The sequence below is a fragment of the Pseudomonas sp. I8001 genome (genome assembly GCF_013385345.1).
GTDB lineage: Bacteria > Pseudomonadota > Gammaproteobacteria > Pseudomonadales > Pseudomonadaceae > Aquipseudomonas.
In genome coordinates this window covers 9,249-50,504 of record NZ_JACAQC010000045.1, presented here as the reverse complement: position 1 = coordinate 50,504, position 41,256 = coordinate 9,249, and the positions used below count along the sequence as shown (strand labels likewise).

Genomic DNA, 41,256 nt, shown 5'->3' with positions numbered 1-41,256 from the left:
AAAAGGTCTTTGCCCCACCACTCGGCACCTCGCCTAGGCTCGGTGTGCCCTCACTCCGGCTTTGGACCGTGGGCCGCCGTCATGGGCCATCCTTGGCCCAGGACGGCTAACCCGGCGTCCTGCCGGGTTACCCACGCTCCAAAGCCTGCGTTCGGCCAGCGTGGTTTAACGGGGCGCCTAAGATCAAAATCAAGATCAAAAGCAGGGCAACAGCAAGATCAAAAGCAGTTGGATTTAGTGCGTATCCACCAGCCCCAATTCCCGCGCTTGCGCAATCGGATCGCTGATGGCTTTGATGCGGTTGGCCTCCGTGATCAGGCGTGCGCGCTCAGCCGCCGGTATATCGTCCAGCGGCAAGCTGGCCACTCGTTGTTCGTATCCCGCCAATACCAGCACCAGCAGCTCATTACGCTGATGCCGTGGCAACGCGCGGGGCGATTGGGTGACGGGGGCGATGGTGTCCAAGGCCTGCTGCGCCTGGCCGCCAAGGGCATAGGCCAGGGCCAGGTTGCAGCGGCTGTCGAGGTCGTCGGGTTGCAGGCCCAGGCTTTTGGCGAACGCGGTTTGTGCCGCGACGGCCTGGCCGTTCAACACCTGGGCAATGCCCAGTCGGGTGTAGGCGACCGGCGACTGGCTGGCCTCGGCGGCCTGGCCCAGGGCGGTCACGGCGCGTTGGCTTTTGCCAAGGCGCAGTTGCGCGGTGCCCAGTCCCAGCAGGGCGTCGGCGTTGTGGGCTTGAAGGCCGAGGGCCTGTTGGAAGGCGCGCTCGGCACCGACCGCGTCGTTGCCGTCGAGCCGTGCCTGGCCGAGTTTGAGCCACAAGTCGATGCTTGCGCCCGGTTGCTGGGCCGCACGTTCGTACAGCGCCGCCGCGCTGGCGTAGTCGCCGCGTTTGTTCAGGTCGTCGGCCAGCTTCAGCGAGCGGTCGGAATCGCTCGGCGCAGTATTGGAACAGGCAGCCAGCAACAGGCTGCCGGCAAGCAAAAAGTGTTTGGTCATCGTCACAACTCGTTGGGCGAAGGCGGACGTCATGTAAGCATATTTTCCATGGCGCTCCTATGTCTGTCGGTGCTGTTGGGTGCCTCGATCGCCCACGCCGACGAAGAGCCCGAATGGTTCGCCAAACCCTACGCCTATGTGCTGGTGGACCAGGACGTGCGCGCCGCCCTCGAAGAGTTCGGCCACAACCTCGATATCCCGCTGGTGCTCTCCGACAAGGTCCGCGGCAAGGCCCGCAGCACCGTGCGTGCAGCCACCGCCGGGGAGTTTTTGCAGACGCTGTGCAGCACCAATGGCCTGACCTGGTATTTCGACGGCAACCTGCTGTACCTCAATGCCAGCGATGAAATCACCACCAGGCTGTTCAAGGCCAACGCCCTGAACCTGGATCAGTTGCAGGCCTATCTGAACAACCTCGATGTGTTCGGCCAGCAGTTGTCGATGCGTAACGGCCCCGAGGGCGATGAAGTCTTCGTCTCCGGGCCGCCGCCGTACCTGGCGCTGGTCCAGCAGCATGTGGATCACCTGCAGCCCAAGGCCGCCGCGCCGGTGGTGGCGCGCGAGCACGGCGTGCGGGTGTTTCGCGGCGCCCAGGTGAGCACTGAAACCCCTTGATTCACCCCAACCCCAGTAAAGGAGCATGACCATGTCCGTAACCGCCGTAGACAGCAACCTCGCCCCCGGTGGCGCCAGCCCTGAAGCCAAGTTCAACGCCGCGGTGGACAACGCCAAGAGCGCCGATAAACCGGAGATGACCGACGCCGAATTCACCGATGCCCTGATCACTCAGGCAGTCACCATCGGCGGCCAATTCATCATCATGCCCAAGGCCCAGGAAATGCTGAATGACGCCATGTCCGATGACGACGAAGAGTAGGGCGCACCCATGACCATCAGTCTCGCTGCCAGCGCCACGGCCTTGCCGCCGTCCGCCGGCGCGGGGCCCGCCGGGGCCTCGCAGAATCTGTTCGAGCACATGGCCAATACGGCCAAGGGCATGCCCGAGGGCGCCAGCCCCCATCAGATCGGCTCGGGGCTGATGGAGCGCCTGAACAGTTTTATCGACCGCTCCCGGACCTTTTCCGAGCGGGCCGATTTGCTCACCAATAACCCCTCGGCGCCGCCGCAAGTGGCCGCTGCGGATATCCGCACCTCGGGTGCCTCGCCCACCGCAGAACCGGGCAAGAAAGTCGCCGAGCAGCAGGTCGACCAGATCGTCCATTCACTGGGCAAGATGTTCGACTACTCCATCGAAACCCAGATGGTGGTGCGCGGTGCGACGCAGATTTCCGGTTCCGCCAACACGCTGCTCAAGGGTCAATAACGCCATGCCAAGCCCGAATCGTGCCCTGCGCCTGCTGCTGATCGGCGTGCTCGCCAGCCTCTTGCAGGCCTGCGACATGGACCTCTACACCAACCTCAGCGAGCGCGACGCCAACGCCATGGTCGCGGTGCTGCTGCGCGACGGCATCCCGGCGACGCGCAAGGTGCAGGACAACGGCCAGTTGAAAGTGGTGGTCGACGAACAGCGCTTCGCCGAGGCCATGACCCTGCTGGACAACGCCGGCCTGCCGCAGCAGAGCTTTTCCAACATGGGCGAGGTGTTCAAGGGCAATGGCCTGGTGTCGTCGCCGGTGCAGGAGCGGGCGCAGATGATCTATGCCTTGAGCGAAGAACTGTCCCACTCGGTGTCGCAGATCGACGGCATCGTCTCGGCGCGGGTGCACGTGGTGCTGCCGGACAATGACCTGCTCAAGCGGGTGATTTCGCCGTCGTCGGCCTCGGTGCTGGTGCGCTACGACCCGGGCACCGACATCAACACGCTGATTCCGCAGATCAAGACCCTGGTGGCCAACGGCATTTCCGGCCTGAGCTATGACGGTGTGTCGGTGACCGCGATCAAGGCCGCGGTGTCCATCAGCCAGAACCCGGCGCAACCGCGACTCGCGCGTTTCATGGGCCTGTGGCTGTTGGAAGACAACCTCAACCAGGCGCGGTTGCTGTTCGGTGGCTTGCTGCTGCTCGCCCTCGGCGCGGGTGGTGTGTTGGCTCGCCAGCAATGGGCCCGGCGCCAGTCCCAGGCGTTGTATGTGCTCAAGGAGGGTGAATGAGCCTGGTTGAGCGTTGGCAGGGGCTGATCGCCCAGCCGTTGCAGTTTGTGCGCGAGCAAAGCCTTGGCGAGTGTTTTGGCGAAGGCCTGCCGGTCGAGGTGCTGCAAGCCCTGCATGGGCAGCCGCGTTTTCGCTCGCGGCTGGAGCAACTGCTGGCCAGCCATTATCAGCTGGCGCCGCTGGCGCATCTGGTCACGCCGCCCGTCGCTGATTTGCCGGTGCTGCTGCTGAGCCCGGCGCAATTTGCGCGTCTGCCCAGGCTGTGTGGTGCGATCTGGCATGGCTCGACCCTGAGCCGGGAGATCCGCCGCGAAGTGGTCAATGAATTGCGCGAGGGCCTTGGCCAGGAAGCCTTTGCCCTGGCCCTCGCGCACCGGCAGTTGGGCGGCGCGGCCGACCTGCTGCGCGAGCCCGCCGAGTTGATCGACGCCATCGACCGCGATGGCCTCACCTGTGTCGCCGCCTGGCTGCAAGCCCAGCCTGCCGAGTTGCAAGGCTGGCTGCCCCTGCGGTTTGTCGCACCCAAGGGCTACAGCGGGCGCTTGCCCCGCGACCTGGAGATCGTCCAGACCGTCGCCGCCCGGTTACTCGCCGAGGAGCTTGCCCATGAGTGAATTACCCAGCCGTCCGGCCGCGCGGATTTTGCGCGCCGATGAAGCGGCGTTATGGACCGATGGCTTTGCCTTTGTGCAAGCCGCCAGGGCGCACGCCGAGCAGATCAAGGCCGACAGCGACCAATGGCTGCACACCGCCCGCGCCGAGGGTTTTGAAAGTGCGCGCCGCGAAGGTGCCGAACAGGTTGCACAGTTGCTGCTGGAAACCCAGGCCCAAGTCCAGCATTACCTGGCCGGGCTTGAGGCGTCGCTGGCGGACCTGGCCCTGGGCATCGTGCGTGAAGTACTCGGCGAACTGGATGACACCGACCGCGTGGTGCGTTGTACACGCCAGGCCCTGAGCGCGTTTCGCCAGGGCCAGGCCTTGACGTTGTGGGTGCCGCCCGCCGAAGTGAATGCCCTGCGCCCACAGTTGCTCAAGGACGGCATCGCCGTGGAGGCCGATGCGCAACTGGGCGCCGGCCAGGCCCGCCTGAGCAGCCCGGCGGGTTCGGTTGAGCTGGGGCTGGAGGCGCAACTGCAAAGCCTGCGCCGCAGCCTGTTGCCCTTTGCCGAAGAGGGCGTGGCATGAACCTCGATCAACTGCTGCCGCGCCTGACCGAGCGGCTGTCCCAGGCCCGCTTGCGTCCGATGCAGGGCACGGTGCTGAGCATTCGCGGGGTGTTGCTGCGGGCCAGCGTGGCGGGCGCGAGCATCGGTGAGCTGTGCCACCTGCGCGACCCGGTCAGTGGTCGCAGCCTCAGCGCCGAAGTGATCGGTTTTGATGGCGACGAAGCGATCCTGTCGCCCATCGGTTCCATGGAAGGCCTGTCGACCCGCACGCAAATCACTGCCACCGGCGAAAGCCTGGGTGTGGCCGTGGGCGATGCGCAATTGGGGCGAGTGATCAGCCCCATGGGCGAGTTTCTCGACGGTGACGGTGTACCGCCAACCCTGAACCTGCAGACCTACCCCTTGCATGCCGAGCCACCGGCCCCGTTCTCCCGGCAATTGATCGTGCGCTCCATGGCGTTGGGCATCCGCTCCATCGACGGCTTGCTGACCCTCGCCCAGGGCCAGCGCATGGGCATCTTCGGCGAGCCCGGTGTGGGCAAATCCTCCTTGTTGGCGAGCATCATCCGCAACAGCGAGGCCGATGTGATTGTCATCGGTTTGATCGGCGAGCGGGGCAGGGAAGTGCGCGAACTGCTGGACGTGCAACTGGACGCCACGGCCCGCGCACGCACCGTTGCTGTCGTCGCCACCTCCGACCGCCCGGCCGCCGAGCGGGTGCGCGCGGCATTTGTCGCCACCACCCTGGCCGAGTACCACCGCGACCAGGGCCGCAATGTACTGCTGTTGATGGACAGCCTCACGCGGTTCGCCCGCGCCCAGCGCGAAATCGGCCTGGCCGTGGGTGAACCGCCGACCCGCCGCGGTTATCCGCCGTCGTTTTTTGCCACCTTGCCCAAGTTGCTCGAGCGCGCCGGCCCGGGCCCTGCCGGCAGCATCACCGCGCTGTACACCGTGCTCACCGAAGGCGACGCCGCCAGCGATCCGGTGGCGGAGGAAGCGCGTTCGATCCTCGACGGGCATATCGCCCTCAGCGCCGAACTGGCGCAGCGCAACTATTTCCCGGCGGTGGACGTGCTGCGCAGCCGCAGCCGCTTGATGGAGCAGGTCGCCGGTGACGAACACAAGCGCCTGGCGATGCGCATCCGTGAATTGATGGCGCGCTACGGCGAGATCGAAATGCTGATCCGCGTCGGCGAGTACTCCGCCGGCAGCGACCCGCTGGCCGACGAAGCGATCACCCGCCATGGGGCAATCGAAGCCTTCCTGCGCCAGAGCGCCGACGAACCCAGCAGCCCCGAACAGACCTTGATCCGCATGCGCCAGGTGCTGGCATGAGCCCGAAAACGCAGCAAGCTCCAGTGTGGGAGCTGTCGAGCTTCAGCGAGGCTGCGATGGCGTCAGCACAGCCAACATCAATGTTGCCTGACCCACCGCTTTCGCAGCCTCGCCGGGGCTCGACAGCTCCCACATTTGATCTTCATGCACACCTTGATCCGCATGCGCCAGGTGCTGGCATGAGCCCGAAAGCGCAGCAAGCTCCAGTGTGGGAGCTGTCGAGCTTCAGCGAGGCTGCGATGGCGTCAGCACAGCCAACATCAATGTTGCCTGACCCACCGCTATCGCAGCCTCGCCGGGGCTCGACAGCTCCCACATTCGATCTTCATGCACTCAGTGAGTGCGCTGTTGGTATGACGATGGAGAAAAGAACCGATGAAGACTGAACAACTGCGCACCCTGCAAACCCTGCGGGTGCTGCGCGAACAGCGGGCGGCGAGCCAGTTGGCGGCGCAACAGCAACGCTGCGCGCAAACCCGCGGCGCCTTGACCGACGCCAAGGAACAACTGCGCCTGCACCGTGAGGCCGTTGCCCATGAAGCCGGCGAGATTTACGCCTCGCTGACCGAAGGCCTGTCGGTGGCCAGTTGGCAGGCCGCCCAGGATCGCCTGCGGGGCTTGGCCGACGATGAGCAGGTGCTTGAAGGCGACGTCAGCCACGTGTCCAGTACCCTGCAAACCCAGGAGCGCGAGCGTGAGCTGTTTCGCCAGGAGCGCCTGAGCCGCCAGCGCCAGTCCGATGCCTGGCAAAGCCTGCTGGACGGGCGTGAAAGCAGCGAACGGGTGGCCGGCGAGCTGCGTGAAGAGCAAGGACTCGGCACATGATCGTGGCCCTTGCCGACCCGTTGGCGCCCTGGCTTGAGCACTACGACCCGGCGCTGCTCACGCTGCATAACCAATTGCACCGCCGGCGGCATGCGTGGCAGGGCCGCTGCGCCGGTCAGGATCTGAGCGTCGCCTGGGCCGCCGATCCCCAGCCGCTGAAAACACCCCGGGATGTGTTGCTGTTGCTCGGCCAGTCACCAGTGCGCTTGCGACTCTCGGCTGCCGCCCTGGAACAAGTACTGGTGCCGCTGGCGTTGCAGTTCGACGCGCAAGTGCTGCCGGCATTACCGCGTTCGCTGCTGCTGGAACTGGCCGTGCTGGACCTGATCGAGCGCCTCGAACCGTTGCTCGGCCACCCCGTGCAACTGCTCGAAACCAGTGACGACCTGCGGCCTTATGCAGTGCATCTGGCACTGACATTGACCTTCGGCAACAACCCGCCAATGGCCGCCCAACTGGACTTGAGTGAAAGCGCTGCAGTGCTGGTGGGCCAGTTGCTGGAGCAGCACGGCCAGATCTACGCCGACCCGTTGCCGGCGTTGCGCCACACGCTGTCAGTAGTGGCCGGGCGGCAATGGTTGAGCCTCGGCGAGCTGCGCAGCCTGCAGCCCGGCGATGTGCTGATGCTCGAACCCGGCAGCGGCTGGCTGCTGGACCTTGAGGGCCGCCTGCAAGCCCGCTGCCAGCGCGACGGCTCGTCGCTGCAGGTGCAGGAACCTCTGAACACGCCCCTTTTGGACATGGAGAACACAATGACTGACGTCGATGCCGCCGCGGCCCTGGACGATTTGCCCCTCAAGCTGGTGTGCCAGGTCGGCAGCCTGGAACTGACCCTGGGGCAACTGCGGGAACTGGGGGCGGGCAGCCTGCTGCAACTGAATACGCCGACCGTGGATGGCGTCGACCTGATGGTCAACGGCCGTCGCGTCGGCCAGGGCCAACTGGTGAAAATCGGAGACGGCCTGGGCGTGCGCCTGCTGAGTTTCGCCACCCCATGACCGGTTATCAGCCGAACCTGATCGAGATCATCCTGGTGGTTGCCACCATCGGGTTGATCCCGTTGGCGGTGGTGACCCTTACCGGCTTCATGAAAATCTCGGTGGTGCTGTTCCTGATCCGCAACGCCCTGGGCGTGCAGCAGACGCCGCCGAACCTGGTGCTGTACGGCATCGCGCTGATTCTCTCGGTGTACGTCACCACGCCGTTGATTGGCGACATGTACCGCCAGGTAGAGGGCCGCGACCTGAATATCGAGCACGTCGAGCAACTCAAGGACCTCGGCGACGCCCTGCGCCCGCCGCTACAGGCGCACCTGGCACGGTTTGCCAACGAGTCCGAGCGCGGCTTTTTTGTGCAGGCCACCGAGACCATCTGGTCGCCGGAAGCCCGTGCCGACCTGCGGGATGACGACCTCGTGGTGCTGATCCCGGCGTTTGTCAGTTCGGAGCTGACCCGGGCCTTCGAGATCGGGTTCCTGTTGTACATCCCGTTCCTGGTGGTGGACTTGCTGGTGTCCAACGTGCTGATGGCGATGGGCATGTCGATGGTCTCGCCGAACCTGATTTCGATCCCGCTGAAAATCTTCCTGTTCGTGTCATTGAGCGGCTGGTCGCGCCTGATGCACGGTTTGATTCTGAGTTACGGCTGAGGCACGACCCATGGGCCAGGACGTTTTCCTGTCATTGATGAAACAGGCACTGATGACCGTGCTGATGCTCTCCGCGCCTGCGCTGGGGGTGGCGATCATCGTGGGTTTGAGCGTGGGCCTGTTCCAGGCGCTGACCCAGATCCAGGACCAGACCCTGCCCCAGGTGGTGAAGCTGGTGGCGGTATTGTTGACTATCGTGTTTCTCGGCCCGGTGCTGGCCGGGCAAGTGGCGGAACTCGGCAGCCAGGTGCTGGACAATTTTCCCTTGTGGACGCGCTGACCGCCCATGGATGCCAGCCTTACCGCACAGTTTCTCGAAGTCGCCTACCCGGTGATCAGCTCGGCCTCGCTGGCGGCCTGCCGGGCCATGGGCGTGGTGGTGATCACCCCGGCGTTCAACCGCCTCGGGCTCACCGGAATGATTCGCGGCTGCGTGGCCGTGGCGATTTCGATCCCGATGTTCATGCCGGTGTTCGACGCCATGACCTCGATGCCCAACCACGGCAGCCTGTTTATCGCCGGGTTGCTGATCAAGGAATTCCTGATCGGTATCCTGATCGGCCTGTTGTTCGGCATTCCGTTCTGGGCGGCGGAAGTGGCGGGGGAGTTGATCGACCTGCAGCGCGGTTCGACCATGGCGCAACTGGTGGACCCGTTGTCCACCGGGGAGTCGAGTGTGATGTCCACCTTGCTGACGGTGATGTTGATCACGCTGTTCTTCATGTCCGGCGGTTTTATCCTGATGGTCGACGGTTATTACCACAGCTACCAGCTGTGGCCGGTGACCGCGTTTACACCGGTATTTGCCAGCTCGGCGTTGCTGGCGGTGTTGTCGATTCTCGACCAGATCATGCGCGTCGGGGTGCTGATGGTGTCGCCGCTGATCATCTCGCTGCTGGTCACTGATTTGATGCTGGCGTACCTGTCGCGGATGGCGCCGAACCTGCATATTTTCGACCTGTCGTTGCCGGTGAAAAACCTGTTTTTCTCGATCCTGATGGTGATCTACATCGGCTTCCTGATTCCGTTGATGCTGGACCAGTTGGCGGAATTTCGCGGCACCGTGGAGCTGCTGAAAACCCTGGCGGGCATGGAGTAGCGCATGGGCGATACCAGCGAAGAGAAGTCCCAGCCGGCCACGGATAAAAAACTCAAGGACGCACGAAAGAAAGGCCAGGTCGCCAAGAGCCAGGACTTGGTCTCGGGCATGGTCATCCTGTTCTGCACCCTGTGCATTTCCATCCTCGCGCCTCGGGCCCAGGCCCAGGTCACGGCGCTGATCGACCTGACTGCGCAGATCTACATCGAACCCTTCGCCACGGTTTGGCCACGGGTGCTGGACCATGCCGAGCAACTGGTGATCGGCATTACCCTGCCGGTGATGGCGGTGACCACCGGGGTGGTGATCCTGACCAATATCATCACCATGCGTGGCTTTGTGTTTTCCGTGGAGCCGATCAAGCCGGAGTTCAAGCGTATCAACCCGGCGGAAGGCTTCAAGAAGCTGTTTGCCCTACGCAACTTTGTGGAATTCATCAAGGGCCTGATCAAGGTGCATGTGCTGGCCGTGGCGTTCTACGTGGTGGGGCGGCATGCGTTGCAAGCGTTGATGGAGTCGTCGCGGTGTGGCGCGGGGTGTATCGAGTCGACGTTTTTCCTGGTGCTCAAGCCGCTGGTGTTTACCGTACTCGCGGCCTTCATCCTGGTGGGCGGGGTGGATGTGTTGATGCAACGCTGGCTGTTCGGCCGCGACATGAAAATGACCCGCAGCGAGACCAAGCGCGAGCGCAAGGACATTGACGGCGACCCGTTGATCAAGAGCGAACGGCGGCGCCAGCGCCAGGAGATGCAGGCGCTGGCCACCAAGCTGGGGTTGGGCCGGGCGTCGATGATGATCGGCACCACCGATGGCTGGGTGATAGGCATGCGTTATGTGCGTGGTGAAACGCCGGTGCCGGTGGTGGTGTGCCGCGCTTCGCCGGAGGAAGCGTTGGGGATGTTGCAGGAGGCGTTTGATTTAGGGATACCGCAAGCGCCGGACAAGGGCTTGGCGGAAGCGATTGCGCGCAAGACGGTGCCGGGGGATCCGGTGCCGGATGCTTCGTTCCAGGCGGTGGCGGACTGGTTGGTGGCGGCGCGGTTGATCTGACGATCTTGAGCCGAACACCGATCAAAATGTGGGAGCGGGCTTGCTCGCGAAGGCGGTGTTTCAGTCACTGAAAATGTTGACTGACCCACCGCCTTCGCGAGCAAGCCCGCTCCCACATGGGTTCTGCCGGGTGTCAGGAAGTTCAGTTATGGCTTGTCCACATCATGGTACTCACCCCCATACCCATCCCCCACCCGCCAGATAATGTCGTGGTTCTCATTGGTCCATTCCGACGGTTTCAGCGAGTACTTATAGTCCTCTGAGTTACGGTTATTCCCGTCCCCGATAAAGTCCGGGTGGTCCCGCCGATGGTCGCCCCCGCGAATACTCGACCGCGCATCCCACTCTTCCTTGCGAAAATCAAAAATGCTCTGGTCCTGCGGCGCATCCCGCTGGCCCCAGTCGGAGAGGTAGGTCTGCAACCACACGTATGCTTCATCCCCGTTGGGCTTGAGCAGCCCGTCCTGCTTGAAATCCTGGATCTGGTCCCAGTTCTGCATCGAGATCTTGTGCAGCTTGTGGGACTGCACCGTGCTCAAGATCGCCCCGACAAACGACAACGCGCCGGAGATCAAGAAACCCACCGGCCCCAGGAACGGAATGATCCGCCCGGTCACCCCCAGCGTGCCCAGCACGCCGCCGGCCGCGCCCACCAGGCTGCTGACACCACCGGCCATCGACAGTGAGCCCGAGGCGATTTTCACCGGGTCTTTCTCGCGCACACCATCACGCAAGGTAAACGCCGCCTGCACCACACTGATCACGCCGCCTGCCACGTCGGTGGCCATGCCGATCACCTTGATCGCGCTGCTGGCGAACTTCGCGCCAAAACCGGCCCCGGCCACGCCGCCGCGGCTGGCAATGCCTTTTTCAATGCCTTCCTGGATCTTCGCCGCACCTTCGTCGCTCCAGCCGCCGCTGTTGAGGGCCTTGCCCACGTCCTTGCCGTCGTCCATGGCCTGGTCGACGATCTCGAAGTACTTTTTCTGCACCGCCTCGGCGTCCTTGGGCAGCGCGTGGTACCCCTCGCCGGGCTTGGCCCACAGGTCGGGCAGGGAACGGTCGAAGCCCATCAGCTTGTACGCGTTGGTGCCGCGCAACTTGTCGTAGACCTTCAAGCCCAGCGTGGCGAAGTGCGAGCCGGTGCCAAGGAAGCCAAGGAAGTCGTTGGCGATGCCCAGGCGTTTCATCGGCGTATCCGCCAGCTTGCCGCCTTGTCCGGCGAGTTGGTAGACGATACGGCCCATGCCGATTGCGCCGCCCACAGAGCCGAGTACGCCGTTGTCCTTGAGGAAGTTGAGGTTCTTCACGAACGAACTGCGGTTCTCTTCGCTGAGGCCCGGCATGATCTCCTTGCTCACGGCCTTGTCGATGTCGCTGAAGCTGATCACGCCGTTTTTCTGCCAGGTGTCGCCGAGGGAAATCATCGCCTTGCCGAAATCGGCGGCGGCGTTTTTGTCCTTGAGCAGTTGGTCGACGAACTTCGAATACACACCCAGCGCCTGGCGCGGCAGGCCGTCGGCACTGCCCTTGAGCATCGACAGGATTGCCATGGTGTTGTCGGTGGTGGCCAGGGCGGTGTTGTCGTCGGAGATCTTGGTGGGATCGTCCATCAGCTTTTCAACGGCATCGGTGTAGCCGTCGATCTGCAGGTTTTGCAGGAAGTTGTCGGCCTTGGCCGGGTCGATATCGGCCAGGGCGGTGTAGGCGGTCTGGATTTCCTGGGTGGCCAGTTCGGTCTTGCCGCTGTCCTGCAGGGACTTGATGTACTGGGTGAAGTTCTCCGAGGAGGTGCTGTCGATCAGGCGCTGCCTGGTCTCATCGACCTTCGCCTGGCCGCCGTCGACCTTGCCCAGGGCTGCGTCGTGGTTGGCCTTGATGTCGTGCTGGATGGTCGAGTCGCCGAGCAGGTCGTTGATGGTCTGGTCGATGGCCTTGGTGTCGAAGATGTTGTCGCGTACATCCCGCGAGGTCACGTCGATGGGCGTGGTGGCGATGCCCTGGTTGCCGAAGCCGTGCTCGGGAATGATCGACATGCCGTTGTCGGCCATGCTCCTGGCTTCCACCGCCCGCAGGAACTTGGCGCGCGGGTCGTCCTTGCCGATGCTGCCGTCCTTGACCCCGGCGCGGTAGCTGTCCACCAGGGTCTTCATCGACAGGTCCTGCACCGACAGCGGGTTGCCGCTGTCATCTTTCTCGGTGGTGGTCAGGTTGTCGACGGAGACGTCCTTGAGGGGCGGCAGGCCGTTGTCGGTGCGCAGCTTGTCGACGTCGGTGGTTTGCGCGGCGATGTCGCTGCGGTAGCTGGAAATCTGCTCGAACATCTGTGGATTGCTGTCTTCCGACACCACGATTTTCTCTTCGCTGCCCCCCGGCTTGTGCTGGGTGAAGGCGATCAGGCCCGGGCCATAATCACCGGCGCCGCCGACGCTCATGATGTCTTCGGTGGAGGCCAGGTAAGCGTCCGGGGCGGCGAGGGTGTAGCCGTCGCCCTTGGCCTTTTCGATGCCGGCCAGGGTTTGGCCCTTGCTGGTGTAGGCGGCGAAGGCTTCGGGGGTGATGTCCTTGGACACCACCAGCAGTTTACCGTCGGCCTGGTTGACCACCAGGATGCCGTCCATGGGCGCGTCGACCTTGCTGATGTCGCCCAGCTTCAGGCTGGCCTCGTCCTTGCGCAGCAGTTCCTGGCCGGGCAGGGACTGGGCGTTCTTGATGTAGTCGAAGGCCTGCGAGCCTTCGCTGGCGTGCACGGCGTGGAGGAAGCTGTAGAAGGTGCCGCCCGCATTGGGGTTGGGGTTGCCGAGGTCGGCGCCGGGCTGCGGCAGGTCGGCTTCGGACTTGCTGATCGCGTACTTGTGGCCCTGGTGTTCGAACAGGATCACCCCTGCGTTGCTGTCTTCGGACACCACTTTCAACTGGCTGAAATCGAGGTCGCCCGGCAGGCTGGTGACTTCTTCATAACCTTTGGATTTGCCGTCATTGAGGGCTTCCTTGGTCACCCCGGCCTGGGTGTAGGTGCTGAACGCCTGGGGCGTGAGCAATTCGGAAATGACCAGAGTCTTGCCGTTTTCAAGGCTGACCTTGAGGATGCCGTCTTCAGCCTTGCCCACGGATTTGATGTTGGCCAGGCGCACGCCGTCGCCGTCTTCGCGCAGCAGTTGCTGGTCGGGGTTCTTCAGGCTTTCGACGATGGCCTTGCCGGCCGGGGTGCCCTGGGTTTCGGCCAGGGTCTGGAGGAAGGTGTACAGCGGGGTACCTTCGTCGGGCCCGCCCTGGTTGACCGGGGCTACGGCATGGCCGAAGCGCAGGTTCTTCAATACGTCGAAGCCGTCCTGGGCGTTGGCCGCACCCTCGGCGCTGATCTTGTATTTGGCGCCGTCCTGTTCGAAGTAGATCACCCCGGCGTCCTTGTCTTCGGAAATGACCTTGAGCTTGTCGATGTCGAGTTTGGCCGGGAGGGCGGTGACTTCCTTGTAGTCCTCGGGCTTGAGGGTTTTGTCGCCCGGCCCGGTGCTGGCAAGGATTTTGGCTTTGTTCAGGACGGCGTCGAAAACCCGCTCGGGAGCGTTGGGTTGATCGACGCGGGGCGACGCGGATTTTTCGGGGCGGGTGATCATCGGTTCAGTCCATGTGAGGGGCGCACGAGGACTCGATAGTAGGGGCTGCAAGCGAGTGAAAACGGGTTCGTTGGCAACAAGTCACAAGCTTTCACAGGTGTGAAATTCACGTCCCGGGGTAGCGCGTCTCCATCACGACGGACAATGCATCCGGACGCCAGAATTCCTGGTCGAACTCCACCGGCTGGTCATCCTCGCCGAAGTTCAAGCGTTCCAGATACACGCTGGTGGAACCGGTGGACAATTGCAGCAACTCGGCCTGTTCTTCATTCACCGTGCCAATGTGCATCTCCAGCTCACACCGCGACAGCACCCGGGAAAACCGCTCCCGCAGCAGTTGGGTCAGCGAGGTATTCAGGTCGGCCTCCAGCAGCCCAGGGCACCAGCTGGCCAGCAGCGCGTTGAACTCCAGCAACACCGGCCGCCGGTCGATCCAGCGCCGCCGTTGCAGGAAAAACATCGGCTCATCCGCCGACGCGAGGCCCATCCTCCTGGCCAGCCAATCGCCTGCCGGGCGCAACTGCGCGTGCAGGCATTCGGTGCGCGGCGTGCGGCCCTGGGCACTCACATAATCCATGAAGCCGCTGATGCGTGTTGGGTCATAGCGGATGCGCCGGGGGCTGACAAACCAGCCGCGACGGTTTTCCCGGTACACCAGGCCCTCGGCTTCCAGTTGCTGCAAGGCCTGGCGCAAGGTGACCCGGGTGCAGCCGAAGCGCTCGATCATCTCCCGTTCGGACGGGAATTTCTCATCCGCCTGCGGCACACCCGCCGCGATATCGTGGGCGATCTGTTCGCGAATGCGCTGGTAGTGCGGTGAAATCGGGTCGAAAGGCATCCTGGGGTTCCGTGTGCAGGCCGGGCGTGGGCGTGACTCTACCGTTCCTGTTGGCGCAGGTCACCACCACTTCCATTTTCCCTGTTCTTTGAGCGTCGCAATGATCGCTTCGCGTTTGTGCCGAATCTCAAGCATTTTCTGGTGCATTTCCCGGCAGCGGTTGCTGTTTAGGATCAGCAAGCCCACGAGTGGGCCAAGAAGGGCCATGGAGTAGAGGTAGGTGTTGGGGCGGTAGGTGATGGCAGGGAGAGATATCAGCAGGCAGATAAGATAAACCCCTATATGTATCCAGACCCAATGAGTTCGCCCGGCCAACACCTGCGCCTTGGCGAGAGAAAACACCACGCTCAACGCCAACGCTCCGAAAAAAACGCTTTTGGTGACCACGTCTATTTGGAGTCCGGAGAGATAACTTACTGCCACCAAGAGAGCGGCCATCGCAATCGAAAAACAACCAGCAAGAAGATCTCCCCCTATGACCGGCATGTAACGCTTTAGCAGAGGGCGCGGGTCTTCAATGTAAAAAGCCGAGTAATAAAGATCTTTCCCGCTCATTGTTTTCCAGTTTTTTAAGTCGCCACTCAGGTTGTCCAGGGGGGCTGTCTTTTTATGCTTGTTCACTGGCTCACCTCTTCATAGATACCAATAGCCAGTGTCTTGACGTTTCCTGACATGGCGCTGCTGGTGAAACCCAGCGTTGCTGCCAAGGCATCTCTGATGTGGTTGGTGGTCGCTTTCTGCATTTGTGTTGCACTGATGCGCTTGGTGGCCGCACCGGAAGCCTGTTTTAACTTGAGTAGCTTCGGTGTCAGGCGTGGGTCCCTGATCTTGAGCAGCTCATCATTCAGCTTCGCTCGTTCTTGACGGGTAAGTCCTCTCAGCACTTGTCGTAAGGGCTTGCCGGTTACTTTTGTGGTCGTATTGATCGCTTTTATCGTGGTCAACGTTGAGGTCGCGATGCCCAGCAAGGCAACGCTGTCCAATAAAACCATTACGGCCCGATACCAGGCTTCGTTGTCCAGGTAGTCATAAGCTGCAGGAAGCGCAACTTCAAATCCAGTTCGAAGCACTCCCGCAACGCACTGCGCGATACTCGCTGTTGCAGCCGCTTTCCCAATAAACGTAATCACCGCACTGGTCCCGGCCGTAAACGGCATCAGCGCAATCCCACTTGAAATCACCACCCAGCTCAGTATCGCCCCCGTGCACGTCACTGCAGTATTCAACGCCTCGGCCACCCGTTTCGACTCCCGAGGTTCGTGGGCCAGCATCCGCTTGAACTCTGAAGGCCCCACATACCTGGGCGCCTCGCGCAACACCACCTTCTTGGGCACCACGCTGCAAATCGCCTGGAATTCGCGCAGGGTCACCACGTTGAACTGCTCATCGATGTACACCACACCGGCGCCGATCAGTGCCGGATCGCTGTCGATGGCGAAGAACAACCGGTGCAGGTCGAGGCTGCTTTCAATCCGTTGGCGGGTGGTGAGATGGGCTGAAGGGAATCCGTCTTTCAGCAGGGAGGCAGCCATTCCTTAACTCCTGGAGTTTGCGAGAGCCGAGAGAGTAGAGAGGGCGTGACGCAAATGAATGTAGGAGCGTTCGTCTTTTCAGGACAGGCGCTTCCTGATCCCTCTTGGGCGTCTTGTGAATACCACACCGCATAAGGAAGAGTGCGCCCCCTCGCCACTAACGGCGAAAACCAAGACAGGGAGTAAGCATGGCCACTGATATGTTTTTGAAACTGGGAGATATCAAGGGTGAGTCGCGGGACCAGACCCATCGCGACGAGATCGATATCGCCAACTGGGCATGGGGTTTATCTCAGGAGGGTTCCATGCATGCCGGCACCGGCGGTGGGGCGGGCAAGGTCAGCGTTGCCAACCTCAATCTCAAGAAAGCGCTGGATAAATCCAGCCCCAATCTGATGATGGCGTGTGCCAGTGGCAAGCATTATCCGGAGGCGCGTCTGGTGGTGCGCAAGGCTGGTGGTCCAAGCGCGGTGGAGTATTTGATCATCACCCTGAAGGAGGTGCTGGTGTGCGGCTACGACATCCGTACTGAAGATGACAGTGAACTACTTCAGGAAAGCATTGCCCTGAATTTTTCCAGTGTGGAAGTCAGCTACCAGGCGCAAAAAACCGACGGTGGCAAGGAAGGTGGCCCGGTAAAATTTGGCTGGAACATCCGGCAGAACGTCAAGATTTAAAGGGTGAAGCGGGCTTGGCCCGCTCACTCACTGCTCCTGTTGGCGCAGGTCACGCTGCCACGACACCAACCCATACGCCGCCAGCACCACAAACCCGGCATACAGCGCAGCGGTCAGTTGCAGGTCCTTGTACACAAACAGCCCCACGTAGACCGTATCCAGCACGATCCACAGCCACCAGCTCACCACATACTTGCGCGCCGCCCACAGGCTGGCCACCAGGCTGAAAGCGGTGAGCAGCGAGTCCAGCCACGGCAGTGCGGCATCGGTGAAGTGGTGCATGGCGGCGCCCAGCAGCAGCGCGCCGATCACCCCGGCGAGCAGGTGCCGCCATGCTTCCTGGACCGGCAGCCGTTCCACCCGCACCTTGCCCGCGTCGATGCGCCCGGTGCTCCAGCGCCACCAGCCGTAGCCCTGCAACACAGCGAAGACCAGTTGCAGGAGCATGTCGGAATACAGCTTCACGTCGAAGAAGATCCAGCCGTACAGCAACACCGCGACCACGCTGACCGGCCAGCACCAGCGCACCCGTCGGGCGGTGAGCCACACCCCGGCAATATTGAAGATCACAGCGACTATTTCCAGCGGCGTCATACGGTCCTCTCAGGGTCAGTTTTGCAGGTGCAGCGCCTGTTGCTTGAGCTGGCGCTTGCGTTCAAAGGGCAGTTTTTCCTGGTCGCCATACGGCGCGCTGTACCAGTTGCCGTAAGTCGGGTTGGGCAGCACGAACCAGCGCTGGCCGAGCCAGCCCAGGTAGGGTTCGGCGGCCTTGCGCTGGGCGTCCAGGGTGTTGTGTTCGGCCTGCACGAAATCCCCCAGGGAATCACCCGCCAGGATCAGCACGCGGGCGTGTTGGGCGACCCATTGGCGTCGGCAGTTCTTGCCGTAGCCGGCGTGTTCGCAGCCGCCAATGGGCGTGCCGGCAGCCAGTACCTGCTGCTCGCTGTCCACCGGAAAGCCCCGCAGACGCAGGTTTTTGACGGTGGCCTGGACCTGGCTTTGCTCGCGGTTGGTGATGTAGTACACCGTGATGCCTTTGTGTTTGGCGGCCTGCAGGAACGCCACGGCGCCCGGCAGCGCCTGGGCCTTGGCCTGGTCGACCCAGGTGTTCCAGCGGTCGTAGGAGTAGACCTGGTTGTTGACGACGTCCCGGGCATTCAGCGGGATGTTGTCGAGCACGGTCTCGTCGATGTCGACGATCACCGCTGGCGGCAGCCCGGCCAGATTGCGCGGTGGCAAGGGCAGGGCGTCCCAGTCCGGGGTCTTGAGGGCCACGTCCAGTTGGCGAGTGGCGTTGGCGAACACCTGGCGGTAGATCAGTTCGTGCTCGATGGAGGTCTGGGTCCACAGCACCGCATCCAGCTGGTCGTTGGCGGGCGGTTGCTGCTGGCAGCCGACGAGGGCGGTGGAGAGCAGGCACACACTGGCAAAAATCAGATTACGCATGAACAGTCAGCCTCAAAAATTGACGGTGGCGGATAACCGCGCGGTGCGTGGCGCGCCCAGGAACAGGTAGCCATCGCCCGCCGATTCACCCACATCGCGCCAGTAGCGTTTGTCGAACAGGTTGTCGACGGTCAGGCGCAGCACAGTATCGTAATCACCGACTTTGGTGCTGTAGCGTCCGCCGACATCGAACACCGCATAGTCGTCGACCTTCACGCTGGCCTCGCGGTTCGCGTACTTGCTGCCGCTGTATTGCACGCCGCCGAGCAGGGCCAGGCCCTTGATTCCGGGAATGCTGTAGTCGCCGTGCAGGCTGGCGCGCAGCTTTGGCACGTTGATCGCCTGGTGGCCGTCGTAGTCGTCGGTACCGCTGCCGCTCACCCGGGCGCGAATCGCCGCCACGCTGGCGGACACTTGCAGGTTGTCGGTCACCCGACCATTGGCCGAAAGCTCCAGGCCGACGTTCTTCTGCTGGCCCTGCTGTACGAAGGTGATGCTGCCGTCATCGTTGGGCCGGTTGTATTGCAGGTCCTGGGTGATCTGGAACAGCGCGGCGGTCAGGCTCAGGCGCTGGAAGTCACGCTTGATCCCCACTTCCAGCTGGCGCGAGGTGGTCGGTGGCAAGACCTCATCGGCGTTGCTGCTGAACCATGCCGCGGTGCCGCCCAGGGACAGGCCCTTGCTGTAGCTGGCGTATAGGGTGGTGTCCGGGCGCGGCTTGTAGATCAGCGCCACCTGGGGCAGGAATACGCTGCGCTGGGTATGGCGGGTGGTGTCGCCGGCCTGGTCGTAGGTTTCTTCGTCGAGGCGCACCTGGCGCCCGCCGAGAATGGTTTGCCACTGCTCGTTGAAGCTGATGCGGTCGCTGGCGAACAGCCCGTATTGGCGGCTGTCCAGGCGCCGGTAGGTATGGCCCAGCGGCCCCTCGTAGGGGTCAAGCACCGGCGGCTTTTCGTAGATATTGCCCTCGCCGATGTATTCGTTGACCGATTCACGCCGGTCCACCAGGCGGCGCAAGGCAGTGGTGCCGAAGGTCAGGTCATGCTTGAGAAAACCGGTGTCGAACTGGCCGTTGAGGGCGGCCTGGGCTTCTTCGTTGCTGCGGGTGTCATCGGGGCTGCGGTAGTCCGAGATGTCGTAGTCGCCCTCGGCGCTGAAGTGGTTGGGCACTGCGGTGTTGGCGCAACTGGCGGCGCCGTAGCAACCCCAGGCGAAGGTGCTGTAGTCGTCGATCACCACGCGGCTGCGGGAGGCGCTGAAGCTGGCTTTCCAGGCCTCGTTGAAGCGGTATTCGAACAGGCCGTCGAGGTTCAGCGACTTGATGCCCACCGGGTTCGACCAGCTCTGGTAGCCCAGCAGATCCCGTGGCGACACGTTGTGGGGCACGGTGGTGCCGCCGAGCAATTGGTATCCGGGCACCGAGCGTTGCTCGCGGTTCTGGTATTCGGCGTTCAGTTGCAGCAGGGCGTTGGGGCTGATGTTCCAGTCGAGGGCCAGGGAGGCAAAATCCCGCTGGCCGTCGGCGTGGTCGACGTAGGAACGGATGTCTTCGTGGGCCAGGTTGACCCGCACCCCCACCTGCTGCTCGGCACCGAGCCAGCCGCCGACGTCGGTGGCCAGGTAGCGCTCGCCGTGTTCGTTGGTGGAGACAGTCACCGAGCGCACGTTCTCCGGGCGCTTGCTTACGTAGTTGATCAAGCCGCCGGGTTCGGACACGCCGCTTTGCAGCCCGGACAGGCCCTTGAGCACTTCCACTTGCTGCTTGTTTTTCAGTGCGACGTTCTGTTCGCCGGTGATGGTGCGACCGTTGATCTTGTAGCTGCTGGCCGGGTTCAACGAGAAACCGCGCACCACGAAATTCTCGTAGTAACCCACCGGCGCATAGCTGTCGCCGACCGAGGCGTCATTCTTCAATACTTCACTGAGCAGGCGGGCTTGCTGGTCTTTCAGGCGAGCCTCGGTGATCACCGCCACCGAGGCCGGGGTGTCCAGCAGCGGGGCGTTATCGAAGCCGGCGACAGCGGCCTTTTTCGCCTGGTAGTCGGTGGCCTGTTCACCGACTACGGTGACGGTGTCCAGGGTCGCGTCCTGGGCGTGGGCGGCCGTGGCGGCGAGGGTGATGCTCAGGGCGAGCAGGGTGTGACGGTACGGTGTTGCCATAAAAGGAGCGCTCCAAGGGCCTGCCCGCTGGCGCCTCGCGCTTTATTGGGCGCAAAGGGGCCCTGCGCTGCGCAACGGACGGGTTGCCAGTACGAAATTAAAAAGCCGGGGTCGCCGCAAAGGGCGTCAGGCCGGAGCTGCTCCGGTAGTCATTGGTAAGCGTGCGTCGGCGGCCCATTCCTGCAGCGAGCCGTCGTAGAGTGCGAGGTCCTGGCGACCCAGCAGGGTCAGGGCCAGGGCGTTGGCCGCCGCGGAAATTCCGCCGCCGCAGTACAGAATCAATGGACCGTCGCTGTGCAGCAGCGTGGGTCCGATAGCCACGGCCAGGGCGTCCTTGGGCAGGTAGCGACCCTGTGCATCAAACAGCGTGCGTGCCGGCAGGTTGTGGCTGCCGGGAATGTGCCCGCGCCGGGCGTAGCGGGTGGCTGCGGTGCCGTCGAACAAGGCGCTGCCCAACGCGCAGACGAGTACGCCGGGTGCTTGTCCTGCGGCCACCGCCTCAACGCCTGCGCGGTCGATCCACAGTGGTGCGTAGGTGCTGATCGGCCAGGGTTCGACGACGGGTGTGTTTGCAGGCTGCCCGCTGTGCTGCGGTAACCCCGACCGTTGCCAGGCGTTGAAACCACCGTCCAGCACGCCGGCGTGAATGCCCAGCCCGCGCAGCATCCACCACAGGCGTGCGGCCCAGAAACCGTCGGCGCGATCGTAGATCACCACGTTGCTGCCGACGCCTGCACCCAGATTCGCCAGTGCCTGAATCAGGGCTTGTGGTGTTGGCAGGGCGAAGCTGTAGCTCGCTTGAACGTCGGCCAGATCGGTCAGCAAGTCGGCATGCCGTGCGCCGGGGATATGTGCGTGCAGCCAACCGGCATGACCGCTGGCGACCCGGTAATCACCGTCAAAACGCGGGGATGGCAGGACGACGGTGGCGTCCAGTATCACCAGCCCGGGCTCCCCGAGGTGGGCATGCAGCCAATCGGTATCGACCAGGATACTCATACGGATTTTCGCCGCAGGTGGTTGAGCAATCGTTGCCCCTGGGCACCGGCAAACCACTGCAGATGGCCCAGCAGGTAGGCGTGATAGGCCACGTCGGCACTGTGGGTGGAACCCACTACGCCTTGGTAGTACGCGATTTCGGACAGGGCAAAATCCACATGCACCAACGGCAGCAGGGCGCTCAGGGTGAGCAGGTCCTGGGCGCTCAATGGCCGGCCCCGGTGATAGCCGGTGAGCAATGCGTCGACGCTGTCGAGGTCCGCTGCTGCCAGGCCACCGCTGTCCAGGTCCAGCCAGGGCACGGCGTTGCGTTCGATGGCGGTCGCCAGGTCGTAGAGGGCGAAGGTGCGGTCGGCGAGGCCGAAGTCCAGCACGCTGGCGACGTTGCCGTCTGCATGCCACAGCAGGTTCGAGGCGTGCCAGTCGTTATGGGTCCAGAGCGCCGGTTGTTGGTGCAGCAAGGGTTGCAGGGGCGCGTGCCAGGGCAACAGCAGCTCGGTCAGCCGTGTGTGCCAATCCTTGTCGGCAAGGTACTCGGTCAGCGCCGGGGTATTGGCGATCGCGGCCAGTGGCGCGGGTTGTTCGATCACCCGGGCATTGGCCAGCAGCACTTCTGTTTGACGGCGGGGTGCGCTGTAGTGCTCGGCTGCGATGTGCAATCGAGCCAGCGCCACACCCGCCGCCTGCGCATGTTGAGTGCTTTGGAAGGGCGACCACGACAGCGCATCGCGGTACAGGTCAAGGCCCTCGGCGACATGGTGAATCTCGTAGGTCCATTCACCTTGCGTCGTGGCCGTTGCACCGTGGCGGTTCGGCACCACTGCGGCAACCGGTGCGCCGTGGCGATGCAGGTGGGCGATCAGGCGGTGTTCTTCTTCCAGCCATGCGGCTTGGCGCACGTGTCGGTGATGCCGTTTGACGAACAGGGTGGCGCTGCCGGTATTGATCAGCCCGGCAGCGGAGAACGGTCGCGGGCTGTGCCAATGCAAACTGCGCAGTTGACCCAGTTGCGGGTACTCGTGCAGCAGCTGTTGGATATCTGCTTCGTGCAGCGCTGGCCAGTCGGCAGCTACCGGATCAAGCCCCTGGCCATGGGCGGTGCGTTGTGGATTCATGCCGTCGCCCCGGGCAGATAGGCGTTGCTGGTTGCCCCTTGCCACACCTGCGGATTGTCGAGCACCGCGTGCTCGTGCAGCCACTCGGCATAAGGTTTCAGCAGCGCCTGGCGTTGCTCGCCCCAACGACCGTCATGCAGCCAGGTCGGAGCGATTTTGTGCAGGGATGCGCTGAGCAATTCCGCCGGGAAATACGGTGTAGTGTGCTCATAGGCCGCCAGCGCGATGGCTGGCTCTTCGGCCACGGCGAGATAGCCACGGGCAGTGGCCGCGAGGAAATCACGCACCAACCCGGGCTGCTCGGCGAGGGTTTGTTCGTGGGCGCCCAACAGGTAGCTGTGATACGCCGGTGCGCCAATCTGATCCACCGGCAACACCACCCGGCGTTCTGCTTCGATGGGGCTGTGCATCAACGCTTCCCAGGCCCAGTAGCCGCCGAAACTGGCATCGGCGATGCCTTCGGCCAACTGTTCGGGCCGCAACTCACGTACGCCGCTGTCCACCAGGATCACGCCATCAGGGTCGCCACCGTCGTTGCTCACAAGGTGACGCACCATCGCCAAACCCCGTGGCGTGGGGTTGAGCGCCAGGCGCTTGCCCACCAGGTCTCGTGGGCGGCGGATGCCGGAGTCGGTCAGGGTTTGAATCGACTCAAGGCCCGCATGATTGATCGCCGCGATGCCTTGTAGGGCTTGCCCCTGGCCGCGCCGGACCAGCAGGCGGTTGCTGGGGAAAATGCCGAAGTCCGCCGCGCCGGTCAGCAGGTGCTCAAGGGTGTCGCCACGGTAGGGGTCGTGCACCACCAACTCCACATCCAGGCCCAGCTCGGCGAACCAGCCGCGTTCCCGCGCCAGGTACAAACCCGCCGAATTCGGCCAGGGATGAAAGTACTCCAGCATTACCTTTACCGACACCATCGCTTGCTTCTCCAGCCTGCAGTCTTTTGATGGGGGCGATTTATAAGGGAGCAATCTGGTATATACCAATATCGTTTATTGCTATGGATATAACCGGGACCAAAAAAAACCGCGGCCCAAGCCGCGGTTTTTTACTCATCGCCTGGGTCAATCGGCAACGATGGCGTACGTTTCGATTTCGACTTTCTGCCAGGGGCGCAGCATCGAATCCACCTGAATCAGGCTGCTGGCCGGGCGAATGGCGTCGAACACCTCGCTGTGTGCCTTGGCGACGGAGGCGGCATCGTTGATATCCCGCAGGTAGACCACGGTGCGCACTACGTCTTCAGGGCCCATGCCCGCCTCGGCCAACACCTTGTTGACGGTGGCGAGAATGGCCTGGGCCTGTTCGTAAGCATTGCTGTGTTCGTAATCGGGTGAGGCGCAGGTGCCGGAGATGTGCAGGTGGTTGCCAACGCGAACGGCGCGGGAATAACCGAACACGTTTTCGTACTGACCGCCCGAGGAAATAGTTTGCCGCGCTGTGGTTTTACTGGTCATGGTGGTTCTCATGTTGGGAGGGGTTTACCGGTGGAGTCCTTGACGAACAGGATCGAAATCAGGCCGACCACGGCACCGCCGATCAGGTACCAGGCGGGAATCATCTGGTTGCCGGTGATCGATATCAGCCAGGTATTGATCAGCGGGGCCGTGCCTCCGAACAGCGAGACCGCGACGTTGTAGCTCAAGGCGAGGGCGCTGTAGCGCACGCGGGCCTTGAACAGCGAAGTCATGGTGGCCGGCATCGCTCCTTCAAAAAACAACTGGGCGAGGGTCAGGATCAGCAGGGCGGCCAGCAGCAACCCGACACTCTGGGTATGCAGCAGCATGAAGCAGGGGAACGCCATGACGATCAGCAGCACGCAGCCGGTAATGATCATCCGGTTCCGGCCCAGTCGGTCGGCCAGCAAGCCTGAAACCGGGATCAACACCAGCATGAACAGCGTCGCGGCCATCCCCAGGTTCCTGGCGAACGTATTGCTGTACCCGAGTACGTTTTCCAGATAACCCGGGATGTACCCGAGGATGATGTAGTAGGTCACGTTGAACACGGTGACCAGGCCCATGCATTGCAGGATTTTCGGCCATTCGTTGACCAGTAAGCTGAACAGGCTGGGTTCGGCGCCCGTCGCCTTTCGCAGTTTTTCGTTGGCCTGGATTTCCTTGAACACTGGTGTTTCTTCCAGGCCAAGGCGCAAGTAGAGGGCGATCAGGCCGAGCAGGCCGCCAATCGCAAAGGGCACGCGCCAGCCCCAGTCCTGCATGGCTTGTTCGCCCAGGCCCAGGGTAAACAGGCTGACCACTGCACCGCCCAGCAGGAACCCGGAGATATTGCCGAATTCCAGCCAACTGGTGAAAAAGCTGCGTCGCTCGTCCGGCGAATGCTCGGCGATGAACGTGCAGGAGCCGCCGTACTCGCCACCCGCCGACAGGCCCTGGAGCAGACGCATGAGAATCAACAGGACGGGCGCAAACAGGCCGATGCTCGCGTAACTCGGGATCAAGGCAATGGCGAAGGTTGCGACGGCCATCAGCGTGATGCTCAGCGACAGCGCCGTGCGCCGGCCAAACTTGTCGCCAATGGGACCGAATACCAGGCTGCCCAGTGGCCGAATCAGGAAGCCCGCCGCGAAGGTGGCGTAGATCGCCATCAACTGGGTGGTCGGGTTGTCGTTGTGGAAGAACGTCTTGCCGATGATGCCGGCGAGAGAGGAGTAGAGCGCAAAGTCGAACCATTCGACCATATTGCCCAGTGTCACGCCGACGACCGCTTTGGTCAGCCGTTTGCGTGAGGGTTCAGCCGATGCACGGTCGGCGGGAAACCCTTGATGAATCGAGGAAGCGTGAACTTCGCCCATGATATTGCCCTCTGGAATAATTGTAGTGAGGCAGCAGTCAATAGGGAGTGGCAGGCCCACGTCTGATGCGCGGGGCCTGCGGAGGCTGGGGTCATCGCATATACACGCCCCCGGCGATGCACAATGATTCGCCTGTTATGTAGGAGGGTTTGGCGCTCAGTTGCCAGACCCAGTCGGCGATTTCTTCGACCCGCGCGGCGCGTTTCAAGGGGATCGATTCGATGGCGGCCTCGATGCGCCCGCCGGCACGGGTGCCTTCGGTGTCCACCCAGCCCGGGGCCAGTGCGTTGACCACAATATTGTCGCCGGCCAGTTCGATGGCCAGGGAGCGGGTCATCGACACCACAGCAGCCTTGGAGGCGCTGTAGAGCAACTGGTTTTTCGACACGGTGAACGCATCCACCGAGGCGAAGAACACGATAGCGCCTCCGCCGGCGGCTTTCAGGTGACGGGTGCCGATACGTGCGATGTTCAGTGAGCCCAGCACGTTGATGTCGAATATCTTGCGGTACAGCGCTTCGCTGAAGCTATCCAGGGATGACGTGGGAAAGATCCCCGCCGCATTCACTACGGCTCGCAGCGGTGCCTTGCCGTCCAGGGCGGCATCGAGGGTACGGGCCAGTGTGGCCTCCTGGGTGATGTCGCCGACCACTGGCGAAAACAAGGGGCTCGCCGGCTGTGTGCTGGGTGTTACGTCCACAGCGACGACGTGCCAGCCTTCAGCCTGAAAGCGCTGTGCGACGGCCTGGCCCATGCCCGAGGAAGTCCCGGTGACGATAACGCTGGAGTGCGGTGCAGTGTTCATAAGGGCTATCCGATCAGGCGTATTGAGGAAGAGGGGTGCCGGGTTGCAGAGCCAGTTCCAGCACATCCAGTTGGCGCTGGGTCTCCTGGTAGTTGCTCAGCCATTCGCGCTTGACGATATCGATGCGTGAGTCGGCCGGCTGCAACTGGGCAAACTTCGCCGCCAGGCCTTGCATGCCACGCTCGCGCAGGGTGAGAAAGCGCATCACTAGCCGGGTCTGCTCGCAATACACCGGCCATTGCGGGCCACGTGGGGCGCCCAGGCCGATGTAGAACAGGCCTTCCAGGTTGGTCGGCAAGGTCATCGCGGCGGTACGCAGCGGAACACCGTCGCGCCATTGCAGCAGGCGTTCATCGAGGAACGGCAGGCGCGTGTTGAAACCGGTAGCCCAGACGATGGTGTCGTAATCGACCTGGCTGCCATCGGTGAACGTGACAGTCTTGCCCTGGATGCTCTCGATACCCGGTGCGACCTTGATTCGGCCGTGCTGGATCCAGTACAGCAGCAAGGTGTTGACCACCGGCGGTTGCGCATCCAGGTCGTAGGTATCCGGTGCCGGTAGCCCGGGGTAATTCTTGTGGGTGCCGACGCTGGCCATGATCAGCATGTTCATGAGCATGTTCTGCTGTTCTGGCGGCAATTGCCCCAGCAGCGGCAGCTCGCCCCGGGGCAGGCCGAACAGGGTCTTGGGCTGGAACAGCTGGCCGCGTCGGATCGCAATGGTGGTGTCCAGGCGAGCCTGGGCGGCATCCACTGCGAGGTCGCATCCGGAGTTGCCAAACCCCACCACCAGCACCTTGCCTTGCACCTGCTGCACATTGCGGTATTCGCCGGAGTGAATCGACACGCCGGTGAACCCCTTGCTTACTTTCGGGATCTTGCAATCCCACAGGTGACCGTTGGCCACCAGCACGCCGCTGTAGTGTTTGTGGGTGCCGTCTGCCAGGGTCACCTGCCAGCCCGCTTCGCCGTTCTCGTCCAGGGGCTTCAGGCTGCGCACTTCGGTGTTGAAGGTGATCTTTTCGCGCAGGCCGAAGGTGTCGGTGTAGGCGTTCATGTACGCCTTGACCTGATCGCGGCTCGGGTACACCGGATAGTCAGCGGGCATCGGGAACCCGTCAAAGAAGGAACTGCTCTTGGGGGTGATCAGGTGCAAGGCATCGTAGTCGCTGTTCCAGTGACCGCCGATGTTCGCGGACTTTTCGAAGCAGTCCACCTCGAAACCGGCATCGGTCATGGTCTTCAGCGCCGCCAGCCCTGCGGCCCCGGCACCAATGATGCAGTAGTGATTGGACATGCTGGCTCCCCATTCAAGCGCCTGTTGTGGCGTCGGTGGCTGGAGTATCCCGCTCGGCAAGAGGTGGATGAATGGGCTAAGTCATGTGTTTCCTATAGGTGATCCCTATGGCTAGAGCGTCTCCAGGTGCGCATACAGGTTCTGGATGCGGCTCAAGTGGCTGCGCATCAGGTTGATCAGCACCCGGGTGGGCGGCGAAATAGGCGTGTCGTGGCGATGGATAAAGCCGAATACCTCGAAGATCGCCGGGCTGATCGGCACCCAGCCCAAGCGATCATTGAAGCCCAGCTGATGCAGGATCGGGCGCGTGGCAATCACATCGCCGAGCCCGCGCGCAGCCAGCTCGAAGCCGGTGATCTGGTGCTCCACTTCGATGATCGGGTCCAGCACCTCGCCGCCCTTGGACGCCAATTGCCCCAACAACCGGCGAATCGGGTCGGCGGTGCGCCAGCGCGCCTCGGTGAGAATCAACGGTGCCACCGCCAGGTCGCTGATGGTTTTCGGGCCCTTGAGTCGCTCCGGGTCGGCACTGATATAGCCGACCTGGGCCGACCAGACCGGCTCGCTGACGGTCAGGTTCTGCTGCTTGATCGGCAGCATCACCAGCCCCGCTTCAATTTCGCCCTGGCTCACCAGCTCGGCGATTTCCGAGGAGTTATAGCCGACGATCTTGATCCGCATATCCGGGTGCTGGGTGCGGAACTGCTCGATCAGGTCCGTGAGGAAATAGTGGTGGGCGGTGCCGAAGGTGCCAAAACTGGCCACGCCACCGGACAGTTCACGCACAGCCTGCACCGCTTCATAGCCCTGGCGTGCTGACGTCACCATGCCTTGTGCAAATGGCTGCAGGCGGCGTCCGGCTTCGGTGAGCATCAGTCGGCGATTGGTGCGGATGAACACGTGGGTACCCAGGTGCTCCTCCAGCCGCAGGATCTGCTCGGACAATGAGGGTTGGGAAATATGCAGGCTTTCCGCCGCCTTGGAGAACGTACCGTGCTCGATGGCGGCGAGAAAGTAGTTGAGCTGTTGTAAGGTCATCGCGCTGAACCGTTACCTGTTTGGCTCAACATGACACAGATCAAAGCTGTCGCGAAGAATCAATCACGCCACACGGGCATGCCATGTTCGTCAATTGTCCAGTGCGGGTGGCGCGGTCGCAGGCAGACGCCACCTACCCAGCGTTCTTCCGTTGCATGATCCGGCCAGTAGGCTGCGCCGTTCAGAACCTGGCGACCCAGCGCAGTCAGCGCCAACACCCGCTGCGGCCATTGCAATTGGGCCCCGGACTCGATCAACAGGGGATTCTCGCCATCGATCAACGGCCGCATCAGCGCATGAAACATCATGTCTCCCAGGTACGGCAGCGGTTCACGCTTGCCCATCAGCTCGGCGAACACCCGGCCAAACGGCACCGGCCCGGCCTCATCCACGTAGTGCAGGGACAGGCGCTCGGTCAGTGACAAACCGTCCTGCACACCTGGTAACTCCTGCAACTGTCGGCGCAATGCCGGGGCCAGGAAGGGCAGGGAGGTGGAGCTACTCCGGGCCAGTTCCGCCAGCGTGATCGGCGAGCTGGCGCAATACGCCAGCCAGGCCTGTCGCGCCAGTTGCAGCATGTCCTCGTCGACCTGTCGGCGCTGCGGCCACAGCCACGCCAATACTTCAGGCGCCAGTTGGCCGATGCCGATAAAACGCTGCACGCCGGGGATACGATCGACTTCGATCAACTCCAGTTTTTCAGGCAGATGCTCAAGCCCAGCCAGCGCGCGAATCAGGAACAATTGATCGTACGCATCCGCCTCACACCACAACACGCTGTGGCCGGCGCTGCCCAGTTGTTCAAGATGGTGATATTCGTCCGCATGCCGGCGCGCCACTTCGGCCTCATCCATGGCAAACACCTGGCTGATATAGCGGCTGCGAACGGCCTGGTATTGCTCGGCAGGCAGGTCCTGCACCGGGCCCATGCACAATGGGTCAATCAGCATCCGGAAGCGGCCCTTGAACCCCGCCACGCCCAGGCTGTGGGCGATATCATTGCCGCAGCGCCAGTGGGTGGTGCGGGCTTCATCGCTGGCGTCGAAACCCGGATGGCGGGCGGCAAAATCCACCGCATCGACGTGGGCCTTGAGCTTGGGCCAGCTGGGAAAACCGAGTTCCTTGGCGATCGACCATTGGGCATCGGATAAGGTCGGGGTTGCGGCGGCATCGGCGCTTTTCAGGCGCTGCAAAAGTTCCTTGGCGCGCTTGCGCTGCTGCTCAAGGTTGATACGGCCGTTAGTGGACGAGAATGATTGCGACATACGATCTCCTTGTACAAACCTTGTCCGCTTTAAGGTTGGGAGTCGTAGAAATGTGATATTCAGTCAAGGTCTTGGGCGCAGCCCTTTCCGCGGATGGTGGCGTAGATGGCGCCAGGCGGGAAATATAGGCAGTGCAATGATTGATTGCAAGCCGCCCGGTGGATCGCGCCGGGGTTTTGCACAGGAGACGTTCATGAAAGTTGGTGTGATTTCCGATACCCACGGCTTGCTCCGTGCCGAGGCCCTGGCGGCCCTGGAAGGATGCGAGCAGATTGTTCACGCCGGTGACATCGGTAGCCCGGAGATCCTTGAGTTGCTGGCCTCGATTGCGCCATTGCATGTGGTGCGCGGCAATAACGACCTCGATGCCGCGTGGGCAGAGCATTTGGCTGACCGGCTGGATTTTGACTTGAACGGCTGGCGGGCGTTGCTGGTGCATGACATTGCCGATGTGCCGAAGGAGCTGGATCCGGGCATCCGGCTGGTGATCACTGGCCACTCTCACAAACCATTGATCGAGTGGCACGGCGAGCGGCTGTTTCTCAACCCTGGCAGTGCAGGGCGGCGACGTTTCAAGTTGCCGGTGACCCTGGCGTTGCTTGAGGTGCGCGAGAAATCCATCAAGCCGCGCCTGGTGTCGCTGGAGCCCAAGCGCTGAAGAACGCTGAGGCGAGGGAGCTTGTTGTGGCGAGGGAGCTTGCTGTGGTGAGGGAGCTTGCTCCCGCTGGGCTGCGCAGCAGCCCCAAGAAATTAACGGTGTTTTTTCAGGTGTATCGCAGTGGCTTTATTGGGGCCGCTTCGCCGCCCAGCGGGAGCAAGCTCCCTCGCCACGGGGGACGTGCCCTGTCTTACCATTTGCGTCTGAATCAGGAACAAGGATCATCAACGCCATGAGCGTATTAGTCGAAACCCGGGCGCTCACGCGGATGGACGAGCGCCGCCAGCTGCAACTGCTGCAGCCCACGAACTTCCAGCTGCACCGCGCCGACCGCCTATCCATCACCGGTTCATCCGGCTCCGGCAAAAGTGTATTCCTTCGGGCACTCGCCTTGCTCGACGCGCCGACCTCAGGGGATATCCTCTGGAACGGGCAGCCCATCGCCAACGCGCAAGTCCCGCAGTATCGCAGCCGCATCAGCTACCTCTCCCAACGCCCGGCGCTGATCGAAGGCACGGTGGAAGACAACTTGCGTTTCCCCTACAGCCTCAAGGCCTTGCATCACCTGAGTTTCGACCCGCAGGCGGTCAAGGCGCTGCTGGCCCACGCGGGCAAGGAGTCGGGCTTTCTGGCAAAAAATGCCGGGGATTTATCCGGTGGTGAGTCCCAGGTGGTGTCACTGATCCGTACCCTGCAACTCAATCCCGATGTGCTGTTGCTGGACGAACCTACCGCCGCTCTCGACCCGGCATCGTCCGGGGAGGTCGAGGCGTTGATCAGTGCCTGGGCCGAAGCGGATAGCGCTCACGCCTATATCTGGGTGTCCCACGACCTTGAGCAGGCGCAACGCATGAGCACCACCCATTTGCATATGGACGCCGGCGTGCTGACGGGGGCCGTGCAGCCATGAATTATCACGACCTCACGGCACTGGACATGGCCATCGCCGCCTCGCTGATCCTGATCAACGGTGCGCTGTCGCTGTTGTTGCGGCTGGGGCTGGAGCGTCAGCTGTTCTGGGCGGCTGTGCGCACGGTGGTGCAGTTGTTGGCGATCGGTTACCTGCTGGGCTGGGTCTTTGAATTTGCCTACTGGTATGTGGTGCTGCCGCTGATGTGCCTGATGACTCTGATCGCCGGGCTCTCGGCTGCCGGGCGTGGGAAGCGGACCTATGCGGGGCAGCGGGCCGACAGTATTGTGTCGGTGTGGGGCAGTTCCTGGTTGGTGACGGCTGTTGGCCTGTTCGCGATTATCCGGATTCACCCGTGGTACGAGCCGCAGTATGCGATTCCGATCCTTGGGATGATTCTGGGTAATACGCTTACCGGGGTGTCTCTGGGGATTGAGCGTATGACTCAGGAGCTGACCTCCGGCCGCAATACCATCGAGATGATTCTGGCCCTCGGTGGTTCACGCTGGGAGGCGGCGCAGGATGCGATTCGCCAGGCTGTGCGGGCCGGGATGATTCCGACGCTGAACCAGATGACGGTGGTGGGGATTGTGAGCTTGCCGGGGATGATGACTGGCCAGGTGCTGGCCGGGGAAAGTCCGGTGGACGCGGTGCGTTATCAGATTGTGATTATGTTTTTGATCGCTGCGTCGTCGGCGTTGGGCACGGTAGGTGCGGTGTTGCTCACCTACCGTCGACTGTTTTCAGCCAGCCATCGTTTCCTGCGGTTCAGGCTCGAAGAGCGGGTGTAGCGCAGGCGCTATCGGATCCCCAAAATGCACCGCAACCCTGTGGGAGCTGTCGAGATCCGGTTCAATCACCCACACCAAAATCCAGCAACACCTTCATCGCCTGGCTCTTGTCCGCCGCCAGTTCAAACGCCTGCACCGCCTCGCTGAACGGCACGGTGTGGGAGATCACCGGACGCACATCAATCACCTGGCGATTGAGCAAATCCACCGCCTGGGCAAACTCCGAATGGAAGCGGAAGGTGCCCCGCAAGTCGATCTCCCTGCTCACCAGCATATTCAACGGCAGCGAGACCTCGCCACCCAGACCGACCGTCACCAGCACGCTGCGCGGGGCCATGCACTCCAGGCCGTTGCGCAGGGCCTGGGCGCTGCCGGAGACTTCGAACATCACGTCGAAGTAGCCTTTTTCGGCGGTATACCGCTTCAACGCGTCGGCGTCTTCCGCCAGGTTATGAGTACGGCTGGCGCCCATTTTTTCGGCGCAGGCCAAGGGCCCGGCAGCCAGGTCCACCGCAACAATTTCCCCCGCGCCCGCTGCCCGCAGGCTGCCGATCAACAGGTTGCCGATGGGCCCGCACCCGGTGACCAATACCCGTTTGCCGAACACCACCCCGGCACGCTGGATGGCATGCAAACCCACAGACAACGGTTCAGCCATTGCACCCTCGGCAAGGCTCACATGATCGGCCAGCAGCTGCGCCTGGTGCGTTTCGATCACCAGGCTTTGTTGAAACGCACCCTGCACGTGAGGGAAGGGCATCGCGCTGCCGTAGAAACGCATGTTCAGGCAATGGTTCGGCAGCCCTTGATGGCAATAATGGCAACCCCCGCAAGGCCGCGACGGCGAGACCGACAAGCGTTGGCCAATCTTGAACGGCCCGTCTTCACGGCCTACCGCCTCGATCACCGCCGATACTTCGTGGCCGAGCACCATCGGCTCGCGCAACCGCACGGTGCCGAAGCCGCCGTGCTGGTAGTAATGCAGGTCCGAGCCGCAGATCCCGCCCCGGGCAATGCGCACCCGCAGTTGGTCGGGCGTCAGTGCCTGGGGTTCGGTTTGCGGTTCTACCCGCAGGTCTTTCGAGGCATGGCAGACAATCGCGTGCATGAAATTCTCCAGGTTACAGCGAGGCGGTGATGCCACCGTCCACGTACAGGATATGACCGTTGACGAAACTTGCCGCGTCGCTGGCAAGGAATACCGCAGCGCCCGCCAGTTCGGCGACGTCACCCCAGCGCCGGCTCGGTGTGCGCTGCACCAGCCAGTCGCTGAATTCGGGGTTGGCCACCAGGTTGGCGTTCAGTTCGGTCTTGAAATAGCCGGGGCCGATGCCATTGACCGTCAGCCCGTGGGGGCCCCAGTCGATGGCCATGCCTTTGGTGAGCATTTTCAGCGCGCCTTTGCTGGCGGCATACGGGGCGATGCCCGGGCGCCCCAGTTCGCTTTGCACCGAGCAGATATTGATGATGCGCCCCCGCTTGCGCGGGATCATCGCCCGGGCCACGGCCTGGCCGACCAGGAAGGCGCTGTCCAGGTTGGTGCTCATCAACTCGCGCCAGTGGGTTTCGCTGTAGTCCTCCAGCGGCCCGCGACGTTGCATGCCCGCGTTGTTGACGAGGATGTCCAGCGGGCCCAGGCGCTCTTCGATCTCCGCCACGGCGGCCAACACCGCCGCGCCGTCGGTGACATCGAACGCCTGGGTGTGCACCTCCAGGCCTTCCGCCGCCAGCAACGCGGCACTGTCACGCAAGGTGCTGCGGTTGCGCCCGTTGAGCACTACCCGTGCGCCAGCCTGGGCCAGGCCACGGGCGATGGCCAGGCCGATGCCGGCGCTGGAGCCGGTGATCAAGGCCAGGCGGCCGTCGAGGCGGAAACTGTCTAAAACACGCTGCATGGGGCGATCTCCGAAGACTGAGACAGGTGATCAACACTATCAATCCGAGTGCGGGGCGCCGCTCTCATTGTTATACGTCAAACCCTGTCATATCGTGCATCACGGGCCTTACTTCAGCGCAGCCCGGGCCCGGCGTCCAATTTTCATTTGTGATGGGGTGATCAATAATCGTGATAACCGGAGCCAACCTGATGGAACTCAAGCACCTGCGCGCCTTTGTCGTGCTCGCCCAGGAACTGCATTTCGGCCGGGCGGCCGCGCAGTTGTCGATCGTGCAACCGGCGCTGAGCATGCAGATCAAACTGCTCGAAAGCGGCCTGGGCGTGCGCCTGCTCGACCGCAACCGGCACTCGGTCACACTGACGGAAGCCGGGCGGGTGTTTCTGCCGGAAGCCCTCGCCACCCTGCACCAGGCTGCCCGCGCCGCCGATGCCGCCCGGGCTTCGAACCGCGGGGAGATCGGCCGGGTGCGCCTGGGGTTTGTCTCGTCGGTATTGCCGCAATTGCTGCCCGGGTTGATTCGTGCGGTGCACCAGCGCTACCCGCGAATTGAACTGGAGCTCAAGGACATGCCCGGCCCGGATCAGGCGGCTGCGTTGAAAAACGGCCAGCTGGATTTCGGCCTGATGCGTTTGCCGGCGGCCTATCCCGGCGTGCAGACCCTTGAGGTGCTGCAGGAAAGCTTCGTGGTCGCCTTGCCCGGCGAGCATCCGTTGGCGACCCAGGAAACCATTCAGCCGACGGACTTGCTCAAGGTGCCGGTGTTCATCCTGGCCCGGCGTTATGCACCGGGTTTCTACGATGAATTCGTGCAGGCGATGGGCGTGCCGCTGGAGATCGCCTCCGAACTCGGCGAGTTCACCACCATGCTGGCGCTGGTCTCGGCCGGGCTGGGTGTGGGTGTGTTGCCGCTGCAGGCGGCCCGGGCGCTGCCGGCCAATTGCGTGTCCAGGCACCTGGCGTTGGGGGCGTTCCGGGCCAGGACCGGCCTGGCGTGGACCGAGCTCGACAGCCCGGTGAAAACCACCCTGTTCAACCTGATCGACGAGTTGTTTGGCGATTGATTGTTTCATCCGGTGAAATGCTGGATTGTAAAAACTGGCTATTCTGCTGCGTGCCGTAGCGGTGGAACATAAGCGTTATCGACCCGATCACCGGGTCGAGTCCCTGGCACATCGCGGAGCCCGTCATGATCAAACTGTACCGTTACCCCTTGTCTGGCCATTCCCACCGGGTTGAGTTGATGCTGTCGCTGCTGGGCGTGCCCGCTGAGCGGGTGCACGTCGATCTGAAGCAAGGCGCGCACAAAACCCCTGAGTTCCTGGCCACCCTCAACAGCTTCGGCCAGGTGCCGGTGATCGATGATAACGGCGTGGTGCTGGCGGACTCCAACGCGATCCTGGTGTACCTCGCCGGCCAATATGGCACCGCCCAGTGGCTGCCGACCGAGCCTTTGGCCCAGGCCCGTGTGCAGCGTTGGCTCTCGGCTGCGGCAGGACCACTGCACACCGGGCCGGCTGCGGCGCGATTGATCACTGTGTTCGGTGCCGCGCTGGATGCCGAGGCGACCATCAGCCGCTCCCACGCATTCCTCAAAGTGGTAGAGCACCAGTTGGAGCAGAGTCGTTTTCTCACTGGTGACCTGCCGACGATTGCCGATATCGCGCACTACACCTACATCGCCCATGCGCCGGAGGGGAATGTCGCGCTGGACGACTATCCGCAGGTTCGCGCCTGGCTGGGCAGTATCGAGGCGCTGCAGGGGTTTGTGGGTATGCAACGCACCGCTGTGGGCCTGGCGAAGGTTTGAAGATTTTGTGGCGAGGGAGCTTGCTCCCGCTGGACCGGGCTGGCGCTCCAGTGCGCAGCGCTCCCAGGATTTTGGGGCCGCTACGCTGCCCAGCGGGAGCAAGCTCCCTCGCCACAACCGCTCCCAAGCCACTGGTTTGGTGGACCACATTCGATTAAGGGGACCCATGGACCGTTTCCAGGAAATGCAGATTTTCCTCGCCGTCGCCGAAGAGCAGGGCTTTGCCGCGGCGGCCCGGCGCCTGAATATCTCGCCCCCCAGCGTGACCCGCGCGATTGCCGCGATGGAGGCGCGTATTGGCACCCAGTTGCTTTCGCGCACCACCCGCAGCCTGCACCTGAGCGAGGCCGGCCAGCGTTACCTGGACGATTGCCGGCGCATCCTCGCGGAGTTGACTGAGGCCGAAGAAGCGGCAGCAGGCAGCTTCTCGATCCCGTGGGGGCACCTGACGGTCACCGCGCCGGTGTTGTTCGGCGAGTTGTTCGTCGCGCCAATCCTGGGGGAGTACCTGGACCTGTTTGCCCAGGTCAGCATCAACGCCTTGCTGGTGGACCGTGTGGTCAACATGACCGATGAAGGCGTCGATGTGGCCGTGCGCATCGGGCATTTGCAGGAACCCGGCCAGCAGGCGATCAAGGTCGGCGAGGTGCGTCGCGTAGTGTGCGCGGCGCCGGCTTACCTTGAGCGGCACCGGCCACTGCACCCCGGGCAACTGCGTGAGGCGAAGATTGTCACGTCGTCTTCCAGCCAGTTGGTCAGCGAATGGCAGTTCAGGGAAGGCGGCCAGCCGTTGAGCGTGGCCGTTGAGCCGCGCCTGGTAGTCACCGCCAACAACGCGGCGATCAACCTCGCGCGCCTGGGCTGGGGCGTCACACGGGTGTTGTCTTATCAGGTGGCCAGCGATGTGCGTGCAGGCGCACTGGAGATCATCCTGCAAGACTTCGAACCGCCGGCCTTGCCGATCCATGTGGTGTTCCAGAACAACGCCCGGGTACCGGCGAAGGTCAACACGTTCGTGGATTTTCTGGTCAGCCGGCTGGGGCAGGATGCTGCGCTCAACCCATCGATGCAGCGGCCGGCCTGATGGACCGTTATCGCGACATGCAGATCTTCCAGGCGCTGTCCCGGCAGCCGAGCCTGTCCGCGGCTGCCCGTTGCCTGGGCATCTCGGGGCCCACTGTGATCCGCGCGATTGACCGGCTGGAGACGCGCTTGCGGGTGCCATTGGTACAGCGCAGCACCCGGGGCATTCGCCTCACCGAAGCCGGGGCGACGTTCATGGCCGACTGTTCGCGGATCCTTGACGGCGTGAGCGCCGCCGAAGCATCTGCCCAGGGTGCGCACGCGCAGGCCGAGGGAAACCTGCGGGTGTTTTTTCCGTTGCTGTTCAGCCGTTATGTGATGGCGCCGCTGTTGGCCGGCTACCTGGAGCGCTATCCCGGAGTCCGCCTGTTTGCCCATTACCACGATCATTATCCGAACCTGAATGAAGACGGCCTGGACGTGGCAGTCCTGGTGGGGGAACTGCCCGGTTCATCCCTGATTGCCCGGCCCGTGGGCCATGTGCGCAACATCGTCTGCGCCAGCCCCGGCTATCTGCAAAGCCATGGCGAACCGATGCAACCGGAGGCGCTCAAGGAGCATCGGCTGGTCGCCAGCCAGGCGTATTCGAATTGGGTGCAGTGGGATTTCCAGGGCGCCAGCATCAAGGCCCGGGCGCGTCTCGGTTGCACCACGGTGCAGGGCGCGATCAATGCGGCGGTGCAGGGCGCAGGGTTGATCCGGTGCTTGAGCTACCCGGTCCACGAGCACCTGGCGAGCGGGCAACTGTGTCGAGTATTGCAGGCCCATGAACCGCCGCCGCTGCCGGTGCATGTGGTCTACCGCGAAGGGCGCAACGCTTCGATGCGGGTGCGCAGTTTTGTCGATTTCAGCGTGGCGGCATTGCGTGAACATCCGGCGTTTCATTCACCGAGGGCTTGATCATGAATCACCAGGACGCGTCCCCCGTTTCGCCATGGCATGCCGGCGAGCGGCAGTTGCAGCAAAGTGCCGGCGTGGCCGAGCGCATGGAGGTGATCGGCGCGAAGGTGATACGGGATCACTTGCCGGAGCAGCATCGGGCTTTTTATGAGTTGTTGCCCTATCTGGTCGTGGGGGCCGTGGATGAGCAGGGGCTGCCCTGGGCCACGCTGCTGGAGGGCACGCCGGGGTTTGCGTATTCGCCGGACCCCTACAGCTTGCGTATCGACAGCCTGCCTGCGGAGAGTGACCCCGCCGGGAGCGGGCTGAAACAAGGCGCGTCGGTCGGGCTGTTGGGCATTGACCTGAATACGCGGCGGCGTAATCGCATGAATGGGGTTATTGGGGCTGCCGGCGTCGACGGATTTACCGTGGCGGTGGTGCACACGTTTGGAAATTGCCCGAAGTACATCCAGTTGCGTGCGGTGGATCCGGGGGCCCGGGGGCAGCGCGCTGCGGGAGGTATTGTGCGGCGCGCGAACTCGCTCGATGACGCTGACCGGGCGCTGATTCGCAGCGCTGATACGTTTTTCGTCGCCAGCTATGTGGACCTGGAAGGAGATGCGGCCAAGCGTTCGGTGGACGTTTCACACCGAGGCGGCAACAGTGGGTTTGTGCGGTTGGAGGGAGAGGTGCTGACGATTCCCGATTTTACCGGCAACTCGTTTTTCAACACCTTGGGCAATGTGCAGGTCAACCCGGTTGCGGGCTTGCTGTTTGTGGATTTTGCTACGGGTGATGTGTTGCAGGTGGCCGGGCGGGCCGAGGTGATTCTTGAAGGAGATGAAGTGGCCACGTTCGAGGGGGCTGAGCGGTTGTGGAAGGTGACCGTGGAACACGTGGTCCGAAGGGATGCGGCGCTGGCGCTGCGTTGGCAGTTCGAGGGGGTTTCTCCCTACAGCCTGGCGTTGGGGCCTTGGAAAGCCTGAGTGGGGGGCTGCACCCCTCGCGCAGTTGAGCTTTAACTCAGCCGCACGAGGGGGAGTGTATAGGCGGGCCTAGCGAGGCCGGCCGATAGGTCTGTCGAGTTTGTCACATCGGATGGGTACGCAGGCCGTGCCAGGCCCAGCGCCTGCTTCTGGTTTTCCAGGCCGGTGCCACGCCTCTTTCCAGCCATTACTGCATTCAGCATGTCTGCTCCTTGACTCGATTGCATTGATTCATGGCGATAATTTATTCCGCGAGGATCTCGCGATAACGTTTCTGGTAATCGTCGTAAGACGTGCTTTCCTGCATCAACTGCTCAAGCTTTTTCTTCTTGTAGGCTGCTTTGTCGAGTGCGGGTGGTGCATTGGAACTGGCCGCTGGTGGTGTGCTTGCCCGGTATACCGGATTGGGAAAGAGTTGATCGGTCAGCTCGATGATTTTGTTCTGCGCATCGATAAACTTGTCGAGGCGACCACCGCCCCACGACGCGTCGTATTCCGCCTGGCCGACCTGACGGCCCTGTTCATACACACGGATATCGGCGTAGTACATGTACAGCGCCATGTCCCATGTCCACTTGCCAATGTAGGTCGTCGACAGCGTGCATACAGAGGGTGGACTGCCGGCTGCCACCTCGCGTGTCTGGAAACCTTTGCTCCTCAGCTGTGCCGTGTAGGTGGTATTGAATCCGGCACGCAGGCCTTCGGCAGGAATCAGGCAAATTTCCGGTGGCTGATCGTTGGACAGGGTGGCCGGGGCGACGGTTTGCTTGATGCTGCAACCCGTGATGGTGAGGGTCATAGCGATCAGTATCGGAGCGAGCGGTATGCGCATAGCGGCCTCCATGTCATCAATAGTGGCTGGATGATAGCACTGCTTTCCCTCCTTATCTCGTAAGGACTATTCGTGCCTCTGCGGCAAATCTGAATTGCGCTGTACCCTGTGTTTGGTGCGGCCTGCGGGCGCAATACTGCAGCGGTTTTTGCCTGCCCGATAAAGGGCTGTCCCGAGGTTTCCCAATGAATGCACCAAGCCGCCTTGCGCTGCTGATCACCGCCACGGCTGCCCTCAGCGCCTGTGGCGATTCCTCCAAACTGCCGTTTCAGGCCGGTGTGGGGCCAAGCCCGCAACTGCCCGAACCCACTGCATCACTGATCCCGACACTCAAGGTTTCCAAGGCTGTCGGCTGGCCCGGTAATGCCCAGCCAACGGCGCCCGATGGGTTCACGGTAACGGCGTTGGCCGCGGACCTTGACCATCCGCGCTGGGTGTACACCTTGCCCAATGGCGACGTGCTGGTAGCCGAGAGTAACCATCCGCCCATGCCTGAAGGTGCCACGGACGGCGGCACGGGTTTGCTCGCCTGGGCGCGTCGTACCGCGATGGGGTTTGTGATGGGGCGGGTCGGTGCCGATACGCCGAGCGCCGACCGGATCACGCTGCTGCGGGACGCCGACGGTGATGGGCGTGCCGAGGTGAAGAGTGAGTTTCTCGGTGGGCTGACGTCGCCGTTTGGCATGGCGTTGGTGGGGGATGAGTTGTATATCGGCAATGCCGATGCGGTGGTCAAGGTGCCTTATGTTCGGGGCCAGACTCACATCGATGCCGTGCCGGTGAAGGTCACTGATCTGCCGGCCGGGATCAATCATCACTGGACCAAAAACGTCCTGGCCAATCCTGAGGGTACCAAGCTTTATGTGACCGTCGGGTCCAACAACAATGTGGGTGAGAATGGGCTTGACGCCGAGGAAGGGCGTGCTGCGATCTGGGAGTTGGATCTTGCCAGTGGGCAGAAGCGTCTGTTCGCCAGTGGGTTGCGCAATCCCAATGGGCTGGCGTGGAAACCCGGCTCTACGCAGTTGTGGACGGTGGTCAACGAGCGCGACGAGATCGGCAGCGATCTGGTGCCGGATTACCTGACGTCGGTGCGGGACGGCGCTTTCTACGGTTGGCCGTGGAGTTATTACGGGGCTCACGTTGACAGCCGGGTGCAGCCGCCGCGTCCGGACAAGGTCGCCCAGGCGATTGCACCGGACTACGCGCTGGGGACTCACGTTGCGCCGTTGGGCCTGACGTTTTCCGATGCGCGGGGGATGCCAGCGGTGTTTGCCGATGGGGTATTTGTGGGGGAGCATGGATCCTGGAACCGTAATCCGCAGGCGGGGTACAAGGTGGTGTTTATTCCGTTCCGGGACGGAAAGCCGTCGGGTGTGCCTGTTGATTTCCTGACTGGGTTTTTAAATGGTGATGGAGAGGCTCAGGGGCGTCCGGTGGGTGTAGCGTTGGACGGGCAGGGCGCGTTGCTGGTGGCGGATGATGTGGGGAACAAGGTGTGGCGGGTGGCACGGGTAAGGCCTTAGGGTTTTGCTCTTACAGCGGCTCACGGTCCACTGTAGGAGCTGG

The 41,256-nt window shown here is 62.7% G+C and carries 43 protein-coding genes; 23 read left to right on the top strand and 20 right to left on the bottom strand.

Annotated features, from left to right (window positions below; all coding sequences use genetic code 11):
* Positions 1-234 precede the first annotated feature (234 nt).
* Positions 235-999, bottom strand: a complete 765-nt coding sequence (locus HX839_RS26150) for a tetratricopeptide repeat protein (protein ID WP_008433171.1) — start codon at positions 997-999, stop codon at positions 235-237.
* Positions 1,000-1,047: 48 nt separating this feature from the next.
* On the opposite strand from HX839_RS26150, the gene HX839_RS26145 reads away from it, so the two are divergent.
* The 13 genes from HX839_RS26145 (at position 1,048) to HX839_RS26085 (ending at position 10,236) form a co-directional block, all read left to right on the top strand.
* Entirely contained in the window at positions 1,048-1,614 is a 567-nt protein-coding gene (locus HX839_RS26145) for a type III secretion protein (RefSeq protein WP_102369493.1), read from the top strand.
* A gap of 31 nt (positions 1,615-1,645) precedes the next feature.
* Positions 1,646-1,876 (top strand): hypothetical protein, encoded by a 231-nt coding sequence (locus HX839_RS26140; RefSeq protein WP_003208330.1) that lies wholly within the window; start codon positions 1,646-1,648, stop codon positions 1,874-1,876.
* Positions 1,877-1,885: 9 nt separating this feature from the next.
* Positions 1,886-2,323 (top strand): hypothetical protein, encoded by a 438-nt coding sequence (locus HX839_RS26135; RefSeq protein WP_003208328.1) that lies wholly within the window; start codon positions 1,886-1,888, stop codon positions 2,321-2,323.
* A 4-nt stretch (positions 2,324-2,327) separates the two neighbouring features.
* On the top strand, positions 2,328-3,110 hold the full coding sequence (sctJ, locus tag HX839_RS26130; RefSeq protein WP_177009713.1) for a type III secretion system inner membrane ring lipoprotein SctJ: 783 nt from the start codon (positions 2,328-2,330) through the stop codon (positions 3,108-3,110).
* Entirely contained in the window at positions 3,107-3,724 is a 618-nt protein-coding gene (locus HX839_RS26125; protein ID WP_177067930.1) for a type III secretion protein, read from the top strand. Before sctJ ends, HX839_RS26125 begins: the two co-directional genes overlap by 4 nt.
* Entirely contained in the window at positions 3,717-4,295 is a 579-nt protein-coding gene (locus HX839_RS26120; protein ID WP_008433162.1) for a FliH/SctL family protein, read from the top strand. The genes HX839_RS26125 and HX839_RS26120 overlap by 8 nt, the downstream gene beginning before the upstream one ends.
* On the top strand, positions 4,292-5,614 hold the full coding sequence (locus HX839_RS26115) for a FliI/YscN family ATPase (RefSeq protein WP_003208321.1): 1,323 nt from the start codon (positions 4,292-4,294) through the stop codon (positions 5,612-5,614). Before HX839_RS26120 ends, HX839_RS26115 begins: the two co-directional genes overlap by 4 nt.
* Before the next feature lie 375 nt (positions 5,615-5,989).
* A complete protein-coding gene (locus tag HX839_RS26110; RefSeq protein ID WP_102606212.1) occupies positions 5,990-6,439 on the top strand; it encodes a hypothetical protein in 450 nt (149 codons plus the stop codon).
* On the top strand, positions 6,436-7,437 hold the full coding sequence (sctQ, locus tag HX839_RS26105; RefSeq protein WP_177067929.1) for a type III secretion system cytoplasmic ring protein SctQ: 1,002 nt from the start codon (positions 6,436-6,438) through the stop codon (positions 7,435-7,437). The genes HX839_RS26110 and sctQ overlap by 4 nt, the downstream gene beginning before the upstream one ends.
* The gene (gene sctR, locus HX839_RS26100) at positions 7,434-8,087 is read left to right on the top strand and encodes a type III secretion system export apparatus subunit SctR (protein WP_003208316.1); all 654 of its coding nucleotides are present in this window, start codon (positions 7,434-7,436) and stop codon (positions 8,085-8,087) included. The genes sctQ and sctR overlap by 4 nt, the downstream gene beginning before the upstream one ends.
* Before the next feature lie 10 nt (positions 8,088-8,097).
* Positions 8,098-8,367: a type III secretion system export apparatus subunit SctS gene (sctS, locus tag HX839_RS26095; RefSeq protein WP_003208314.1), complete on the top strand. Its 270-nt coding sequence runs from the start codon at positions 8,098-8,100 to the stop codon at positions 8,365-8,367.
* Positions 8,368-8,373: 6 nt separating this feature from the next.
* Positions 8,374-9,186: a type III secretion system export apparatus subunit SctT gene (sctT, locus tag HX839_RS26090; RefSeq protein ID WP_003208312.1), complete on the top strand. Its 813-nt coding sequence runs from the start codon at positions 8,374-8,376 to the stop codon at positions 9,184-9,186.
* Positions 9,187-9,189: 3 nt separating this feature from the next.
* Positions 9,190-10,236: an EscU/YscU/HrcU family type III secretion system export apparatus switch protein gene (locus tag HX839_RS26085; RefSeq protein WP_177067928.1), complete on the top strand. Its 1,047-nt coding sequence runs from the start codon at positions 9,190-9,192 to the stop codon at positions 10,234-10,236.
* Between the two features lie 146 nt (positions 10,237-10,382).
* On the opposite strand, the gene HX839_RS26080 is transcribed toward HX839_RS26085, so the two are convergent.
* The 4 genes from HX839_RS26080 to HX839_RS26065 form a co-directional block, all read right to left on the bottom strand.
* Complete coding sequence (locus HX839_RS26080; RefSeq protein WP_177067927.1) at positions 10,383-13,853, bottom strand: hypothetical protein; 3,471 nt, start codon at positions 13,851-13,853, stop codon at positions 10,383-10,385.
* 106 nt (positions 13,854-13,959) lie between these two features.
* Positions 13,960-14,691, bottom strand: coding sequence for a UTRA domain-containing protein (locus tag HX839_RS26075; RefSeq protein ID WP_134326968.1), 732 nt, complete (start codon positions 14,689-14,691; stop codon positions 13,960-13,962).
* Positions 14,692-14,751: 60 nt separating this feature from the next.
* On the bottom strand, positions 14,752-15,312 hold the full coding sequence (locus HX839_RS26070) for a hypothetical protein (protein ID WP_371315651.1): 561 nt from the start codon (positions 15,310-15,312) through the stop codon (positions 14,752-14,754).
* Positions 15,309-16,223, bottom strand: a complete 915-nt coding sequence (locus HX839_RS26065) for an NAD synthetase (protein WP_177067926.1) — start codon at positions 16,221-16,223, stop codon at positions 15,309-15,311. The genes HX839_RS26070 and HX839_RS26065 overlap by 4 nt, the downstream gene beginning before the upstream one ends.
* A 188-nt stretch (positions 16,224-16,411) precedes the next feature.
* On the opposite strand from HX839_RS26065, the gene HX839_RS26060 reads away from it, so the two are divergent.
* Positions 16,412-16,900, top strand: a complete 489-nt coding sequence (locus tag HX839_RS26060) for a type VI secretion system tube protein Hcp (protein WP_177067925.1) — start codon at positions 16,412-16,414, stop codon at positions 16,898-16,900.
* 27 nt (positions 16,901-16,927) lie between these two features.
* Here the strand turns inward: HX839_RS26060 and pnuC are convergent, their stop codons facing one another.
* The 12 genes from pnuC to HX839_RS26000 form a co-directional block, all read right to left on the bottom strand.
* A complete protein-coding gene (gene pnuC / locus HX839_RS26055) occupies positions 16,928-17,494 on the bottom strand; it encodes a nicotinamide riboside transporter PnuC (RefSeq protein WP_003208301.1) in 567 nt (188 codons plus the stop codon).
* Positions 17,495-17,509: 15 nt separating this feature from the next.
* Positions 17,510-18,346, bottom strand: coding sequence for a 5'-nucleotidase, lipoprotein e(P4) family (locus HX839_RS26050; RefSeq protein ID WP_177067924.1), 837 nt, complete (start codon positions 18,344-18,346; stop codon positions 17,510-17,512).
* Positions 18,347-18,358: 12 nt separating this feature from the next.
* Complete coding sequence (locus HX839_RS26045; RefSeq protein ID WP_177067923.1) at positions 18,359-20,506, bottom strand: TonB-dependent siderophore receptor; 2,148 nt, start codon at positions 20,504-20,506, stop codon at positions 18,359-18,361.
* A gap of 126 nt (positions 20,507-20,632) precedes the next feature.
* Positions 20,633-21,505 carry a sulfurtransferase gene (locus tag HX839_RS26040; protein WP_177067922.1) on the bottom strand — a complete coding sequence of 291 codons (873 nt, stop codon included), beginning with the start codon at positions 21,503-21,505 and terminating at the stop codon, positions 20,633-20,635.
* Positions 21,502-22,620, bottom strand: a complete 1,119-nt coding sequence (locus tag HX839_RS26035) for a phosphotransferase (protein WP_177067921.1) — start codon at positions 22,618-22,620, stop codon at positions 21,502-21,504. Before HX839_RS26035 ends, HX839_RS26040 begins: the two co-directional genes overlap by 4 nt.
* Positions 22,617-23,537 carry an ABC transporter substrate-binding protein gene (locus HX839_RS26030; protein WP_177009725.1) on the bottom strand — a complete coding sequence of 307 codons (921 nt, stop codon included), beginning with the start codon at positions 23,535-23,537 and terminating at the stop codon, positions 22,617-22,619. The genes HX839_RS26035 and HX839_RS26030 overlap by 4 nt, the downstream gene beginning before the upstream one ends.
* Before the next feature lie 147 nt (positions 23,538-23,684).
* Positions 23,685-24,077 (bottom strand): Rid family hydrolase, encoded by a 393-nt coding sequence (locus HX839_RS26025; RefSeq protein WP_177067920.1) that lies wholly within the window; start codon positions 24,075-24,077, stop codon positions 23,685-23,687.
* 8 nt (positions 24,078-24,085) lie between these two features.
* On the bottom strand, positions 24,086-25,435 hold the full coding sequence (locus HX839_RS26020) for an MFS transporter (protein ID WP_008433139.1): 1,350 nt from the start codon (positions 25,433-25,435) through the stop codon (positions 24,086-24,088).
* 91 nt (positions 25,436-25,526) lie between these two features.
* Positions 25,527-26,240, bottom strand: coding sequence for an SDR family NAD(P)-dependent oxidoreductase (locus tag HX839_RS26015; protein WP_003208289.1), 714 nt, complete (start codon positions 26,238-26,240; stop codon positions 25,527-25,529).
* Positions 26,241-26,253: 13 nt separating this feature from the next.
* Positions 26,254-27,537 carry an NAD(P)/FAD-dependent oxidoreductase gene (locus tag HX839_RS26010; RefSeq protein ID WP_177067919.1) on the bottom strand — a complete coding sequence of 428 codons (1,284 nt, stop codon included), beginning with the start codon at positions 27,535-27,537 and terminating at the stop codon, positions 26,254-26,256.
* A 111-nt stretch (positions 27,538-27,648) separates the two neighbouring features.
* Positions 27,649-28,575, bottom strand: coding sequence for a LysR family transcriptional regulator (locus HX839_RS26005; RefSeq protein ID WP_003208286.1), 927 nt, complete (start codon positions 28,573-28,575; stop codon positions 27,649-27,651).
* Positions 28,576-28,634: 59 nt separating this feature from the next.
* Entirely contained in the window at positions 28,635-29,840 is a 1,206-nt protein-coding gene (locus HX839_RS26000) for a DUF1835 domain-containing protein (protein ID WP_177067918.1), read from the bottom strand.
* 193 nt (positions 29,841-30,033) lie between these two features.
* Here HX839_RS26000 and HX839_RS25995 point away from each other — a divergent pair, with 193 nt between their 5' ends.
* From HX839_RS25995 to fetB, 3 genes are all read left to right on the top strand, one after another.
* Positions 30,034-30,498 (top strand): metallophosphoesterase family protein, encoded by a 465-nt coding sequence (locus tag HX839_RS25995; protein ID WP_003208282.1) that lies wholly within the window; start codon positions 30,034-30,036, stop codon positions 30,496-30,498.
* Between the two features lie 232 nt (positions 30,499-30,730).
* On the top strand, positions 30,731-31,408 hold the full coding sequence (locus HX839_RS25990; RefSeq protein ID WP_003208280.1) for an ATP-binding cassette domain-containing protein: 678 nt from the start codon (positions 30,731-30,733) through the stop codon (positions 31,406-31,408).
* Positions 31,405-32,199: an iron export ABC transporter permease subunit FetB gene (fetB, locus tag HX839_RS25985; RefSeq protein ID WP_003208279.1), complete on the top strand. Its 795-nt coding sequence runs from the start codon at positions 31,405-31,407 to the stop codon at positions 32,197-32,199. Before HX839_RS25990 ends, fetB begins: the two co-directional genes overlap by 4 nt.
* 61 nt (positions 32,200-32,260) lie before the next feature.
* Here the strand turns inward: fetB and HX839_RS25980 are convergent, their stop codons facing one another.
* Positions 32,261-33,307: an L-idonate 5-dehydrogenase gene (locus tag HX839_RS25980; RefSeq protein WP_177067917.1), complete on the bottom strand. Its 1,047-nt coding sequence runs from the start codon at positions 33,305-33,307 to the stop codon at positions 32,261-32,263.
* A gap of 13 nt (positions 33,308-33,320) precedes the next feature.
* Positions 33,321-34,094, bottom strand: a complete 774-nt coding sequence (locus HX839_RS25975) for a glucose 1-dehydrogenase (RefSeq protein ID WP_087692542.1) — start codon at positions 34,092-34,094, stop codon at positions 33,321-33,323.
* 191 nt (positions 34,095-34,285) lie between these two features.
* Here HX839_RS25975 and HX839_RS25970 point away from each other — a divergent pair, with 191 nt between their 5' ends.
* The 5 genes from HX839_RS25970 to HX839_RS25950 all read left to right on the top strand — a co-directional run bounded on the left by HX839_RS25970 (position 34,286) and on the right by HX839_RS25950 (position 38,855).
* The gene (locus HX839_RS25970; protein WP_003208273.1) at positions 34,286-35,158 is read left to right on the top strand and encodes a LysR family transcriptional regulator; all 873 of its coding nucleotides are present in this window, start codon (positions 34,286-34,288) and stop codon (positions 35,156-35,158) included.
* A 125-nt stretch (positions 35,159-35,283) separates the two neighbouring features.
* On the top strand, positions 35,284-35,904 hold the full coding sequence (locus HX839_RS25965; RefSeq protein WP_087692541.1) for a glutathione S-transferase family protein: 621 nt from the start codon (positions 35,284-35,286) through the stop codon (positions 35,902-35,904).
* A gap of 166 nt (positions 35,905-36,070) precedes the next feature.
* Positions 36,071-36,988: a LysR family transcriptional regulator gene (locus tag HX839_RS25960; RefSeq protein WP_003208270.1), complete on the top strand. Its 918-nt coding sequence runs from the start codon at positions 36,071-36,073 to the stop codon at positions 36,986-36,988.
* The gene (locus HX839_RS25955; protein ID WP_177067916.1) at positions 36,988-37,887 is read left to right on the top strand and encodes a LysR family transcriptional regulator; all 900 of its coding nucleotides are present in this window, start codon (positions 36,988-36,990) and stop codon (positions 37,885-37,887) included. The genes HX839_RS25960 and HX839_RS25955 overlap by 1 nt, the downstream gene beginning before the upstream one ends.
* Positions 37,888-37,889: 2 nt before the next feature.
* Entirely contained in the window at positions 37,890-38,855 is a 966-nt protein-coding gene (locus HX839_RS25950; RefSeq protein WP_177067915.1) for a pyridoxamine 5'-phosphate oxidase family protein, read from the top strand.
* Between the two features lie 244 nt (positions 38,856-39,099).
* Here the strand turns inward: HX839_RS25950 and HX839_RS25945 are convergent, their stop codons facing one another.
* The gene (locus HX839_RS25945; protein WP_003208266.1) at positions 39,100-39,687 is read right to left on the bottom strand and encodes an Sbal_3080 family lipoprotein; all 588 of its coding nucleotides are present in this window, start codon (positions 39,685-39,687) and stop codon (positions 39,100-39,102) included.
* Between the two features lie 185 nt (positions 39,688-39,872).
* On the opposite strand from HX839_RS25945, the gene HX839_RS25940 reads away from it, so the two are divergent.
* Positions 39,873-41,213, top strand: a complete 1,341-nt coding sequence (locus tag HX839_RS25940; protein WP_177067914.1) for a sorbosone dehydrogenase family protein — start codon at positions 39,873-39,875, stop codon at positions 41,211-41,213.
* Positions 41,214-41,256 lie beyond the last annotated feature (43 nt).

Bases quoted from the DNA above. Each gene is read 5' to 3' on its own strand.
- HX839_RS25990 (WP_003208280.1), top strand. From the start codon at position 30,731: ATGAGCGTATTAGTCGAAACCCGGGCGCTCACGCGGATGGACGAGCGC.
- HX839_RS25970 (WP_003208273.1), top strand. From the start codon at position 34,286: ATGGAACTCAAGCACCTGCGCGCCTTTGTCGTGCTCGCCCAGGAACTG.
- HX839_RS26040 (WP_177067922.1), bottom strand. From the start codon at position 21,505: ATGAGTATCCTGGTCGATACCGATTGGCTGCATGCCCACCTCGGGGAG.
- HX839_RS26025 (WP_177067920.1), bottom strand. From the start codon at position 24,077: ATGACCAGTAAAACCACAGCGCGGCAAACTATTTCCTCGGGCGGTCAG.
- HX839_RS26000 (WP_177067918.1), bottom strand. From the start codon at position 29,840: ATGTCGCAATCATTCTCGTCCACTAACGGCCGTATCAACCTTGAGCAG.
- HX839_RS25960 (WP_003208270.1), top strand. From the start codon at position 36,071: ATGGACCGTTTCCAGGAAATGCAGATTTTCCTCGCCGTCGCCGAAGAG.
- HX839_RS26060 (WP_177067925.1), top strand. From the start codon at position 16,412: ATGGCCACTGATATGTTTTTGAAACTGGGAGATATCAAGGGTGAGTCG.
- HX839_RS26020 (WP_008433139.1), bottom strand. From the start codon at position 25,435: ATGGGCGAAGTTCACGCTTCCTCGATTCATCAAGGGTTTCCCGCCGAC.
- HX839_RS26075 (WP_134326968.1), bottom strand. From the start codon at position 14,691: ATGCCTTTCGACCCGATTTCACCGCACTACCAGCGCATTCGCGAACAG.
- HX839_RS26045 (WP_177067923.1), bottom strand. From the start codon at position 20,506: ATGGCAACACCGTACCGTCACACCCTGCTCGCCCTGAGCATCACCCTC.
- HX839_RS26115 (WP_003208321.1), top strand. From the start codon at position 4,292: ATGAACCTCGATCAACTGCTGCCGCGCCTGACCGAGCGGCTGTCCCAG.
- HX839_RS25950 (WP_177067915.1), top strand. From the start codon at position 37,890: ATGAATCACCAGGACGCGTCCCCCGTTTCGCCATGGCATGCCGGCGAG.
- HX839_RS26005 (WP_003208286.1), bottom strand. From the start codon at position 28,575: ATGACCTTACAACAGCTCAACTACTTTCTCGCCGCCATCGAGCACGGT.
- sctS (WP_003208314.1), top strand. From the start codon at position 8,098: ATGGGCCAGGACGTTTTCCTGTCATTGATGAAACAGGCACTGATGACC.
- HX839_RS26010 (WP_177067919.1), bottom strand. From the start codon at position 27,537: ATGTCCAATCACTACTGCATCATTGGTGCCGGGGCCGCAGGGCTGGCG.
- HX839_RS26015 (WP_003208289.1), bottom strand. From the start codon at position 26,240: ATGAACACTGCACCGCACTCCAGCGTTATCGTCACCGGGACTTCCTCG.
- sctT (WP_003208312.1), top strand. From the start codon at position 8,374: ATGGATGCCAGCCTTACCGCACAGTTTCTCGAAGTCGCCTACCCGGTG.
- HX839_RS26145 (WP_102369493.1), top strand. From the start codon at position 1,048: ATGGCGCTCCTATGTCTGTCGGTGCTGTTGGGTGCCTCGATCGCCCAC.
- HX839_RS26125 (WP_177067930.1), top strand. From the start codon at position 3,107: ATGAGCCTGGTTGAGCGTTGGCAGGGGCTGATCGCCCAGCCGTTGCAG.
- HX839_RS26050 (WP_177067924.1), bottom strand. From the start codon at position 18,346: ATGCGTAATCTGATTTTTGCCAGTGTGTGCCTGCTCTCCACCGCCCTC.
- HX839_RS25940 (WP_177067914.1), top strand. From the start codon at position 39,873: ATGAATGCACCAAGCCGCCTTGCGCTGCTGATCACCGCCACGGCTGCC.
- sctR (WP_003208316.1), top strand. From the start codon at position 7,434: ATGACCGGTTATCAGCCGAACCTGATCGAGATCATCCTGGTGGTTGCC.
- HX839_RS25975 (WP_087692542.1), bottom strand. From the start codon at position 34,094: ATGCAGCGTGTTTTAGACAGTTTCCGCCTCGACGGCCGCCTGGCCTTG.
- pnuC (WP_003208301.1), bottom strand. From the start codon at position 17,494: ATGACGCCGCTGGAAATAGTCGCTGTGATCTTCAATATTGCCGGGGTG.
- HX839_RS25980 (WP_177067917.1), bottom strand. From the start codon at position 33,307: ATGCACGCGATTGTCTGCCATGCCTCGAAAGACCTGCGGGTAGAACCG.
- HX839_RS25995 (WP_003208282.1), top strand. From the start codon at position 30,034: ATGAAAGTTGGTGTGATTTCCGATACCCACGGCTTGCTCCGTGCCGAG.
- HX839_RS26085 (WP_177067928.1), top strand. From the start codon at position 9,190: ATGGGCGATACCAGCGAAGAGAAGTCCCAGCCGGCCACGGATAAAAAA.
- sctJ (WP_177009713.1), top strand. From the start codon at position 2,328: ATGCCAAGCCCGAATCGTGCCCTGCGCCTGCTGCTGATCGGCGTGCTC.
- HX839_RS26030 (WP_177009725.1), bottom strand. From the start codon at position 23,537: ATGGTGTCGGTAAAGGTAATGCTGGAGTACTTTCATCCCTGGCCGAAT.
- sctQ (WP_177067929.1), top strand. From the start codon at position 6,436: ATGATCGTGGCCCTTGCCGACCCGTTGGCGCCCTGGCTTGAGCACTAC.
- HX839_RS26080 (WP_177067927.1), bottom strand. From the start codon at position 13,853: ATGATCACCCGCCCCGAAAAATCCGCGTCGCCCCGCGTCGATCAACCC.
- HX839_RS26065 (WP_177067926.1), bottom strand. From the start codon at position 16,223: ATGGCTGCCTCCCTGCTGAAAGACGGATTCCCTTCAGCCCATCTCACC.
- HX839_RS26110 (WP_102606212.1), top strand. From the start codon at position 5,990: ATGAAGACTGAACAACTGCGCACCCTGCAAACCCTGCGGGTGCTGCGC.
- HX839_RS26035 (WP_177067921.1), bottom strand. From the start codon at position 22,620: ATGAATCCACAACGCACCGCCCATGGCCAGGGGCTTGATCCGGTAGCT.
- HX839_RS25945 (WP_003208266.1), bottom strand. From the start codon at position 39,687: ATGCGCATACCGCTCGCTCCGATACTGATCGCTATGACCCTCACCATC.
- HX839_RS26135 (WP_003208328.1), top strand. From the start codon at position 1,886: ATGACCATCAGTCTCGCTGCCAGCGCCACGGCCTTGCCGCCGTCCGCC.
- HX839_RS26140 (WP_003208330.1), top strand. From the start codon at position 1,646: ATGTCCGTAACCGCCGTAGACAGCAACCTCGCCCCCGGTGGCGCCAGC.
- HX839_RS26120 (WP_008433162.1), top strand. From the start codon at position 3,717: ATGAGTGAATTACCCAGCCGTCCGGCCGCGCGGATTTTGCGCGCCGAT.
- fetB (WP_003208279.1), top strand. From the start codon at position 31,405: ATGAATTATCACGACCTCACGGCACTGGACATGGCCATCGCCGCCTCG.
- HX839_RS26150 (WP_008433171.1), bottom strand. From the start codon at position 999: ATGACCAAACACTTTTTGCTTGCCGGCAGCCTGTTGCTGGCTGCCTGT.
- HX839_RS25965 (WP_087692541.1), top strand. From the start codon at position 35,284: ATGATCAAACTGTACCGTTACCCCTTGTCTGGCCATTCCCACCGGGTT.
- HX839_RS25955 (WP_177067916.1), top strand. From the start codon at position 36,988: ATGGACCGTTATCGCGACATGCAGATCTTCCAGGCGCTGTCCCGGCAG.